The 44,007-nt window shown below is 58.5% G+C and carries 47 protein-coding genes, 1 tRNA gene and 2 pseudogenes (1 of these 50 running past the window's edge); 26 read left to right on the top strand and 24 right to left on the bottom strand.

Translation table 11 applies throughout. The annotated features are described in order from the left end of the window. Positions 1-631: IS66 family insertion sequence element accessory protein TnpA (gene tnpA, locus ACFWYE_RS23980; protein ID WP_379114763.1), on the bottom strand; the 631-nt coding region annotated here is incomplete at its 3' end. Between the two features lie 465 nt (positions 632-1,096). Between tnpA and ACFWYE_RS23975 the strand changes: the two genes are divergently transcribed. Beyond that, the gene (locus ACFWYE_RS23975) at positions 1,097-1,567 is read left to right on the top strand and encodes a GNAT family N-acetyltransferase (protein ID WP_379114762.1); all 471 of its coding nucleotides are present in this window, start codon (positions 1,097-1,099) and stop codon (positions 1,565-1,567) included. 83 nt (positions 1,568-1,650) lie between these two features. Here ACFWYE_RS23975 and ACFWYE_RS23970 read toward each other — a convergent pair whose 3' ends face one another. Then, entirely contained in the window at positions 1,651-2,088 is a 438-nt protein-coding gene (locus tag ACFWYE_RS23970; RefSeq protein WP_379114761.1) for a MucR family transcriptional regulator, read from the bottom strand. A 328-nt stretch (positions 2,089-2,416) separates the two neighbouring features. Here ACFWYE_RS23970 and ACFWYE_RS23965 point away from each other — a divergent pair, with 328 nt between their 5' ends. Then, positions 2,417-3,016, top strand: a complete 600-nt coding sequence (locus tag ACFWYE_RS23965; protein WP_379114760.1) for a GNAT family N-acetyltransferase — start codon at positions 2,417-2,419, stop codon at positions 3,014-3,016. Here the strand turns inward: ACFWYE_RS23965 and ACFWYE_RS23960 are convergent. Both ACFWYE_RS23960 and ACFWYE_RS23955 read right to left on the bottom strand, forming a co-directional pair. Further along, positions 3,013-3,288, bottom strand: a pseudogene (locus tag ACFWYE_RS23960) (transposase); the annotation flags it as partial. The gene ACFWYE_RS23965 and the pseudogene ACFWYE_RS23960 sit on opposite strands and share 4 nt — an antisense overlap. Positions 3,289-3,337: 49 nt before the next feature. Further along, complete coding sequence (locus tag ACFWYE_RS23955; RefSeq protein ID WP_379114759.1) at positions 3,338-4,117, bottom strand: omptin family outer membrane protease; 780 nt, start codon at positions 4,115-4,117, stop codon at positions 3,338-3,340. 635 nt (positions 4,118-4,752) lie between these two features. Between ACFWYE_RS23955 and ACFWYE_RS23950 the strand changes: the two genes are divergently transcribed. From ACFWYE_RS23950 to ACFWYE_RS23890, 13 genes are all read left to right on the top strand, one after another. Further along, positions 4,753-6,306, top strand: a complete 1,554-nt coding sequence (locus ACFWYE_RS23950) for a hypothetical protein (RefSeq protein WP_379114758.1) — start codon at positions 4,753-4,755, stop codon at positions 6,304-6,306. A 159-nt stretch (positions 6,307-6,465) separates the two neighbouring features. Further along, positions 6,466-7,929, top strand: coding sequence for a hypothetical protein (locus ACFWYE_RS23945; RefSeq protein ID WP_379114757.1), 1,464 nt, complete (start codon positions 6,466-6,468; stop codon positions 7,927-7,929). A 102-nt stretch (positions 7,930-8,031) separates the two neighbouring features. Further along, positions 8,032-8,424, top strand: coding sequence for a VOC family protein (locus tag ACFWYE_RS23940; protein WP_379114756.1), 393 nt, complete (start codon positions 8,032-8,034; stop codon positions 8,422-8,424). 59 nt (positions 8,425-8,483) lie between these two features. Further along, on the top strand, positions 8,484-9,788 hold the full coding sequence (locus tag ACFWYE_RS23935) for a di-heme oxidoredictase family protein (protein ID WP_379114755.1): 1,305 nt from the start codon (positions 8,484-8,486) through the stop codon (positions 9,786-9,788). A gap of 76 nt (positions 9,789-9,864) precedes the next feature. Then, positions 9,865-13,098, top strand: a complete 3,234-nt coding sequence (locus ACFWYE_RS23930) for a S41 family peptidase (RefSeq protein WP_379114754.1) — start codon at positions 9,865-9,867, stop codon at positions 13,096-13,098. Between the two features lie 284 nt (positions 13,099-13,382). After that, the gene (locus ACFWYE_RS23925) at positions 13,383-13,853 is read left to right on the top strand and encodes a hypothetical protein (protein ID WP_379114753.1); all 471 of its coding nucleotides are present in this window, start codon (positions 13,383-13,385) and stop codon (positions 13,851-13,853) included. A gap of 128 nt (positions 13,854-13,981) precedes the next feature. Next, positions 13,982-14,173, top strand: coding sequence for a DUF5334 family protein (locus ACFWYE_RS23920; RefSeq protein WP_379114752.1), 192 nt, complete (start codon positions 13,982-13,984; stop codon positions 14,171-14,173). 154 nt (positions 14,174-14,327) lie between these two features. Further along, positions 14,328-14,603 (top strand): hypothetical protein, encoded by a 276-nt coding sequence (locus tag ACFWYE_RS23915; protein WP_379114751.1) that lies wholly within the window; start codon positions 14,328-14,330, stop codon positions 14,601-14,603. Further along, positions 14,600-16,009: a His-Xaa-Ser system radical SAM maturase HxsB gene (gene hxsB / locus ACFWYE_RS23910; RefSeq protein ID WP_379114750.1), complete on the top strand. Its 1,410-nt coding sequence runs from the start codon at positions 14,600-14,602 to the stop codon at positions 16,007-16,009. Before ACFWYE_RS23915 ends, hxsB begins: the two co-directional genes overlap by 4 nt. Before the next feature lie 98 nt (positions 16,010-16,107). Next, the gene (gene hxsC, locus ACFWYE_RS23905) at positions 16,108-17,115 is read left to right on the top strand and encodes a His-Xaa-Ser system radical SAM maturase HxsC (RefSeq protein ID WP_379114749.1); all 1,008 of its coding nucleotides are present in this window, start codon (positions 16,108-16,110) and stop codon (positions 17,113-17,115) included. Further along, entirely contained in the window at positions 17,112-17,681 is a 570-nt protein-coding gene (gene hxsA / locus ACFWYE_RS23900) for a His-Xaa-Ser repeat protein HxsA (RefSeq protein ID WP_379114748.1), read from the top strand. Before hxsC ends, hxsA begins: the two co-directional genes overlap by 4 nt. A gap of 94 nt (positions 17,682-17,775) precedes the next feature. After that, the gene (locus ACFWYE_RS23895; RefSeq protein WP_379114747.1) at positions 17,776-18,339 is read left to right on the top strand and encodes a hypothetical protein; all 564 of its coding nucleotides are present in this window, start codon (positions 17,776-17,778) and stop codon (positions 18,337-18,339) included. Further along, the gene (locus ACFWYE_RS23890) at positions 18,332-18,871 is read left to right on the top strand and encodes a hypothetical protein (RefSeq protein WP_379114746.1); all 540 of its coding nucleotides are present in this window, start codon (positions 18,332-18,334) and stop codon (positions 18,869-18,871) included. Before ACFWYE_RS23895 ends, ACFWYE_RS23890 begins: the two co-directional genes overlap by 8 nt. Before the next feature lie 354 nt (positions 18,872-19,225). Here the strand turns inward: ACFWYE_RS23890 and ACFWYE_RS23885 are convergent, their stop codons facing one another. Then, entirely contained in the window at positions 19,226-19,930 is a 705-nt protein-coding gene (locus tag ACFWYE_RS23885) for a TIGR02281 family clan AA aspartic protease (protein WP_379114745.1), read from the bottom strand. A gap of 5 nt (positions 19,931-19,935) precedes the next feature. Beyond that, the gene (locus ACFWYE_RS23880; protein WP_379114744.1) at positions 19,936-20,169 is read right to left on the bottom strand and encodes a DUF1289 domain-containing protein; all 234 of its coding nucleotides are present in this window, start codon (positions 20,167-20,169) and stop codon (positions 19,936-19,938) included. Between the two features lie 203 nt (positions 20,170-20,372). On the opposite strand from ACFWYE_RS23880, the gene ACFWYE_RS23875 reads away from it, so the two are divergent. Then, positions 20,373-21,368, top strand: coding sequence for a nicotinate-nucleotide--dimethylbenzimidazole phosphoribosyltransferase (locus tag ACFWYE_RS23875; RefSeq protein ID WP_379114743.1), 996 nt, complete (start codon positions 20,373-20,375; stop codon positions 21,366-21,368). A 6-nt stretch (positions 21,369-21,374) separates the two neighbouring features. Here the strand turns inward: ACFWYE_RS23875 and ACFWYE_RS23870 are convergent, their stop codons facing one another. Beyond that, on the bottom strand, positions 21,375-22,898 hold the full coding sequence (locus ACFWYE_RS23870) for a sensor histidine kinase (protein WP_379071598.1): 1,524 nt from the start codon (positions 22,896-22,898) through the stop codon (positions 21,375-21,377). 73 nt (positions 22,899-22,971) lie between these two features. On the opposite strand from ACFWYE_RS23870, the gene ACFWYE_RS23865 reads away from it, so the two are divergent. From ACFWYE_RS23865 to ACFWYE_RS23850, 4 genes are all read left to right on the top strand, one after another. After that, the gene (locus tag ACFWYE_RS23865; RefSeq protein ID WP_379114742.1) at positions 22,972-23,592 is read left to right on the top strand and encodes a thermonuclease family protein; all 621 of its coding nucleotides are present in this window, start codon (positions 22,972-22,974) and stop codon (positions 23,590-23,592) included. A gap of 42 nt (positions 23,593-23,634) precedes the next feature. Then, complete coding sequence (locus tag ACFWYE_RS23860; protein WP_379114741.1) at positions 23,635-24,246, top strand: glutathione S-transferase; 612 nt, start codon at positions 23,635-23,637, stop codon at positions 24,244-24,246. After that, positions 24,186-24,869: a uracil-DNA glycosylase family protein gene (locus ACFWYE_RS23855; RefSeq protein WP_379073061.1), complete on the top strand. Its 684-nt coding sequence runs from the start codon at positions 24,186-24,188 to the stop codon at positions 24,867-24,869. Before ACFWYE_RS23860 ends, ACFWYE_RS23855 begins: the two co-directional genes overlap by 61 nt. Positions 24,870-24,977: 108 nt before the next feature. Beyond that, the gene (locus ACFWYE_RS23850) at positions 24,978-25,469 is read left to right on the top strand and encodes an Lrp/AsnC family transcriptional regulator (protein WP_054313024.1); all 492 of its coding nucleotides are present in this window, start codon (positions 24,978-24,980) and stop codon (positions 25,467-25,469) included. A 19-nt stretch (positions 25,470-25,488) separates the two neighbouring features. Here ACFWYE_RS23850 and ACFWYE_RS23845 read toward each other — a convergent pair whose 3' ends face one another. From ACFWYE_RS23845 to rhtA, 11 genes and pseudogenes are all read right to left on the bottom strand, one after another. Continuing rightward, complete coding sequence (locus ACFWYE_RS23845; RefSeq protein WP_379114740.1) at positions 25,489-26,193, bottom strand: DNA alkylation repair protein; 705 nt, start codon at positions 26,191-26,193, stop codon at positions 25,489-25,491. Between the two features lie 5 nt (positions 26,194-26,198). Next, entirely contained in the window at positions 26,199-26,630 is a 432-nt protein-coding gene (locus tag ACFWYE_RS23840; RefSeq protein WP_379114739.1) for a cell envelope integrity protein TolA, read from the bottom strand. A 1-nt stretch (position 26,631) separates the two neighbouring features. Next, positions 26,632-27,534 (bottom strand): annotated as a pseudogene (locus ACFWYE_RS23835) (NAD(P)-dependent oxidoreductase); the annotation flags it as partial. Between the two features lie 62 nt (positions 27,535-27,596). After that, entirely contained in the window at positions 27,597-28,421 is an 825-nt protein-coding gene (locus ACFWYE_RS23830) for an ABC transporter permease (protein WP_379114738.1), read from the bottom strand. Further along, the gene (locus tag ACFWYE_RS23825) at positions 28,418-29,131 is read right to left on the bottom strand and encodes an ABC transporter permease (protein ID WP_144377515.1); all 714 of its coding nucleotides are present in this window, start codon (positions 29,129-29,131) and stop codon (positions 28,418-28,420) included. Before ACFWYE_RS23825 ends, ACFWYE_RS23830 begins: the two co-directional genes overlap by 4 nt. 109 nt (positions 29,132-29,240) lie before the next feature. After that, positions 29,241-30,026, bottom strand: coding sequence for an ABC transporter substrate-binding protein (locus ACFWYE_RS23820; RefSeq protein ID WP_129415469.1), 786 nt, complete (start codon positions 30,024-30,026; stop codon positions 29,241-29,243). Between the two features lie 201 nt (positions 30,027-30,227). Then, on the bottom strand, positions 30,228-30,737 hold the full coding sequence (mobB, locus tag ACFWYE_RS23815; protein WP_379114737.1) for a molybdopterin-guanine dinucleotide biosynthesis protein B: 510 nt from the start codon (positions 30,735-30,737) through the stop codon (positions 30,228-30,230). After that, positions 30,734-31,366, bottom strand: coding sequence for a molybdenum cofactor guanylyltransferase MobA (mobA, locus tag ACFWYE_RS23810; RefSeq protein ID WP_379114736.1), 633 nt, complete (start codon positions 31,364-31,366; stop codon positions 30,734-30,736). The genes mobB and mobA overlap by 4 nt, the downstream gene beginning before the upstream one ends. 28 nt (positions 31,367-31,394) lie before the next feature. Further along, positions 31,395-32,315, bottom strand: coding sequence for a DMT family transporter (locus ACFWYE_RS23805; protein WP_379114771.1), 921 nt, complete (start codon positions 32,313-32,315; stop codon positions 31,395-31,397). A gap of 180 nt (positions 32,316-32,495) precedes the next feature. Beyond that, positions 32,496-33,503: a GTP 3',8-cyclase MoaA gene (moaA, locus tag ACFWYE_RS23800; protein WP_379114735.1), complete on the bottom strand. Its 1,008-nt coding sequence runs from the start codon at positions 33,501-33,503 to the stop codon at positions 32,496-32,498. Between the two features lie 162 nt (positions 33,504-33,665). After that, on the bottom strand, positions 33,666-34,568 hold the full coding sequence (gene rhtA / locus ACFWYE_RS23795) for a threonine/homoserine exporter RhtA (protein ID WP_379114734.1): 903 nt from the start codon (positions 34,566-34,568) through the stop codon (positions 33,666-33,668). 105 nt (positions 34,569-34,673) lie between these two features. Between rhtA and ACFWYE_RS23790 the strand changes: the two genes are divergently transcribed. The 3 genes from ACFWYE_RS23790 to ACFWYE_RS23780 all read left to right on the top strand — a co-directional run bounded on the left by ACFWYE_RS23790 (position 34,674) and on the right by ACFWYE_RS23780 (position 36,278). Beyond that, positions 34,674-35,159 (top strand): Lrp/AsnC family transcriptional regulator, encoded by a 486-nt coding sequence (locus ACFWYE_RS23790; protein ID WP_379114733.1) that lies wholly within the window; start codon positions 34,674-34,676, stop codon positions 35,157-35,159. A gap of 90 nt (positions 35,160-35,249) precedes the next feature. Beyond that, entirely contained in the window at positions 35,250-35,603 is a 354-nt protein-coding gene (locus ACFWYE_RS23785; RefSeq protein WP_379114732.1) for a gamma-butyrobetaine hydroxylase-like domain-containing protein, read from the top strand. A 63-nt stretch (positions 35,604-35,666) separates the two neighbouring features. Then, on the top strand, positions 35,667-36,278 hold the full coding sequence (locus ACFWYE_RS23780; RefSeq protein WP_379114731.1) for a pyridoxamine 5'-phosphate oxidase family protein: 612 nt from the start codon (positions 35,667-35,669) through the stop codon (positions 36,276-36,278). Positions 36,279-36,311: 33 nt separating this feature from the next. On the opposite strand, the gene ACFWYE_RS23775 is transcribed toward ACFWYE_RS23780, so the two are convergent. Next, positions 36,312-36,764 carry a MarR family winged helix-turn-helix transcriptional regulator gene (locus tag ACFWYE_RS23775; protein WP_379071555.1) on the bottom strand — a complete coding sequence of 151 codons (453 nt, stop codon included), beginning with the start codon at positions 36,762-36,764 and terminating at the stop codon, positions 36,312-36,314. Positions 36,765-36,812: 48 nt separating this feature from the next. On the opposite strand from ACFWYE_RS23775, the gene ACFWYE_RS23770 reads away from it, so the two are divergent. After that, positions 36,813-37,724: an alpha/beta fold hydrolase gene (locus ACFWYE_RS23770; protein ID WP_379114730.1), complete on the top strand. Its 912-nt coding sequence runs from the start codon at positions 36,813-36,815 to the stop codon at positions 37,722-37,724. 21 nt (positions 37,725-37,745) lie between these two features. Here ACFWYE_RS23770 and ACFWYE_RS23765 read toward each other — a convergent pair whose 3' ends face one another. After that, on the bottom strand, positions 37,746-38,141 hold the full coding sequence (locus tag ACFWYE_RS23765) for a rhodanese-like domain-containing protein (protein ID WP_379071552.1): 396 nt from the start codon (positions 38,139-38,141) through the stop codon (positions 37,746-37,748). 69 nt (positions 38,142-38,210) lie between these two features. Beyond that, the gene (locus ACFWYE_RS23760; protein WP_379114729.1) at positions 38,211-38,843 is read right to left on the bottom strand and encodes a TetR/AcrR family transcriptional regulator; all 633 of its coding nucleotides are present in this window, start codon (positions 38,841-38,843) and stop codon (positions 38,211-38,213) included. Between the two features lie 100 nt (positions 38,844-38,943). Between ACFWYE_RS23760 and ACFWYE_RS23755 the strand changes: the two genes are divergently transcribed. After that, a complete protein-coding gene (locus ACFWYE_RS23755) occupies positions 38,944-39,690 on the top strand; it encodes an SDR family NAD(P)-dependent oxidoreductase (RefSeq protein ID WP_379114728.1) in 747 nt (248 codons plus the stop codon). 222 nt (positions 39,691-39,912) lie between these two features. Beyond that, positions 39,913-41,808, top strand: coding sequence for a murein L,D-transpeptidase (locus ACFWYE_RS23750; RefSeq protein ID WP_379114727.1), 1,896 nt, complete (start codon positions 39,913-39,915; stop codon positions 41,806-41,808). A 268-nt stretch (positions 41,809-42,076) separates the two neighbouring features. Here ACFWYE_RS23750 and ACFWYE_RS23745 read toward each other — a convergent pair whose 3' ends face one another. From ACFWYE_RS23745 to ACFWYE_RS23735, 3 genes are all read right to left on the bottom strand, one after another. Next, positions 42,077-42,838 carry a glycosyltransferase family 4 protein gene (locus ACFWYE_RS23745; protein ID WP_379114726.1) on the bottom strand — a complete coding sequence of 254 codons (762 nt, stop codon included), beginning with the start codon at positions 42,836-42,838 and terminating at the stop codon, positions 42,077-42,079. Between the two features lie 358 nt (positions 42,839-43,196). Continuing rightward, positions 43,197-43,271 (bottom strand) — tRNA-Val (locus tag ACFWYE_RS23740). Positions 43,272-43,383: 112 nt separating this feature from the next. Continuing rightward, positions 43,384-44,007, bottom strand: partial view of a phosphoglycolate phosphatase gene (locus ACFWYE_RS23735; protein WP_379114725.1) — the 3' portion only. The gene runs 57 nt beyond the window's last position; only the last 624 of its 681 coding nucleotides appear in the window; its start codon lies off the right edge, out of view — the gene reads right to left on this strand; it ends in the stop codon at positions 43,384-43,386.

Genomic DNA, 44,007 nt, shown 5'->3' with positions numbered 1-44,007 from the left:
CCCGCGCCACCGTGACGCCGGGTCTCTCCGTCTCCTGCACGATTTCCCGCTTCTGCTCGTCGCTGAAGCGGCGCCGGTTCGATCGCCCGTCCGCCACGTCCGGTGTCAAGCGGTATTTGCGCCGTGCGCAATTAGCAGCGCTGCTTAATTGGGCTTGGGCACTCGGATGAAGCAGCGCTCGCCAGTCCATTTCGTCGCCGGTTTCTTCCAGGCGATCACGCCAGATCCGCAACGCATATCGCGAAAGCCCGAGCGCTGCGGCATACTCTGCATGCCCCATCCCGCTCCAGTTCATCGCCTCGACATGCATTGCCCAGAACGCGCGAAGTGCGATCGGGCCGCTGTCCGTGCGCATGCTGTAACGATAGCGCGGAGCCCTTTTTGGTCGCTTCGGCGGCGCCGTCCTGTGCTGACGCGCTGCCGTCTTCTTGCGCAAATTCCGCAGCTTTTCCGTACGTTTACGCAGATCGTCGCTGCTCACCAGATGGCGCAGCCACCGCTCGAATGTCGCTACGGAAAGATCACGCCGGCGACAGTATTCCTGCGCGTCCTGAGTGCTGCGGTACCAGTTCGCGACGTGCGACGACCAATACGGACTGTTGGCCTTGGCCCAGGAGCGGCGAGGCGCCATCGGAAATCCTCCACGTGACGAAGGAACCCGACATGATGCGAGATTGCACTACCCCAAATATGTGCAGGGACCGGACGCTTACGCACAACCGATTAAGACGGCAGGATAAAAGGACGCACGTTGCGCTTCGGTCGGGTGTTTGTTTTTATTCAGTTTTTTGGCGCGTTCCGCACCGTGCATCATTTGGGTGCACGGTGCGGTTTCATGTCAGTGCTTTGAAAAAGCTGAACTTTTTACACAGTGCGAGGACGAGGTCTAACGCTGGAGGCATCTTGTTGCGATCGAAAGCGAACATCACCATGTGCGAGTAACCTGGTACGCAGCACACTTGTTCTCGGCGACATCTCAATGGGGGAAGGGCCGCACGACCAGGCACCCGATCGGGCGTTAGCTGGGCTGGGTTGCGTAGCCCGAACGGGTGCGATCCAATTGAGATTTCCCTGCTTAGGCTTCAGTACTCGCCCAATGACGCAGAAGATCTCAGTTTCCATCTCGATCGAGCGACCTGCCGGCGCAGATATCGCAGCGTTGATCGAAGAACGGATCGTCCATTCTCAGGCCAATTTGCCGCCCCAGAGCATCCATTCATTCAACCTGTCGCAACTCGACAAGCCCGACATAACGTTCTGGACAGCAAGGATGGGTGCAGACCTCACAGGGTGCGGTGCGCTCAAGCGCCACAGCGATGGCACCGGCGAGATCAAAAGCATGTTTGTACGACCGGCTTGGCGAGGAAACGGAATATCCCGCAGGCTACTGATGGCAATTGAAGGTGAGGCGCACAGGATCGGCCTCAAGCGCCTATATCTGGAAACCGGCACAGACAGCCTAGCAGCTAGGAAGCTCTACGAGAGTTTCGGCTATGTCTATTGTGAACCCTTTGGCCAATATGAGCTCGACCCACTCTCCGTCTTCATGACCAAGGCCATCGGCTAAACTATTCTCCCGCGCCTACTCTGCCTGCTGCCCTCGCAACGCTGGCTGGATCGTTTGTGAGATGCTTATCCCGAGCTTGCAAGCTACGATTTGACTGAGCGCCTGCCGCCGCGTTTCGGGTTGGTCTTCCTTCCCAAACCGAGCTTCTTGGCCAGTTCGGATCGCTGCTCGGCGTAACTTTCAGCGACCATCGGGTAATCGGCTGGGAGAGACCACTTCGCGCGATAGCCCTCGGGGGTCAGGCCCAGCGTGGTCAAATGCCGCTTCAGCGTCTTGTACTGTTTCCCATCTTCCAAACTGATGATGTAGTCACGTGTGACCGACCTCCTGACGGGAACCTTCGGCTTCTGCGATTCAACAGTTGGTTCTTGTTGTCCATTAAGGTTGCTCACGCTCTGAAAAACGCTTGCGATGACACTCGGCAGTTCAGAGACCGGAACCGGGTTTTTGGTGACGTAAGCGCTTACTATTTCGGCGGTGAGTTCAGTGACAAGATCGGTGGTGTGGTTGGGGTCGGCCATTTGTTTGTTCCCTCTTATTGGCAGCCGAAGTCTGCCTAGCCGATAAAGCTTCGTTTCGAAAGGGAAATGCGATTGCGACACAAGGAACTGCCTAGTCCGAAGGAGCTTCGGTTCTGCTGCACATTGAGGGCCGTCTGTGCATGTAAACATGGAACGATCTTTGCGAGACGGGCGTGTTATTCACGCTCTCGCGCCCGTGTCAGTCTTGAGCGCCTTTGTCGCGAAACCTATGCGACAGCAATGGTAGAAAGCTGTCTTTGAAGGGCCGCCAGGGTTTAGAGTGCTTCTCCACTTTCTTGTCCTGATCATGGGTACGTCGGCGATGGTCATGATCTCAAACGATGGTGTCCGACCGGTTGCGAACTTGGTCCTCGGCCTTAAGGTGGCCAAGAGCGAGGGACAGCGCCCTATGTTGCCAACAATTCGGAACATGCGCCCGGATGATGCGCGGGCTTTCTTGGATGTTCATCACGCGGCTGTGAGAGCCATTGCCGCGCGAGATTATCTTTCCGATGTGATCGAAGCTTGGGCCCCGCTTCCGGTGACAGAGGCGGCGGTTGAACGCGTGCGGGCGAATGAAGACGATGAGTTCAGACTGATCGCGGAGATCGACGGACAAGTCGCGGGCATCGGGGCGCTGGTCATCGGCAGCGGCGAACTGCGAGCCTGCTATGTTGCGCCTGAGGCGGGTCGCAGGGGAGTGGGAACAGCATTGGTGAAAGAGATAGAGCGGGTCGCAAGGGAACGAGGATTAACCTTTCTGAAGGTGGATTCCTCGGTTACGGCGGAACCTTTTTATGCATTGCTCGGCTACGAAGCCCTTGAGCATGGTCAGCACACTCTCAACTCGGGCCAGCTGATGGCATGCGTAAAGATGCGTAAGGAGCTCGGGACTCGCAGTCGCAAAGTGAGCGGTCCCCTTACTTAGCCCAAGGCTTTGAGTTCGGGAGCGCGGATGTAGGCCCAGGGGCAGGGGTGGCCAGTGACGATCCTGGTGAACTCGTTGGCGAGATAGCCGAGCCGCTCGACGCTATTGAGCTTGCAATTCTCGATGAGCGAGGTGCTTGTCGCTCAGTGCTCGGCCCAGTTTGAGCCTGCGAAGAGCGCGTTTTTATGGTTCAAGGCAATCGGCCGCATGGCGCGTTCGACGATGTTGGAGTCAATCTCGATTGTGCCGCCATCGAGGAAGCGCGTTAGGCCCATGCATTGTGGAACCGCACTCCTCACCCCGGCGGAAACACACGGCAAACTAGTCGAAATATTGAGGGACTTTTCTCATTAGAAAGAGGCTTTGAGACCTACATTGACCGTCGTTGAAATGAAGTCTGATCCTGCCCCATTGACGAAAGGTCCGCCGATCAATTCGCCTGTATCCAGAGCGTAGACGTTTGTGCCGCCCTTTTTTGGAAATACTTGTCAAAGTTCGCTCCAAAAAAACGGTGATCCGGTCGTTGAATGCGTAGTCTGCCCGTGCGCCAAGGGAAAGAAATGGGATCGCACTGTAATCTCGTTCGAACCGAATGCCGTGGATCCAGTGATGGTCGGTGTCACTTGCGTTGATCGTTGCTCCGCCACGTATCAGGCCTGCGAAAGTCCAATCGCCCTGGAGGGCTGTCGCTGCCGCGCCGAGAAACAGGCCGGGGTAACGCTGTTCGAATGTGGCTACACGCTCACCGTCAGGGAAACTTCCCATTGTGTCACGAAAGCTGCCTTCGCTGTAGATGAAGGACCCGCCATGGGCGGTCCACTTCGTGTTGGTATACTTCACGCCGCCATGAATGTTGATGCTCAGACTATCGTTAAGCGCGAAATCGCGGCCAATAGCGAAGTCCACATTTAAGTACCTGTCGAGATACGTATCCGGGTGTACCGACAGATGATCCCAGTCTGCGAAATCGGGGCTGGGCGACAGGTCCAGCCATTCGTAATCCTCCATGTGGCTGTTGCCGGAGAGACCGACTGCGGGACTGGTTGTTACTTTCCAATGATCTGTAACTTCGGACGCGATACGTCCCGTGACTACCGGCACATCGGATCTCCAAATGGGTCAGCTTATACGACCGGAGTCGTCATAAGTGCCTTGGTTAACCTTGAGCCACGCATAACCGACGCCCCCCAAGCACTGTAGCGCTACGATCTGCCGGTGCGTAGAGGAGTTCTTCGGCTGCGTAGGCAGTACTCGAAATTGCCAAGAATGTTTCAGTAGAGATTATCGCAAGCGACAAATTATCTTTTGCCACGTAATAATCAATTTGCTTAGGAACCTAACTATTTTTCCATTGGATCTTTTAGATATTATTCTATTCGTCACAGATTGTATCGAATTGTGTCGAATTGTTTGGAAAATTCATTCTTGACAGAGATGGATGTAGACGCGCAGTCTATTGAGGTAGCTTACAGCCAATTTGCATACTGACCCAGCATGGTAATTCATGCAAGGCGCAGTACTAACGTAGAACTGCCTTTACTCTGGCAGCTCTGTTGAAATTAGTGGGGACGAGCTGTTATGCATTTTCATTGTATTATTTGCATAACCGTCGGCACGTCCGCCCCGTTACTTCGACGCCCCAAGACTCTCAACTTTCGCCAAGCCTGACGAGATCCAACGCATTCGCGGTGATCAGCTACGTTGTCTGTTCCCAACATCAAATGAGGAGGTTAGACATGCATAATTCCCTGGTTAAGCCTATTTCTTTGTCTGCGCTCACGCTTGCCATGGCAAGCAGCGTCGCGTTCGGTGCCAGTCCCCTTAGTCATCTTTCCAGAGAGAGCATTGATGGTGCGGGTCGCAACATCATGCGCACCGCCGACGGCGGATTGGTTTCGACCTATTCGGTTGCTGACGGACAGCGCCTGGACCTAGTCTTCAGCGCATCGCTCGACAACGGCGAAAGCTGGAACGAGACCGTCGTCAAGGGCGTGGACGGAAAGGTCCACCAAGCCGCCATCGATTCCAACTTCCAAGGGTCCTACGTCGCTTTCACGGAAGAACGTGATGGTGTGAAGGTCGGCAGGATTGCATTTGCCAGTGCGCCATTCGCCGAGAAGCCGGAAATCACAGTCTCCGACGCGGTAACGCCTGCGGGTGTTGAAGCGCAGGACACATTTATTCAGGCTTCGCGCAAGGGCTGGGGAAACCTCTCCGACCAAGCTCGTGAAACCGTTGTCTACGGCTGGCAGGACAAGAATTCCAAGAGTCTGTACATCGGCGTTTCGACGGACGGCCGCACTTTCCCGGCGGCCAAGAAAGTGGTCGAGGACACCTATGCGACCTCAGGACCTGCTGTCGCAATCCGCGGCAACTTCGTTATCGCGACCTATCAGACAACCAATCCAGCATTCGCACCGGCGGATGTGGCCAGCGACGCCGCATCTCAGCGTTCTTATCCCGCATGGATCGAGTCCATGGATGGCGGGCAGACCTGGTCTGCACCCAAGCCTTTGTTCGGCCTGAAATCCGCAGACTATCCGGTTGTCAAAGTTGAGGCTCAACCGGGGCAATATGACAATCTGCGCCTTGCAGGGGGCACGACCCAGCCCAATTCGCCGATCCTCAACTGGGGCGGCATCGGTGACCCCGGGCCATTTGTTTCGCGTGACGCAGGCAATTCAAGTGTTGCCGAGGACAAATCGGGATCCGCCGATCTGTCCCAGATGGAGCACGCAGGCGTTGCCGATGTTGGCCCAAATGACGGCATCACTTTCGTGCAGACGTCGATGATGAGCATGGACAGCGCTGGACGCAAGGGGGAGGTCAGCATCGTCAGTTTCCGCCAGATCAAGCCGAACGCGCCATGGACGCACGTGATCGCAAATAACAAGCTGTCGAATAGCAACCAGGACGCCGAGACTTCCAGGCTGGGCGTGGCGACATCGCATTTCCAATACAGCGCGCTGATCGACACGCCAGTCCGGGCGACTACCTACAAGGAGTCTGGAAACGGCGATCCACGTCTCGTGGTCGCGGTCTCGACCGATACGGGCAAGGTGTTCAATCGCCATGTCAGCTTCTCGCCCGACGCATTGTCCAAGCTCGGCGTCGACGGGTTCGACAAAACCGCGGTCTTCTCGGCCAGCCAGTGTCTGTTCGAGGATCGCAATGGCGACGTGTATGTCGATCTGCTCGTTTCGCAAGACGAGAACACCCGCTACGCCCGTCTGCCGATCGGGGTCAACGCGAGGCAGTTGAGGGCGGCCGAAAAGCCCAGCGGGACCTGAGTTGCCGCTTGCATTGCATCTTTTTCAATCCACGTGATCTGGCGAGCTTGAGACGAACCCGTGGTGATCGGTTTGTCGTCGGCTCACAAATTAGAGCGAGGTAGACAAATGTATTATTTCCCTCTGAAGCCCGTATCCTTGGCCGCGTTTGCGATCGCAATGGCAAGCAGCGCCGCCTTTGCTGGAACCGCACTCAAGAACCTCTCCCAGGAGAGCGTTGACGGCGCAGGCCGCAACATCATGCGTACCACTGATGGCGGATTGGTTTCGACCTATTCCGTCAAGAACGGGTCAAACCTCAACCTTGTGTTCGGTGCATCGCTCGACAACGGCGACAACTGGAACGAGACCATGGTCAAGGGCATCGATGGCAAGGTCCATCAGGCCGCGATCGATTCCAACTTCCAGGGTTCATACATTGCGTTCACCGAAGAACGTGATGGCATGAATGTCGGCAGGATTGCGTTTGCCAGCGCACCCTTCGCCGACAAGCCGGAAATCGCTGTCTCCGAGGTGGTAACGCCCGCAGGTGTCGAAGCGCAGGACACGTTCGTCCAGGCCTCACGCAGAGGCTGGGGTGGCGTTGCCGACGAGAACCGACAGACGGTTGTTTACGGTTGGCAGGACAAGCACTCCAAGAGCCTTTACGTCGGTGTGTCCAAGGACGGCCACACGTTCCCGATGGCCAAGAAGGTGGTTCAGGACGCCTTTGCAACCTCCGGGCCAGCCGTCGCCATCCGCGGCAACTACGTGATCGCCAGCTACCAGACCACAAACCCGGAATTTGCACCAACCGATGTGGCCAGCGGGGCGGCCCCGCAACGCTCCTATCCCGCCTATATCGAATCCATGGACGGTGGCGAGACCTGGGCTGCGCCCAAGCCGTTGTTCGGCCTCAAATCCTCCGACTATCCGATGGTCAAAGTCGAGACACGGCTGGGAAGCTATGACAATCTGCGTCTGGCGGGCGGGACATCCCAACCGAACTCTCCGACGCTGACTTGGGGTGGAACCCGTGAAATCGAACAGCCGAACGACAAGGGTGACAAATCCGCGTCCCTGGCTCCGGCCATCGATCCATCCCGTGATCCCAACAACGGTATCTCCTTTGTTCAGACCTCGATGATGGCGATGGACAGCAGTGGGAATCTGGGGGAGGTGAGCGTCGTCAGCTTCAAGCCGATCAAGCCCGCCAATTCACCGTGGAAGCATGTCGTGGCGAATAACAAGCTTTCGCAAGGCATGCAGAACGTCGAGACGTCAAAGCCCAACGTTTCGACTTCGCATTTCCAGTACAGCGCGCTCATCGACACGCCGATCCGCGCGACGTCCTACAAGGAATACGATCAGAGCAGCGGCAAAGCTCGTCTCGTCGTTGCCGTATCGACCGACACCGGCATGAATTTCACGCATCACGTGAGCTTCACGGCCGACGAACTGTCCAAGCAGGGCGTGGAGGTATTCGATGCGAAGGCCATCTTCTCTTCGAGCCAATGTCTCTTCGAAGACCGTAGTGGCGAGGTCTATCTGGACGTGCTTGTTATGCAGGATGGCAACACGCACTATGCCCGTGTGCCGGTTGGTGTGAACGCGAGCCAGTACAGAGAGCCCAGCCGCTCGTAAATGGCTGGCAGCAACAGGGAGTGCGACCTAACGGGTCGCACTCTGCGTATCATCGATTGCCCTTTGATTGAACTTTTTCAACGTGTTCAGGAGAGTTGACGAATGCTGCATCACGTCGAAATTTATGTATCAAAGATCGACGCTTCGCGAACGTTCTGGACAAATATACTCGCCAAGATCGGCTGGGAGCCTTCGGGAAACTGGAAGGACGGTTTTACGCTCGTCCACGGCGAAGATGCCTACCTGACTTTTGTGCAGGTTACGAAGAAGTATAAGTCACACACCTATCATCGATGCAGCGTTGGTCTTAACCACCTGGCCTTCAAGGTGAAAACCCGTGCGGAGGTCGATGCGATCAGGCAGTATTGCATCGATAACAACATTCCCAATCTCTATGACGACAAGTACCCATTCGCGAACGGCGGTAAGGACTACTACGCCCTGTTCGTTGAGGATCCCGACCGCATCAAGGTTGAATTCGTGGTGTCTGATTGATGGACGGGGTTTGAGACTCCGAAGTCCCTGAGTTCCAGTCTGCGGGAGGACGTGATGCGATGGTGCGATCAACGGCAAAGCTGATTGCTGCGGGTCTTTGCTCTCTCGTTGTTGTCGCCTTCGCTTCGGCGAATTCAGGCACCGACGAAGACTGGCGCACGGCCAAGAAGGTCGGCGGGACCCTGACCGTTTATTCATTCGGGGAGTCGCCGTTCAATCACGGCGCTCCCTTCCTTCAGCTCGATGAGCGGCGCATATTCTCCGATGGCTCGTTGGCTTTTCGGCAAAACCATTCGGTCGGCGCCGGAGAAGGGGACGGGCTGAGCATTGAAGGGGATTACAATGCCCGGTCCTGTGAAGGCTGCCATCTTCGCGATGGACGCGGCATTTCTCATACGCAGTCGTTCGATCAGACGGGTTTCTCGGTGAAGTCAGCGGATGACGGATCGCGAGTACCGATCTTCCGCGATCTCCTTTCCTCGAGCGTTTCAAACAGACTGCAGGCCGTCGAATGGGAAACCAGACATCGTATAGAGCTTCCAGGAGGCCAGGTCGCAGAGCTTGTCGCTCCAGTTTCCATTGTCGATGGGCAAAGGAAGGCTGTCGACCTGCGCAATGCGCCAGGGGTCTATGGACTTGGGCTGCTTGAAGCAATTCCCGAGAACGAGATCCGGAAGGCGGCTGAAAAACGCGAATTTTCCGCGCTCGGCGTGAAGGGTGTCGTCCCAAGCGCATGTCAGCCCGGGGGCGGCGAGCCCTGCGGAAAATTTGGCCGCTTCGGTTGGAAAGGTACCGTAGCGAATCTGGAGGTTCAGACCCGGATTGCACTCGCGGGTGAACTTGGAATCTACCAGCCTGAGGCTGCAGCCGCTTCCGCCAAGCGATCGGAATATGATGTGCTGGTAGGCAACCTGGCCCAATATCTCAGCATGCTTGCGGTTCCAGCCCGACGTGTAGACAACACGCCAGAGCACATGCAAGGCGCTCGTCTCTTCGAGGATACGGGGTGCGTCATGTGCCACACACCGGGCTGGCGAACGGGCGCAGGTCCAGACACGAACGAGCGGGTGCGCGACCAGCAAATCTATCCTTTCACCGACCTACTGCTCCACGACATGGGCGAGGGCCTCGCAGACAGCAACGGTGACAGCCTTAGCCGCTTCTGGCGGACACCCGCCCTCTGGGGCATCGGAACGCAAAGCGTCGTCTCGGACAAGGTGGGCTATCTGCATGACGGCAGGGCGCGCAGTTTTCTGGAGGCGGTCCTTTGGCATGGCGGAGAGGCGGATCATTCCATCTGTCGCTTCAAGGCTCTCTCGGCGGAGGATCGGGACAGGCTGATCGCATTTGTGGCCTCGCTGTAAATTCGAGGCGTTAAGACGCGGTCGCACCATTCGGTGCGGCGGGAAATGGCCCCAATTCTCGATGCGGAGTGAGATTGTGCACAGTGTCGGAAGTTGTCTTTGGTCTCGTGCGAAGTGGCTGCCCTTTGCAACATTTCTCGTCATCGCGCTGTTTTCCAGTTTCTTTACCCAGCGTGGCTTCGCACAAGACATGCCGTATTTTGCGCGCAATCCTTCGGGTAACGGATCGAGCGTGGTTTTCGAGTTCAACAGCCGCATCTGGCTGCAGGAGCGCGGCAAGGTCGCGCGAAGGCTGACGGACCGAAACTCCGAAGAAGCCTTTCCGGCAATTTCTCCAGATGGACAGTACGTTGCCTTCACCGGGGCCGAGGGCCAGGCTTCAGAGATTTTCCTGACCTCGCTCCCAACGGGAAATACGGTCCGATTGACCTTTGACGGCGGTAACGATGCAAAGGTCCAGGGCTGGCTTGGCAAGACCCGGTTGATGTACTCGACGACGATCAAATCGAGAAAGCGCGGCGCGCTACTGTTCGTCATCGACACAACGACTCACAGAGCCAAATCGGTTCCTCTGGTGGAAGCTTCGGAAGGATGTGTCTTCAAGGGCAGCTTTGTTTTCGTCAAGAACGAGAAGCTGATCGACAACAACAGGCTCTATCGCGGCGGTTATGCGCAGACGCTCTTCAAGACCCCGGCCGATGTCCTTGATGAAGATGTTTCAGCCGTTGCAAGGCCAGGCATTCAGGCGGTCCATCTGACGGCCTCCTACAAGGGTATAAGCCGCCAACCGCTTTGCGGGCAGGATCGAATCTACTTCCTTTCGGACCGCAGCGGTCGCTTCAACCTCTGGTCAATGGATGCAGATGGCAAGAACCTGACGCAGCATACGTTCGAGGACACCTACGATATCGGCTCGATCGGGCTGTCGGGTGAAGGGACAGTCCTGTTCCAGCGGCTGGGCGATATCTTTTCCTTCGACCCATCCAACGGCAAAACTGCAAAGGTCGAGGTACGCCTTCCTGCAGACGCGGTGCACAACACCGAAACGATTACGTTCAAGACCACTGACGCGACGGAACTGCAGGTATCCAACGATGCGAAACGCGCGATCATGGTTCTGCGGGGCGACCTGTGGTCCGTCGACGTGGATACGAAAAAGGCGACGTGCCTAGAGTGCAATGCTGCTGCAAGGATCAAGTCGGTGCACCTCGACGCGGGAGGCAATCTGTTCGCGCTGTCCGACCTGGGCGGCGAGTACAAGATCTATCGCTTTGACCTTGGTAGCGGCGACCTGCTGGAAGTCAGATCCGATATCCCCGAACCGATCGAAGACATTTCGGTTTCTCCGAATGGTGCCGTCATCGTCGCAACCACGATCTCCGGTAAGCTCTTTCTGGTCGAACCGCAGGGAGGCCGCACGACCCTGCTGGACGTGGTCTCCAAGACAACGCCCCGCTGGTTGAGCTGGGCGCCGGACAGCAGGCATCTGGGGCTGATAACCTATACCGCGCAGGATATCGGCCGTGTGTCGATGGTCGATGTTACCTGCAACACCATAAGCCATGTGACCAGCGGACGTTACGAATCCTACTTTCCGGTCTTTTCGGAGGATGGCAGCAAACTCTACTTCATCTCGGAGACAAACTTCCGATCCACGGTTACCGACCCCTGGGCGCCCAGGAACTATTGGCCCGACTATCAAAACCGGGGCCTGATCTATTCGATAGACCTGCGGCGAACGCATTCGCCGACCAAAGCAGATGCAGCATCCACCCCAGCGCCGAATTGTGCAGCCAAGGAAACCGCCGGCGTGGCGACACTGCGCGATTATCAGCTGGCTACCGAAGAAATGCCTATCGTCGCCGCCAACTATGCGATGTTGTTTGCGGTCGGGGACCGTCCATATGCCGTTGCGAAGAAGGCTGTTCGTGACGAACGGGGCAAGCTGGTCGATTTTCCGCAGCTGTCCCAAGGGCGTCGCCAGACACCACGCAACCTTTTCGACGAGGATATCTTCAAGATCGAATGGTCTGCGGACAAACATTCTCTGATTGCCATCGGCCGCAGCGGTCTTTTCGTCGCGACAGTTCCCGCCGATGGCGGGATGCCCCAGAAGACGGACCTCAGCAACATCGAGAACCTAGCGGTGCGCGTCGACAGGTCGGTCGAACGGGTCCAGATGTTCAACGAGATGTGGCGGCTCTATCGGGATTACTTCTGGGATCCCAAGATGAACGGCAGCGACTGGGAAGGCGCCCGGCGCAAATATATCGGCCTCCTGCCCAGAACATCCAATCGCTCTGAATTCAATGAAGTGGCGTCGGCCATGGTGGCGGAGTTGGGTACGGGTCACACCTCAATGCGCTCACCAAGCGAGAACCCAGGACAGCAACCGGGAGTGGGGCGTCTCGGTGGATCCTTCATCGATGACGGCGAAGGTGTTCGGGTGACGGAGGTTTATGACGGTGACTTAGACCTCAAGGAAGACAGGTCGCCACTCAGCCTGACGAATCCGGCGATAGGTCCTGGAGATCGGATTACGCATGTCATAGGCATAGCGGTCGATGATCAGAGCTCAATCGACAAGCTTCTCGATGGACGAGAAGGGCAGAGCTTGCCCGTCACCGTCAGGAAGGCAGACGGTCGCGTGGTTCAGATCACCGTCAAGACGATCAGCGCGAATGAGGAGGCATTCCTGCGCTATCGCCATTGGACAGCTTCAAACCAGGAAACCGTGGACCGGTTGAGCGGCGGAAAGGTCGGCTACTTCCACCTCTACTCATCCTATGAAGGGGATATGGCGACGATCGTCCAGCAGTACCCCTCCATCCAGGATCGCAAGGGGATCATCATCGATCTTCGGGGCAACAACGGCGGTAACATCGATGCCTGGATCCTGAATTTCCTGCAAAGGAAGACGTGGATGTATCTGAACGGGCGCTCGGACCCCGTTCTTTTCAAGAACCCAAGGGATTCCTTCGACGGACGGTTTGCCGTCCTGATCGACGGTGATACTTATTCCAACGGCGAGTTGATTGCCGAAGGCGCTCGCCGCCTCGGCCTGGCTGTTCTGATCGGCACACGGACTTCGGGGGCAGGGATATGGGTCAACAGCAGCAGGACCCTGGTTGACGGCGGTCCGGTGCGCATTCCGGAATCCGGCTCATACGTCAAGGAAAACGGTGTTGCCCGTTGGCTGATCGAGGGAGAGGGAGTGAAGCCTGACATCCAGGTCGAGAACGACCCCTATCTGTTTTATCACGGGGAGGACAAGCAACTCGAAGCAGCCGTGGAGTACTTGATGCGATGAGTTGAAGGACTTTGCGTCAATTTCCGGGAACGGAGACTCGGGTCCAGATCAGGTTCAGCACGAATGAGATCGCAGCCTTGTTCAACTAAAATACGGTCATGTCATCTTACCTCACTAAGGTGACTTAGCCGGTTCAGCTATGGCATGCAGGGTGATGTCGCCTGTGCTCCGCTTTCAGCTTTGTAGAGAAGCTTCGAATTTCATTCGAGTCACTCTAGCTATCTGAAAAAGTACTGGACTATTCAGCAAAATGTGCCTCAGGAATGCATCTTGGGGGGATTACTATGAAACATCTGCCGATATTGTTGGCGGCCGCACTCTCCGCTGGCGGCTGCACGACGAATACCGCAATCACAAACCAGGACCTGACAGGCGAAAGCACACTCAGCCTGTGCCGGATGCTAACGGCAAACTATGACGACGCGCACAAAGCCAAGATCGTGAAGTTGCTTGTTCGTCGCGCTGCTTCTGCCGAGAAGTGCATGAAGCTCATTGCGTCGGACAACTCCGTTGCAAGTGGGGTTGCTGTGGCGGGGCTCGGCACCGCCGCGGCAGCTGTGGCTGCCAACAACGGCGGCTACGGGGGCGGAGGGTACTACCCGCCTTCGTACGGCGTGGCTTGGGACCAATTCTACGGAGCGAACTACACATTGATTTGGCGCTGTCGAGATCGAGCGACAGGACGCTTCGTTTATGACGGCTATTGCGGAGGACAATCTATGGTTGACTCCACTTGGCCAGGCTGGAGCATGTAGGCGCATGCCGAGAAGACTAGCGTTTCATTCATCACATCAAATCGATCGCGGTCAGGATACACCAATGCACATGATCCGAACTCTCGTGCTTGCTCCTGTTTCCGTTGGATGCTTTCGCTTGGGATGGGGTGGATGCCAACACCGGGAACTCGGTCGAGATAGAGAAGGGCAACCTTGTTCGGACAGGCCAGGACATCGAGATTTATGACTACGGTGCCGGCGAGTATCGCGATGTCACGGTCGAAGACATCAATCGCTACGGTTCCACGGTGGAGATTGAAGCTCAGAGGCAGGGTCGTCTAGAGTTTCAGCTCCGATAGAGATATGTAACCTTACTGGGCTTCAGATCAATTGAAACGGCAAGAAGCAAGAGTCAGGTACCGACCTATCACCCAGACGACTGAATCTCTGGCACCATCTACGTCTTGATTGTTAACATAACACGTGCATGATCCCGTTCGGGAAGAGTGGGCAGTGGGCATCGTCATTTCAGAGTCGAATTCTATTCTGACGATTGCTATCGAACCGCAGTTCGAAGGCTTCGTGCCGTCTGCTGTTGTCAAATTCCAAATACAGTTTCCTGCATCTGAAATCCAAACGGACAACTGGATTGTCACGATTTCCGGTTGTGACCGTTTCAAGTTCTCCGAGATACGGCGTGCGTTTCTGCATACGCTTTACAGGGAGAAGATTTACGCGGAGACGCTGCCTCTAAGAGCAAACTTGATTGCTGCGGTCACCTCGCGATGAACGTCTGGCCTCTCAAGTTCCGTGAACTCGCGAACAATCGAATTCTTTTTGCTGACGACGCCGGCGGCTTCTTCATGTCGGACGACTGCTTCCTCGATCGTTACGTCGGCGACACGTTGAATGATGGAGATCGATCCTTTCTTTGGGAGGGTGGCCATACCTTCGAAAACGAACTTGATCTTTCCTGGACATCGTTTGCTTATCGTTGGTCGCAGCGACAGTCGAAGCCGCAGCAGCTGAAATACGTCATTCTGGTGCCGACACTCCGCTGCAATCTCGCGTGCGACTACTGCCAAGTGTCCCGGGCTCCAGAAAAGGCCCGCGGGTTTGATTGGGCCGACGAGACCTTAGCCGCCGTTCTTGCTTTCCTAGGATCAATCGAAAGCCCAGAGATCAAAGTTGAGTTCCAAGGCGGCGAACCACTCCTTCGCGTTGATCTGCTCGAGATCGTGCGCGAATTTTGCCGCGGCAAGTTTGCCCGCGCCCAGTTCGTTGTCTGCACCAATCTCCAGAACCTTGATGAGTGGGCTTGGGCGTTCCTCGACGCCGATGACACTTTCATCAGCACTTCGCTCGATGGAGACGCGACAACTCACGAGCGCCAGCGGACGCATGACGAGGCCCGCACGCGAACTTTCTTCTCAAATCTCGAAGCTGCGGTGGCGCGCTATCCTGAGGGGAAGATTTCGGCGTTACCGACGATTGACGTCTCTTCGCCGCCGGATCTCGGGGAACTTCTCGACAGCTACGAACGGTATGGGATCAAGTCCGTCTACCTACGGCCGATAAACCATCAGGGATTCGCCCGGAAGCTAGATCAGGGCGCGGACGCATTGGGCCGCTGGAACAAACTCCACTCGCAATTCATCGACCGCCTGATCGACCGCAATCATCGCACCGGGCGCTTCATGGAAGAGTACTATTTCAGTCAGTGCCTGAAGCGGGTTCTTCGCTCTGGTGCTGATGACCACGTCGATATCCGAAATCCCGGGTTCTTCGCTTCGGATTACATTGTGATCGATCACGACGGGAAATTCTATCCGACGGACGAAGCCCGCATGCTGTCAAGGATTGGCCGCATTGATCTCAGCATCGGGGATGTGGCCACAGGCATCGACAGATCGAAGGTTGAGGTGCTGAACTCCGGTGCTTTCAACCATTTCGACCCGGATTGCATTCACTGTGCATACCAGCCGTTCTGCGGTTCAGACGTTATCGATGACATCTCCCGCTACGGCCGCATCGACATGCCGCGCCATGACACCTGGTTCTGTGGTCGGCACCTCTCGATTTTCGACAAGGTTTTCGAGGTGATCTATCGCCAGGACGACGCGGCTCGCGCCTCGGTCGCTGCTTGGCTGGGTATAGGCACCTGGGACCAAAGCATGGTCGCGGTGCATTCATGATACCGCTCCGCATCAAAGCCGAAGCACAAGCCGTGCAGCCATTTGTCGTCCGGCTACGGTCATTCGAGGGTATGGCCAGCGTTGACGCTCGGGCTGGCATGAGTGCTTTCGATGCCAGCCTGGAGACCGCAGGGGCTGACGTTGCCGAATATGCAGGCGAGGGCGGTTCAGTTCGGATCCTCGGGATCGATCCATCGGATATTGATGGCGATGTGCTGCTCGTCAATCCCCAAAGAGGAACCGCAGATCGCCTGATCCGCAGCACGTCACCGCACAATACGTTCCTGGTGACGGAGCGTTGCGACCAGCTCTGCGTGATGTGCTCGCAGCCCCCTAAGAAGCAGCATGTCGATCTCTTCGGCTATTTTGAACAAGCTGCAATGTTGGCTCCAGAAGGCGCGACCATTGGGATTTCGGGTGGCGAGCCAACCCTCTTCAAGGCCGAGCTTTTCGGATTCCTCCAAAGGGTTATGCGGGCCAGGGACGACCTGCGGTTTCACATACTGACCAATGCGCAGCATTTCGAAGAAGGCGATCGCCTAAAGTTGCTGGAATTGGATCGCGAAAGGATCGTCTGGGGAGTGCCCCTCTACTCGGCCGACCCTATTGTTCACGACGAAATCGTCGGCAAGGCTGGTGCATTTGGCAAACTTCGTTCTGGCTTGGCATTTCTAGGGCGAGTAGGGGCTCAGATCGAATTGCGTACGGTTCTTATGCAGCCGAATGCCTCGGATCTGCCTAAGCTCGTCAAATATCTGACTGCGTCGGTGCCGTTCATCCAGACTTGGGCGATTATGCAGCTCGAGAACATCGGCTACGCACGGCAAAACTGGAGCCGACTGTTCTACGACAGCTCAACTGGCTTTAGAGCAGTCGGACAGGCCATCGATACCGCCCGAAGCCGCGGCATCGATGTTTGGCTTTTCAATTTCCCTCTTTGCACGGTCCCGGGACCGTATCGGCATCTGGCTCCGTCGACGATCTCCGATTGGAAGCGAGCTTACATGGATGACTGCAAGGACTGCAGTCTCAGGGGCGACTGCGGCGGGTTCTTCGAATGGCACCCGCAAGATCATGGGTATGCGCGCTTGGGTGGGGTCAGATGAAAAAGCGCTTGTTTGCGATACCGTCACTATTAGCCGCGGGCTTCATGCCCTCAGAAGGGCAGGCCCTGCCTTCGAAGCCGATGTTGACAGACGGCGGTAAGTCGCTGTCCTTGTTCGATATCTTCAAGATGGACCATGTGTACACGCTGGCGGGGCACCGCAGCCACAGCTCGCACAGGAGCCATAGCTCGCACAGCAGCCATCGATCATCGACTGGTAGCTATTCGTATCGGCCACCAGTTTACAACAGCCCATCGCCCTCATACGTAGCGCCATCGAACCCACTCTATTCGGCGCCGTCCACTACTCCAACTTATCAGCCGCCCGTTGCCACGGCACCGGCGCCGCTTAGGACGCTGCCTGGCAACGCGAACAAGTTCAAAGAGATCGTCCTTGAGGTGCAGTTCGCGATGCTGGCGTTTGGCTATTACAACGGCGAACTGAATGGTGTGATGGGGCCTGAAATGAGGGCCGGACTGCAGCGAATGCAGGGGGATTACGGTCTGAAGGTTACGGGGACAATTACCCCAGAGACGTTGACAGCGTTGAGGATCGAAGCACGGTAGGGGCGCAATAGGCACATCGTGGCGCGCCGTCCAACAAAGGTGCCACGATGTTGGGAAACTATTGTGTTACAGTGGATCCTGGGGATTTGGGTTTATGGGCAGACTTGTTGTTGCTGCTGTATTCGCCGCGGCTGTTTCGATGTGGGCAACTTTGTCGCACGCTTCCGATCCCACTTTCGAAAAGTGCACATGTGATCTCGAACGAGACATCAACCTCACCAATGGTGCCTCAGTCAGAAATGCAACAGCCTGCTGGTCCACGGAGGATCCCGAAAGGCAATGGTGCGACATAATAGTTCAAGCAATTGAAGGCGACGATCGGCATCAGACGATTCTCAAGGAACTTACACAGCTAAAGAGCAACTCAGATGGAATGACGCTTTTTTTGCTGGAGCAGGCAGAATACTTCCTCAGAGGCAAAAATGCTCCGTGGCGTGTCCAGAGCGCCGGATTTGCACTGCGTTCTGTGATGATTGCCCATCGTGAGCAGATCGCTGCGTGTATCGGAGGGTTCATAGGATATCGCGAAAAGAAGGAATTCGCCACGGTCAACGATGAAACCTTCTCCTGCCGTATTGGTGAGAAGACGGGTTGGTTGCGAATGGCATTCCAAGTTCACGGCATTGGTTTTAACTTCATGGCAGCGCCCAATGAATAAATGGTGGCCTGCCGTTTTGGCAGTCGTGACTTTTGCCTTTCTCGCCATAGCAAATGGTTCCTTGGGCGAGATTGGAGGTGTGATCAACAATTGGACGTTGAGCCAAATATCACCGCCCAAAGAATTGCTGATCGAATTCAATGATGTTCTGGGCTGTTCGTCAGGCAAGTTGGCTGACATCGCAAAACGGCAAATGAACAATGTTGAGCTGACAAATGGCGCGGATTCCTTGGTTATTTGCGATAACCAACCGCTTAGGGCTATTCGATCAGAGTTACCAAGGTCACTAGCAAACAGGGTGCCTGGTTGCCTTGAGTGGCGAGGTTGGCAGACTGGAGGACTAGGTCTCGTTCGCAAGAGTAGTTCGGTGTGTTCATTGCCTGGCGGCAAACGTTATATCTGTGATGGGCCAAATGCGCGGCACGCCCTTGGCAAAAACGCTGTTGGGGACTCTCTTGATCCGATTCAGCTGTGTCCAGATCGCTTATTGGAGCAATTCGGCTTTGCCACACAAAGCGTGCGGGATCGTTAGTCCCCATCATCCGAGAAGCCACAATGTAGGCAACGGGCGTCACTAACATGAAGCACCTCTGCCCGCGAACATTGAAGCCTTGGGGGCTAGTACGGACAAACGTATCGCGCAAAAGAAAATGGAACATGCGTGCACCATATTTGCACACGAAGGACTTTAATTGATTGAAAAGATTTAAGAATCTTTCCCATCCATCATGGGCGCGATGGAAAACACACGCTCTTCGTAGAGCGAGTTCTTTTCCTTCGTTACAATGGCCTGCAGCGTCACGCTGATATCTGGTCCTTCGGTCCTGTCGGAATGGGCGCGCTATGTAGCAGACAAACGCCTTGCATGTAACCACCGCGTCGCGCTTCAATCGCGCAGGATCATACGGTCGCCACGCATGTCGAAACCCGAGAGCGAACTGATGAAATTCATGCCGAGCAGGCTCTGGCCGAGCGCTCCAGGGGCGGCGACGAGGACTGGCATGTCGCGCCGCACAATGCTGCCGAGCGCCAGTTCGTTGGTGCGGACCGCAGCGGCGTTGGCGTTGCCGTTAGCTGTCGAGACACGCACCGTGTAGTTCAGGCCGTCCGGATCGATGCCTGCAGCGCGCGCATCTTCGGCCGTGAGCACCGTTGTCGTCGCGCCGGTATCGACGACAGCGTTGACCGGCTTGTTGTTGACGAGGATGCGCGCCTGGAAATGGCCATTGTTGCCCTTGTCGAGCGTTACCGTCGCGCGGCCATCTTCCACGCCGAGCGCCAGCGGGCTGCCGGGAATGAGACCGGCCGTGACGCGGCTGGCCACATCCTGCAATTCGTAGCGGTATTGGTAGCCTGCGATCAGCGCCAGGACGATCACTGCCCAGGTGCCCAGATTGCGGGCCATGCTGCCGAGCGGCTGGCCGGAACGCAGAAGGCCGGCGGCGATCACTGCCCCGACGATGCCCAGCCAGACCAGGTTGCCGAAGCTGTAGTTCTCGACGCCAAACGTGCTGCCGGCGGAATCGTTGTAGGCAAGCAGGGCAATCGCTGCAGCGATGATCGCCAGGATAAGGACAAGCGAGCGGTTCATCGGGGCTAAAGTACCTCGCCGCGTTCGCGCGCCATGCGCGTCCGGCGCGTTTCGCGGCGCGGTTTGCGCTCCACGGTCGCGAGCCGCGCCGGCAACTCCGTCATGACGGCACTGCGGGTTTCAGGAGTCATGTTCAGCCAGGCTGAGATTTCGTCGCGCGTGCGTCCGCAACCGAAGCAATAGCCGGTCTTCATGTCGATCGAGCAGACCAGGATGCAGGGCGATTCGATGGCCGTCATGGGAATATCCTAGGGGCTCGCTCCCACATGGTGCAACGAATGTGGCAATGCAAGGCCTTGGCGTTGCGCCACTTCAGGTCGTCATCTGGCGAGCCTTTCATCCGTCGGGCGAATTTCGAGATCAAGACAGCGCCGTTTTCGTGACCACGCGGTTGTGTGGAGCGGGCAGGGCGGCTATTGCCGGCTTCGAACAGGAACCTGCCATGACCAGCGCGCTGCCTTTCGACGATTTCCGCAACCTGATCGCCAACCTGCCGCCACTGGATGGCACTGCCGACGACCGGGTGCGAGCGCTGTTTGCCAAGGCAGACAAGCCAAGGAGTTCTCTCGGGCGCATCGAAGACATCGCGGCATGGCTCGCGGCCGCGAGCGGCAAGGCGCCGCCTGCCATCAATCGTCCGCTGGTCGCCGTCTTTGCCGGCAATCACGGCGTGACCAGGCAAGGCATTTCGCCACGGGCCGTCGCCGCAACCGCGAATGCCGTTGAACTTTGCGCGGCGGGTGGTGCGGCAGTGAACCAGGCCTGCATCGCTTATGATCTCGGCCTCAAGGTCTTTGATCTCGCTCTGCACATTTCGACGGGTGACATCACGGAGGAAGCGGCCCTGGACGAACGCGGCTGCGCCGCCACCATGGCCTTCGGCATGGAAGCGACGGCAGGCGGGACCGATCTTCTGTGTCTAGGCGATATCGGTGTCGGCAATTCGACGGTTGCCGCTGCACTTCTGGCGGCCGTTCTGGGTGGAAAGGGGGCGGACTGGGTCGGCGCGGGTTCCGGAGCCGACGAAGCCATGCGCATGCGCAAGGCGGCAGCGGTGGATGCCGCGCTCGCCTTCCATGGTGCCAATCTCAAGGACCCGTTGGAAGCGCTGCGGCGCGTCGGCGGACGCGAGTTCGCAGCCATTGCGGGAGCGATCCTGGCTGCGCGCATGCAGAATGTTCCCGTCATCCTCGACGGATTTGCGGCGACGGCCGCCGCGGCGGTGCTTCATGGGGCCAATCCGGCAGCGCTCGACCATTGCCTGCTTGCCGGTCTCTCCGCAGAGCCGGGACATGCCAAAGCTGCCGCATCCCTGGGGCTCAAGCCATTGTTTGAGCTCGGCATCAGTCATGGTGAAGGGTTTGGCAGCGCACTGGCGGCGGGCATCGCCAGGGCCGCCGCCTTGACCAGTTCCGGCATGGCAGCCGCTGTTCGTTGATCCAGATCAGCGGCGCCGGCTTCCGGCGGCGATCTTGGTCGGCAATGCCGGCAGTTGCTCCATCACCCTTGTCGGCGGGAAGATGGCGATAGCCTCGGTGCCTTCGCGCAGTTTCGAATAGAGTTCGAACTCTCCGCCATGCATCGCCATCAACCCCTGCACGATCGGCAGGCCAAGCCCTGTACCCTGTTCCGCGCTCTTGATGGCGATCGAGCCTTGTCCAAAGGCCGACAGCACGACAGGGATTTCGTCCGCCGGAATGCCAGGGCCGTTGTCCTTGATCGAGATGTATTGGCCGCCGCCCGCGGTCCAGCCGACGCGTACGCGCACCTCGCCACCGGTCGGAGTGAATTTCACCGCGTTGGACAGGAGATTGAGGGCGATCTGGCGCACAGCCCGTTCGTCGGCGAACAGGCGTGGCAACTGGTGCTCGAACTCTTCGACGATGCGAATGTCCTTGTTGCGTGCCCGCAATTCCATCATGTGGCAACAATCCTCGACGATCGCCAGCAGTGTCACCGGCTCTTCGTTGAGCTGGTAACGTCCTGCTTCGATACGCGAGAGATCGAGGATTTCGTTGATCAGGTCGAGCAGGTGACGGCCGGAATCGTGAACGTCTGAAGCGTAGGCCTTATATGTATCGTTCCCCATGGGACCGAGCACTTCATTGGCCATCACTTCCGAAAAACCCAGGATGGCGTTGAGCGGCGTGCGCAACTCGTGGCTCATCGAGGCAAGAAACCGCGATTTGGCGAGATTGGCTTCCTCGGCCCGGCGTCGTGCTTCGTCGGACATCGCCTTGGCGGTTTCGAGTTCGGCAATGAGCGAATCCTTCTCGGTTCGGAAGGACAGCAGCATCACCGACGAACGATTGAGGTGATGCGCCACATAGGCGAAGAAAGGGAGCGCCGCGACGAGCAGCGCGACCATGATCGGTTCCGCCGGCATCCAACCCTGGGAGCCGACATAGGCGTAGGTCGCGACCGGAATGGCGAAGGTGGCCAGCAACGCACCGCGCAGGGACGAAGCCATGATCGCCGTGGCTGCCATCGCCATCAGAAGGATGACTGCCTTGATGACCGGGAATTGGTCGATCGTGCAGGCACCGCAGCCAAGCGATGCGAAATAGGCCCAGCCAAGACCGCTGAGACCATGCGCCGCCAGAAAGGTGTTGCGGATCGGATCCGGTTTGACTGCGGCGGCTTCGGTACGGTCGACGCGACGCGCTATGACGGCAAGTCCCGCATAGCATCCCATGGTAAAAAGCGCCCAGACAAGCGTGTCCGTATTCATTCCGGCGGCAAGACCGGCAACGGCGATGGTCAGCACCAGCAACGGCACGGCCGCGGCGCTGTTCACGATCGCGCGGGCGTGCAGCTTCAGCAGTTCACGGTCGAAATCAGGATTGCCGGCCTGCTGCGAAAGACGGTCGCGCGTACGCTTCACAGCACGCGCGACATCGCTGTTGCGATGCGGCTTGCTGCGGTCCACAATGTTCTTGTCCGCCGTGTTCGAGCTTAGCAGTGGCATGAAACTTCAATTATTGCGGGCAGCGGCTCCAATCCGGACGCTAAGGCGGAATGATTAAGAACTTGTTTGCCATATGAGCCGTTCATGGTCGCAAAGGCCCGGACGGCGGCCTTATCCGCCGCGTCCGCGCAGCTCGTGGCGCAGGTTCTTGGACTATGCGCTGGCCATTCTTTTCCTGGGATTGGTGGCCCTGATCGTGGCCCGGTTCGATCGCGTATCGACACGTCAGGAAAATGGCACGGCGATCGTCAATGACGGCGATACGATCACATTGGGCAAGGAGCGCATTCGCCTGCGCGGTATCGACGCCCCGGAATACTCTCAACTGTGCCGCAAGGACGGATTGGACTATCCCTGTGGGAAATTATCGAGACAGGCCTTGGTGAAATTGATCGGCGGCCGCGCGGTATCCTGCAGCGGATGGCAGCGCGATCGTTATGACCGGCTTCTTGGCGACTGCAAGGTGGGGAATGTCGACCTCAATGCCGAGCAGGTCAGGGCCGGCTGGGCGGTTGCCTTTGGCGACTTTGACGTGGAGGAAGCTGCGGCGCGCGTTGCGCGCGCCGGCATCTGGGCGGGCAGTTTCGACGAGCCGAGGGACTGGCGCCGCTCCCATGACGGTGCGGCGGAACCGAGGCATGGAACGTTGGCGAGTGTCGGCGATACCTTGCGAGAACTGTTTCGCCTCCGCTGATTGCGGTTTTATGGTGGGCATAGATCAAATCGGGAGCATGTCATGAAGCTTTACGACGGCGGCCGGGCACCCAACCCGCGCCGGGTTCGCATTTTCCTGGCGGAAAAAGGGCTGAGTGTCCCGCTGGAGCCGGTCGACATGGGCGCTCTTGGCCATAGGGAAGAAGCGGTCACCAGCCGCAATCCGCTGCAACGTCTGCCTGTTCTGGAACTCGACGACGGTACGGTGCTCACCGAGACTGTCGCAATCTGTCGCTATTTCGAGGAATTGCATCCCGAGCCGGTTCTGTTCGGAACAGGAGCGCTCGGCCGCGCCCAGGTCGAGATGTGGCAACGGCGTATGGAGTTCAACCTGTTTACGCCGGTGGCGCAGGCCTTCCGCCATATCCACCCTGCCATGAAGGAATGGGAAGTGCCGCAGGTGCCGGAATGGGGGGAGGCGAACAAGCCGAAGGCTGTGGAGTTCCTGCGGCTGCTCGACAAGGAGCTGGCTGGGCGCGAGTTCATCGCGGGCGGCAGCTATTCGGTGGCTGACATTACCGGTCTTGTCGCGGTCGATTTCATGAAACCTGCTCGAATCCCGGTGCCGGAAGACTGCAAGCATGTGCTGCGCTGGTACAGGACCGTTTCCGGGCGGCCAAGCGCCGGCGCCTGAGCTGCATGAACGTAGGATTGGAGCAGCTTGTCGCGCAGGTGCGGGCCTGTCGCATCTGTGTCGAGATGCCGAGCGGCAGGCCGTTGCCGCATGAACCGCGGCCCGTGCTGCGGCCATCGTCGACAGCGCGCATTCTCCTGGCCAGCCAGGCGCCCGGCACGAAGGTGCATCTCTCCGGCCTGCCGTTCACCGACGCTTCCGGCGATCGGCTGCGGGATTGGCTGGGCGTGTCGTCGGACGAGTTTTATGACACCGAAAAATTCGCCATCGTGCCGATGGGCTTCTGTTTCCCCGGCCAGGATGCCAAGGGCGCGGATCTGCCGCCGCGCAAGGAATGTGCGCCTGCCTGGCGCGGACAGCTCATGGCGGCGATGCCGCAGATCGAACTCGTCCTGACCATCGGCATATACGCTCAGAGCTGGCACATGGGCGCGATGCGGCGTGGTTCGTTGACCGAGACCGTGTATGACTGGCGCGCCATCTGGAATGCAGCGGTCGGCCCGAAAGTGCTGCCCTTGCCGCACCCATCCTGGCGCAACACCGGCTGGTTGAAGAAGAATCCCTGGTTCGAAATGGAGTTGCTGCCTTTCCTGAAATCGGAAATCCGCTCTCGCATTGGCTGAATTCGGCGCAAATTATCACTCGTTTCGCGGCGATCAGGCAGAATTCCTTTCTTGTCTGTGACAGAATTTCGAAGGAATATGGGGAAATATTTTCCTCGGGAGCCCAAGATGGATCGCCTTGATAGAAAAATCCTCCGCCTTTTGCAGGAGGACGCGACCCTTGCGGTCGCTGATGTAGCCAAGAAAGTCGGCCTGTCGACCACCCCTTGCTGGCGTCGCATCCAGAAGCTGGAGGAGGAGGGCGTCATCAAGCGTCGTGTCGCGTTGCTCGACCCGGAGAAGATCAACGCACGCGTGACGGTGTTTGTCTCGATCCGCACCAACTCACACAGCCATGAATGGCTGCGTCGCTTCTCGGAGGTCATCCAGGAGTTCCCGGAGGTGGTCGAGTTCTACCGCATGAGCGGCGACGTCGACTATCTGCTGCGTGTCGTGGTGCCCGATATCGCCGCCTATGATGCCTTCTACAAACGCCTGATCGCCAAGATTGAAATCCGCGATGTCTCGTCGGTCTTTGCGATGGAGCAGATCAAGTTCACCACCGAAATGCCGCTGGACTACATGACGCTCGATCGCGAGGCGGGCCAGAGCGCGGCCTGATCGTTCGTTCGGGCCGCCATCAGCCGCGCTTGGCCAGTCTTTGCAGTATCTTCGGATTGGTCAACTCACGCACGGCATCCTTGCCGATCCAGCGTTCGGTCTTGTCGGAGGAGGCAGCCAGTTTTTCCGCCAGGGCAAGCGCTGGGAGATGCAACGACATCGAGCGCTTGCCGATCTGCCGCAGCGCCCAGTTGACCGCCTTCTTGACGAAGTTGCGGCTGTCCCCCGAATACCTTTCAATCAACGGAAGCAGGTTCTCGAATGTGGCGTCCGGCTCCTTCTTGCGATGAACGGATGCCCAGGCGATCATGGAAAAAGCCGCGCGACGGACGAATTCGCGCTCGTCTTCTGCGAATTCGTCGATGAGCAGCCGCCAATGTTCGGTATCGACGAATAGATCGGTGACACCGTCGACAATGTCCCATGAATCGAAGGTGGACGCCCAGGTCCTTGCATCATCTGCAGAAAAGCGCTTCGGATCAACTGTAGCCGATGCGATGAACTGCGCCTCGACGATGCCACTTTCCCAGAGTTCGAAAGCGCGTTCGTGATTGCGCTTGATCGTCCTGGCGATGTCGCGCTGCGGACCATGTGGAATGCCAAGCGCGCGCTCGACCTTGATGCCGAACCGCTGCATGCCCTCGCGGTTCGTCTCCGAGGCGAGGGTGTGCAGATAGGCAAGGATTTCCGTGGCGGTTGAGGTGGGAGAAAGTGGGTTCGTCATGCTCTTCAGCGCAGCCCGCGCGGCTCGAAGGTGAGCGTGATTTCCCGCCAGTTTTCGTATGGAGCCAATTTCGCCAGACCAGGAAAGGGTGAACATTTCCGGATGGCCGATATCGCGTGCCGAACAACCGCCGCGCGTCTTCCGTCCTGTTGTGTTGCGATGATCCTGGGAGGGTTTGCGACCTCGCCCTTGTCATCGAGTTCGATACGCACGTCAGCCTCGTGGCCGGCCAGCAGCGGAGTTCCTGCTATCCGTCCCCGACGGTCTAGCTGAAATGTTATGAACACAGCGCCGATTCCCGCCGTGCCGGCCGGAGGATTCCAGCAGCGCGCAACTTGATCGCGCAAATAGTCGGCGACGACCTTGTTTGGCTCGGCGTTGGCCGGACAAGCCGCCAGGAAGAGCGCCGTCAGAAGCAACGGCGCCCGACCCATCATGCTACTTCTCCAGGCGCGCGAGCAGCGAGGAGGTATCCCAGCGGCTGCCGCCCATGGCCTGCACGTCCTTGTAGAACTGGTCGACCAGAGCCGTGACCGGAAGCCGTGCGCCGTTGCGGTCCGCCTCCGCCAGGCAGATGCCGAGGTCCTTGCGCATCCAGTCTACCGCGAAGCCGAAATCATATTTGCCGGCGTTCATCGTCTTGTGGCGGTTTTCCATCTGCCACGAACCTGCCGCCCCCTTGGAGATGACATCCACCACTTTTTCCACGTCCAGCCCCGATTTCTTGCTGAAATGAATGGCTTCGGCGAGGCCCTGGACAAGGCCGGCGATGCAGATCTGATTGATCATCTTGGTGAGCTGGCCGGCGCCGACCGGTCCCATCAGACCGACCATGCGTGCGAAAGCCGAAATGACGGGTTTGGCCCTTTCGAAGGCATCGTCGGCACCGCCAACCATGACGGTGAGCACGCCATTTTCGGCTCCGGCCTGTCCGCCGGAGACTGGCGCGTCGAGGAAGAAGAAACCACGCTTTTCGGCCTCGGCTGCGAGTTCGCGAGCAACTTCGGCGGAGGCCGTGGTGTTGTCGATGAAGATCGAACCCTTCTTCATGCCGTGGAAGGCGCCGTCCGCGCCGATGGTGACGGAGCGCAGATCGTCGTCGTTACCGACGCAGGAAAAGACGAAATCCTTGCCTTCCGCTGCCTGCTTCGGCGTCAGCGCCATGGCGCCACCATGCTCGGCTACCCATTTCTCGGCCTTGGCGGCGGAACGATTGTAGACGGTCACGTCGTGGCCGCCCTTGTTCTTGAGATGCCCGGCCATCGGATAACCCATCACGCCGAGGCCAAGATATGCCACCACTGCCATGCCAGAAGTCCCTTTTGATCGCTGTGCTGAAGTCTTAGCCGATCACAGCGGATTTGGGCAATTTCCAGTTTGGTCCACAGCGCGTCGCATTTCGATCAGCGACGCAGGTGGCGGGTGATGCGCTGCTCGATCCATTCGATGGCGTGGCGCAGCACCTCGACCATGATGAGGTAGAAGATTGCCGCCCAGATATAGGCCTGGAAGTCGAACGTGCGAGAATAGGTGAGGCGCGTGATGCCCATCAGGTCGTAGACCGTGATGATGGCAACGATGGCCGAGCCCTTGATCATCAGGATCACTTCGTTGCCGTAGGGGCGAAGCGCGACAATCAATGCCTGCGGCAGGATGATCTGGCGCAATGTCTGCAGTTTGTGCAGACCGAGCGATGCTGCTCCCTCCCATTGTCCTCTTGGGACGCTTTCGATGGCACCGCGCAGGATTTCGGCCTGATAGGCGGCTGTGTTGAGTGCGAAGGCGAAGACCGCACAGTTGAAGGCTTCGCGGAAGAAACCCCACAGACCAACCATCTCGAGTTGCGGCCGGAACGAGCCGAGGCCGTAATAGATCAGGAAGGTCTGGGCAAGCAGCGGCGTACCGCGGAAGAAATAGACATAGGCGTAGGCGATGGCGGAGAGGATGGTGTTCTTCGACATGCGCATATACGCGATCGGGATCGACAGCACTGCGCCGACCGCACACGAAATCGCCACCAGCTTCAAGGTGACAAGAATGCCCGACCAGTACCCCGGGGCATACTTCTGAATAAGTTCAGGGTTCCAGGATGTGGCAAGGAACCACACCAGTCCGAGACCCAGAAGCGCCCAGAGTGCAAGCAGCGCATGGCCAGTTATGCGTGCCTTTGTCCAACCACGAGGCGGCTCTGGCGGCCTCTCGACTGTGGCGATGTCAGCAGCACTCATCGCGAGGCCTCCCGTCGTCCGACTGCGCGTTCGATGGCGTTGATGCCGAAGGAGGAGATGATGGCGAGCACCAGATAGATCAGCGCTGCATAACCGAAGAACAGGAATGCGTGTTTGGTGACGCGCGCGGCGACACCAGTCTCGCGCAGAATATCGTTGAGGCCGACGGCAGAAACGAGTGCGGTGTCCTTGAGCAGGATCAGCCATAGATTGGCGAGGCCGGGCAGGGCGATACGGACCAATTGCGGCAGGACAACAAGCCTCATGGTTTGGTTCTTCGTGAGGCCGACTGCGTAGCCGCCTTCATACTGGCCATGCGGAATGGCACGAAACGCCGACAGGAAGACCTCGCTGGCATAGGATGAAAAGACGACGCCGAGCGCGATCATGCCGGATACGAAGGCATTGACCTCGACGGTCGCGGTCGGATTGAAAAGCTGCACGAGTTTCTGCAGGGCGATCTGCGCCCCGAAAAACACGAGAAACAGCGTCAACAGTTCCGGCAGGCCGCGGAAGATGGTGGTGTAGAGATTGCCGGCGAGCCTGAGTGAAGGCTCCTTCGACTGCTTGGCCAATGCGATCAGAAACCCGATCGCAAGTCCGACAGGCAAGGTTGCAATCGCAAGTGCGATCGTGACCAAAACGCCATTGAAGATATTATCCGACCAGCCGTCCGGTCCCCAACTCAGAAGCGTCCAAACGCTTTCCATACGCCCGCCTGTTCCCCTTTTTGAACCCGCCGTGTCGTCCCCTCATGACATGGCTGGCCAGGACAAGAAAGGCGGGTGTCCCCGCCTTTCTGCTTCAACAATCAATCGATCAGGAATCGGCGCCGTAGACGTCGAACTTGAAGTATTTCTCGTTGATTTCCTTATATTTGCCGTTGGCGCGGATGGCCTTGATGGCGGCGTTGAGCTTGTCCTTGAGTTCGGTGTCGCCCTTGCGGATGGCAATACCGGCACCTTCACCGAAGATTTCGACCGGCTGCGGTTCAGGCTGGCCAAGCAGCTTGCAGCAGGCGCCGTCCTGGGTTTCGAGCCACTGGCTGAGCACGACGATATCGTCCTCAACCGCATCGAGACGGCCGTTGGCGAGGTCGAGCTGGTATTCCTGAGCGGTCGGATACGGCTTTACGGTCGAGTCCGTGAAGGTCTTCGACGCGTAGTTGAAGTGGGTGGTCGAAGACTGCGTGCCGATGGTCTTGCCAGCGAGGTCTTCCTTCTTCACACCCTTCAGCGTGCTGTCCTTCGGCACGGCGATGGCCGACGGCGTGTTGTAATACTTGTTGGTGAAGTCGACCTTCTGCTTGCGCTCTTCGGTGATCGACATGGACGCCACGATGGCGTCGAACTTGCCGGCCTGCAGGGCAGGGATGATGCCGTCCCAGTCCTGAGCCACGAATTCGCACTTGACCTTCATTTCGTCGCAGAGCGCTTGGGCGATATCGATATCAAAACCGACGAGCTTGCCGTCGGCGGTCAGGTTGTTGAAGGGCGGGTAGGCGCCTTCGGTGCCGATCTTGACGACCTTCTCCTGGGCCTGGGCGGCGCCCAATGCCAGCATGATCGCTGACGTGGCGAGCGCGATACGCATTGCAATACGCATGATGATCCTCTCTGTTGGTCCCGGCCGCTGTCCAGGCGGCTCGTTCGGGCGGAGCTGTTGACCGCCCGCTAGTCCAAATACTGGAACTTTTTACCAAGTGAAAGCAACTGCAAAACCGCCGATAATGTCTTTCAGCATCGGCAAAAATACGTGGGTTTTGCACATATCGTTGGGGAAGCATCTGCCTCTCGGCAGGTCAGGTCAGCCGTTGAGGCCGACTCGCCGCTCGATGAAGTCGGCTATCGAAGCGATATCATCGAGGTCGAAGACAGGCAGCGTCTCATTCACCTGGGGATGGTCCGCCGCGACGGCAACGATGCTTGGGTCGGACGGCGCGAGCGGCGTGCGATCCTTCGCACCGGTGCGCCGGGCTTCGATCTTGAAATGATTCTCGCGCTTGTAGCCTTCGACTATGACGATATCAGCCGGCCCCAGTCTTTCGAGAATATCGGCAAGTTTTGGCTCTTCTTCGCCGCGCAATTCGTGCATCAGCGCCCAGCGACGGCCTGAGACGATGGCGACTTCGCTGGCGCCTGCCTGGCGGTGACGGAAGGAGTCGGCACCTTCCTTGTCGATGTCGAAGTCGTGATGGGCATGCTTCACAGTCGAGACACGCCGGCCTCGTCGCACAAGTTCGGCGACCAGTTTCTCCGTTAGCGTCGTCTTGCCGGAATTCTTCCAGCCGGTGATGCCGAAGACGCGATTGCTCATGCGGGAATCTCTTTGAGGATTCGCTCTGCTTCGACAAGGTCGGCGGGCGTGTTGATGTTGAAGAACGGGTCGAATGTGCCCGAGCGCAGCGGTTGCAAGGGAAAGTCCACCTCGAGGAAGCTATGGCGCTCGATGAAAGACAGGACGCGACGGTTGCCTTCCTCGACGAGGAAATGACGCAGCGGTTCGCGCAGCCTGGCTGGCCAGAGCGCGAAAGTGGGATGCAAGCGGCCTGAAGAACGTGCCACGGCGATGACTTCATCACGTCCATCGATCGCCGCCGTTAGCCGGGCAACCAGGTCCAGGGGAAAAAACGGCGTGTCAGCGGCCACGGTTGTGATCATGGCAGCCTTCGTTTTGGTGCCAGCCCACTCCAGTCCGGTAAGGATGCCGGCGAGGGGGCCCGGAAAGCCTGTGACCGCGTCGGCCAGTATCGAATGCTGAAAGGCCGAAAAGCGGGTGGGATCGCCGTTGGCGTTAAGCGCAAGAGAGCCGACTTGCGGCGCGAAGCGGGCCGTCACCCGATCAAGAATGGATTGGTCACCCAGCGACAGCAGACCCTTGTCGCCACCGCCCATACGGCTCGACAGTCCCCCGGCCAGAATGACCCCGGCAACTTCGACACTCATGGCACTTCGCCTCCCTGCGGTGCTTTCGTTATATGCCGTCCGGCTCCATTGTGGGTCCAGTGCTTTCGACGGCATTGCGCGGCCTTCCGACGACACGCTCGCGGTAGAAGGTATAGATGCCGGAGGCAACGACGACGGCTGAACCCAGCAGCATCGCGGAATCGGGAATGTCGCTGAAGACGATTAACCCAAGCAGCATCGACCACAGAAGTGCGGTGTAGCGGTAGGGCGCAACGAAGGAAACGTCGCCGGTGCGCATCGACAGAATGACGAACTGGTAGCCGATCAGGACGAGCACGGCGGCGACGGCAAGCAAGGTCAGGTCGGGGCCGGACATCGTCGTCCATCCGCCCATCGGGACGAGCAGCAAGGCACCGAGGATTGTGATGATCATCGCCGTGGTGGTCGAGACCAGCAAGGTCGGGATTTCCGTAGGAATCTTCTTGGTGACGAGATCCCTGACCATGCAGCAAACGACACTTGCCAGGGCCAGCAGCGAATAGGGGCTAAAACCCTCGAAGCCCGGTCGAACGACGATCATCACGCCGAAAAATCCCATCACGATGGCGAGCCAGCGGCGCCAGCCGACCCCCTCACCAAAGAACAGCGCTGCACCCATGGTGACCGCCAGTGGCAATGCCTGCATGACGGCAGAGACATTGGCGAGTGGCAGATGCGCAAGCGCAAGCAGGAAACTGAGCGTGCCACCCGATTCAGCGAGCGCTCTCACCGCCACCAGCGGGTGAAAGGCGAGGCGTGGCGCCGCGAGTGCGCCTTGTCGCCAGGCAAGCAAGGCGATCAAGGTCGAGGCGAAGAGGCCACGTACCAGCATCACTTGTGCCATGTTCATCGAGGCGGAGGAATGTTTGGTGATGGCGTCGTTGAAGGCAAAACCGATCATCGCCACGATCATGTAGACGGCGCCGCGAAGATTGGGCGAAAGGGGCAAGGTTGATCCTGTCGGCCAAAGCAATTCCATGAAAGTGCGTCCGGAATTGCGTCAAGACAAAGAGTTAGAGCGTTTCAGCGTGAAAAAAGGGAAACGCTCCAGGTTCGAAACCCTCTATCACCGGTGAGGTCATCGGCAATGATAAAGCGATGGGCCAGGGATTGGCGTCAGGATCGCGTCCTAACCGCCGGTAACGCTCATGTGGCGCGACACGGACGGACGATTGGTGCGGCGGTCGATGACGAAGTCGTGCCCTTTGGGCTTGCGACCGATTGCTTCATCGATGACGTTCGAAACCAGCTCATTGCCTTCGGACGCACGCAGCGGCGTACGCAGATCGGCGGCATCCTCCTGGCCCAGGCACATATAGAGCGTGCCGGTACAGGTAAGGCGCACACGATTGCAGCTTTCGCAGAAATTATGCGTCATCGGCGTAATGAAGCCGAGCCTGCCACCAGTTTCTGCGACTTCGACATAACGGGCAGGGCCGCCGGTCTTGTAGGGTATGTCCTTCAGCGTGAAGCTGCGCTCCAGTTCGGCGCGCATCAGCGACAGCGGCAGATATTGGTCGGTACGGTCGCCGTCTATTTCCCCCATTGGCATGGTCTCGATCAGCGTCAGGTCCATGCCGCGGCCATTGGCCCAGCGCAACATGTCGGGGATTTCCCGGTCGTTGAAACCCTTCAGGGCCACCGCATTGAGCTTCACCTTGATGCCGGCGGCTTGAGCCGCGTCAATGCCGGCCATCACCTTGCCGAGATGGCCCCAGCGCGTAATGGCGTGAAACTTGTCAGCGTCGAGTGTATCCAGCGAAACATTGATGCGGCGCACGCCGCAATCTGCCAGTTCGGCGGCGAAGCGCGCCAACTGCGAACCGTTGGTCGTCAGCGTCAGCTCTTCCAGGGCGCCGCTTTCGAGGTGACGCGACAGCTCGCGCACCAGATGCATGATGTTCTTGCGAACCAGCGGTTCGCCACCGGTCAATCGCAGCTTGCGAACGCCTTTTTCGATAAAGACGGTGCAGAGCCGATCAAGTTCCTCCAGCGTCAGAAGGTCTTTCTTCGGCAGGAAAGCCATGTCCTCGGCCATGCAATAAACGCAGCGGAAATCACAGCGGTCGGTAACAGACACGCGCAAATAGCTGATCGTGCGACCAAAAGGATCGATCATAGGGCTGGCAAATTGCATTCAGTCGCCTTCAGTCCGCCGTCACTGCAATCAGAAAGGGTTTGATGAATGTCGGGCCTTGATAGCAATCTTTCAAGCCCGGCAAAGGGTGCCATTTGGTATCATTCCCCATCCGTCAGACGCAACCACAGTAATGTCGCGCCTGGGATATCCCGTGGTAGCTCAGCCCAGATTGAGCGGTTCGGGCGGCGACTGGTTGCGCATTGCCGTCATTGTAGCGCCGACCGAGGCGGCAACGATCATGGCGATCGCGCACCATTGCAACATTGGCAGGGCTTCCCCGAGCAGGAACAGGCCCACCATGGCTCCAGCCGCCGGCTCGCCGCTGGTCAGCGTGCCGTAGGTCTGTGCCGGCAGATGCCGCAGGGCAAACATTTCCAGCGTGTACGGAAACGCGCTGGAAAGGACGGCCACCACAGTTCCGATCAGAAGCACATCGGGTTGGAAGAGAGCCGTACCCGCATGCGCAAAGCCGATTGGCGCGACCGCAAATGCGGCCACGGCCATTCCAAGCGACGTAGCGAGTGTGCCGTGCTCCTGTCCGGCTCGCTTGCCGGCAACGATGTAGAGCGCCCAGCATCCACCAGCGCCCAGTGCCAGCAGGGCGCCGGTCGGATCGACATTGGTGACGCTGTCGCCCATCGGCAGCAGCAGGACCAGCCCTCCGGCGGCAAGCGTCACCCACAGCAGGTCAATCTTCCTGCGCGATGACAGTATCGCCACACTCAGCGGGCCGGTGAATTCCAGCGCGATGGCAATGCCCAGGGGAAGCGTCTGGATCGACATGTAGAACAACAGGTTCATGCCACCCATCGCCAGGCCGTAGAAAACGACTGATCGCCATGACGCGGCCGAAAGCCGGACGCGCCAAGGCCGCAGGACTGCGAACAGGATCAGTGCTCCGATCGACAAACGCAGCGCTGTCGTTCCCTCGGCGCCGACGACGGGAAAGAGTTGTTTGGCGAGCGATGCTCCCGAGGTGAAGGAAAGCATGGCCACAATCAGCGCACCTACAGGCACCAGGAGCGTTGTTGGAGTTTCAGCCTGTCTGATTGCTGTTGTCATCGCGGTCCCCGCAGGTTTTTCCGGACCGGAAACTAGCTTTGCCGCTCGCCAAAGGTGATCGATTTTTGCTATTTCGTGATAAAAATTATCGTTGCGAGATTGTCGATGACACAAAACATCGTGCTTGATCAGGCCGACAGACGGATTCTCGAGCAGCTCCAGATCGACGCGCGGATTCCGGTCCCGGTACTGGCCGAGCGTGTCGGTCTCTCCGCGCCTGCTTGCTACCGGCGTATTCGGCACCTGCGTGAGAATGGCACAATCCAGCGTGAAGTTGCGGTCGTCGCACCCCGCACACTGGGATGGCCGCTTTCGATGATCGTTCTGGTGACACTCGAGCGGGAGGGTTCGCGCACCATCCATGAACTGCTGCGCAAGCTTGAGGCCGAGCCGCAGGTGATCGAAGGCTGGCAGATCACCGGGGAGTACGACTTTGTGGTGAAGATCGTGGCACGCGACATGGAAAGCTACGACAATCTGGCGCACCGCCTGTTTGCCAGTGACGAGCGGGTACGGACTTTCGTAACGCTCGTGGTGATCCGCAGCACGAAAAAGTCGGGCTTCATTCCTATCGGCAAGGAAGTTTCCTGATTTCGACCATTGGGTCAATGGTCGCCAGAGCTGCGGTCTTCCCAACATCGACGAACAGGCGTAGTCGGAAGCCATCCACGAGGGACGCCCATGACTGCTCCGAAGGAACTTCGGGTCTCCAAGGACCGGAAACTGCTGACGGTGACATTTCCCGACCACCGGCCATTCGAACTGTCGGCGGAATTGTTGCGCGTGCTTTCCCCCTCGGCGGAAGTGCAGGGCCATGCGCCCGAGCAACGCGTGACGGTGCCCGGCAAGCGCGAGGTCGCAATCCTCAAGATCGAACCGGTGGGTAACTACGCGGTTCGCATAACGTTTGACGACTTCCACGACACAGGTATTTTCACCTGGACCTACCTGCATACGCTCGGCCACGAAAAAGAAAGCCGGTGGCAAAGCTATCTCGATGAACTGACGACGAAGGGATTGAGCAGGGATCGTTAGCCGGATCTGTCGTCAAATTGTCATGCGGTCGCGATAGCCGCAGGCTTCACGGAGCAAGGACCGATGTCGATCATAGAGACCGTAGAGCAGTTGGAGGCACTCTATGGGCTTCCTGGCGAAGCCTCGCTGGTCAAGGAACTCGATCACGTCATTCCCGAATACGCTGCCTTCATCGAAGCTTCACCCTTCGTCGCTCTCGCCACATCGGGGCCCGAAGGATTGGATTGTTCGCCACGCGGCGATCTGGCTGGTTTCGTGCGCCTTCATGATCCGAAGACGCTGATGATGCCCGATCGCCGCGGCAACAACCGCGCCGATTCGCTACGAAACATCATTCGGGATCCCCGCGTCGGACTGCTCTTCCTCGTGCCGGGCTCGGGAACGACCTTGCGCGTGAACGGCACGGCTTCCATCACCACCGATGCCGAACTGTGCGCTTCCTTCACCATCGAAGGAAAGCCGGCGCGCTCGGTCACGATCGTCGCAGTCGAGACGGTCTATTTCCAGTGCGCCCGAGCCATCCATCGCTCCGATCTGTGGAACGCGAACAAGCATGTCGATCCCAAGAGCCTGCCGACGCCCGGGCAGATGCTGGAGATCACGAGCCGCAAGAGCATCGACGGTAGCGCCTACGACAAGGATTGGCCCGAACGGGCGAAGAAGTCGATGTGGTGAAGGCCGAAATCCCGGCCATAGCGACGGCGGACGCTATTCGATCTTCATGGCTTCAGTGATGCGGAGCATCATCGCGCCCATGCGATCGCATTCGGCCGGCGTCGACTGTGCCATCACGCGCTCGATCAACGTCGTATAGACGCGCAATGCCTCCATCAGCAGGCCTTCACCGCTTTCGGTGAGGGTCAGGCGCATCACCCGCTTGTCCTTGGCGTCGTTCTCGCGCGTCACCAAACCCCGGGCTTCGAGTTGCGGCAACAGCATCGTGATGTTGGATCGCCCCACCAGCAGCCTGCGGGCAAGATCATGCTGCGACATGCCGGGATGCCGATAGAGGTTCATCAGCATGTCCAACTGCGCGATTTTCAGGTCGAGAGGCTGCAGCGCCTTGCTAAGCGCCGCCACCACGGCCTTTTCGGCGCGCACGAGCGCGATCCAGTTTCGGAATCGCGGATTGTCCCAAGGCAAGTCTTGTTTTTTGTTCATTCTTGAACTAACATGTTCATGGTTGAACTATTCTGTTGGATCGCCACTATGGCATCATTTGGTTTGAAGGTCATCCGCGGCCTGTTTGGCTTCGGCGAGCGCATCGCCCCCGGTTTGGCAGGCCGCGCCGCGTTCGAAGTGTTCTGTCGCACGCCCAATGTCAACAAGGCGAGTGATGGCGAGCGCCGTGCCATCGACCGCGCTGCCGATTTCATGGCCGGAGCGCGTCATCATCGGTTGAAGACAAAGGCAGGATGCGTGGTCGTGCACGAATTCCGCCCGGACCAGGGCAGGGGATCGCGCGGCACGATTCTCGCCATCCATGGCTGGCGTTCGCGCACGGAATATATGCGCTCGCTGATCCAGGGATTTCTCGAAGATGGCTACAGGGTGGTGTCTCTCGATCTGCCCGGTCATGGTGCTTCTTCCGGACGCCGGCTCAATATGGTCAATGCGGTCGAGGCAGCACGGCTTGCTGGCGATTGGTTTGGTCCTTTCGTTGCCACGGTCGGCCACTCCTTCGGCGGCGCCGTTGCAACCAACGCCGCAGTCGGGTCGGTCAAAGGTTATCTGCCGGTCAATACGGAAAAGCTGGTTCTGATCGCGGCTCCAAGTTCGATACCCGATCTCTTCGCCGAGTTCAGCCGTCTGCTCAATGTCGGTCCGCGCTCGCAGACTGCTATGGCGGGGCGGGTGGAGCAGCTTGCCGGACGCCCGCTGAAGGAATTCCAGGGTGGCCGCCAACTCGCCGATGTGCCGGTTCCGACCCTGGTCATCCATGCACCTGACGACAAGGAGGTGTCAGCGCGACATGCCGATCTCTACGCGAGTGCCGGCGACCACGTTCGCCTGCATTGGGCAAATGGCCTTGGCCACCGCCGCATCCTGGCAGATCCTGGTGTTGTCGAGAAAGCGGTTGCCTTCGCCGCGGAGCGCACCCGGCCAGAACTGGTGCATTAAGCAAGAGGAAGCTGCGTTCGTCTACTTCTTGCCTTCGGGGGCTTCTATCGGCAGCCCTGCATCCTTCCAGGCCGTGAAGCCGCCGAGGATATGTTTGACCGGGGTCAGGCCCATATCCTGCGCGGTCTTGGTGGCAAGCGCCGAGCGCCAACCGCCGGCGCAGAAGAAGACGAAGCTCTTTCCCGAAGCAAAATAGGCCTTGTGATACGGGCTGTCCGGATCGATCCAGAATTCCAACATGCCGCGAGGGCAGTGCCTGGCGCCAGGTATGCGTCCGCTTTGCTCGACTTCGCGGGGATCACGCAGGTCGACAAAGATCGTGCCATCGTCCTCCAGCAACGCCGCTGCCTCATCGGGCGAAACCGCCTCGATCTCGGCATTGGCCTCGTCCAGCATCTGGCGAAACCCTCTTTTCACGCTGCCCTCCGCAAGACCTCGACCCCGATGGCGTCCTTGCCGGATTTCCATCACACCATGACGGCTTTGTCACGAGCCATACGGCGCATTGGCATTGGCCTTGTCCACCAGGGGTTGGAAGGCTGCCATGGCTCCATCGGCAACAGCGGCCAGTGCCTCCCGCGAGGCGCCGTCGCGCGCGATGATCGACATGCCATGCTGCGTTGTGCTGTAGAACAGGGCGGCCGCATCGCAGTCGAAACCGGCGGGCAGGTCGGCATCTTCCACGCTACGCTGGAATCGGCGGCGAAGGGCGTCGATATTTTCCGCGCGTCGACGGCGCAACTCGCTGCAGATCGCGCCCGAGCTCGAATCCTGATGCAACGCGGCCAGTGCGATGAGGCAGCCCTGCGGGGAATCCGTCCTAGAATACGCTTCAACCGTGGCATTCAGAAAATCCCGCATCGCTGCATATGCCGTCGGGGCGATCTCGACAGCGTCCCAGATCTCCTTGCCGACAACCTCGCCATAGTGGGCAATGGCTTCGAGGAACAAGCCTTCCTTGCTGCCAAAGGCCGCGTAGAGGCTGGGGCAGCCGATCCCCATTGCCGCTGTGAGATCATTCAGCGAGGAGCCTTCATAGCCCTTTTTCCAGAATACCTGCATAGCCCGCTCCAGGGCCTCGGTACGGTCAAAGCCGCGTGGACGTCCACGATCCGCCATGGGATTTCCATTTCTGTATCGATCAATACATAAATGACTTGACGGCCTTGCGCAACCTTGTCAGATATTTCTGTATCGATCGATACAGAAAGGAAAATCGATGACTTCCACCAAATTGCAGGGCAAGACGGCTCTGGTAACCGGCGGCAGCCGAGGCATTGGCGCGGCCATCGCCCGTCGTCTTGCCGCTGAGGGCGCGGACGTTGCGATCACCTATGTGAACGGTTCCGAAAAGGCCGAGTCGGTCGTGGCTGAAATCAAGGCCAGCGGTCGCAGGGCTGTTGCAATTCAGGCCGACAATCGCGATGCCGATGCCGTCGAGCGGTCCGTGAAAGAGGCAGCCGAAGTGCTGGGGCGACTGGACATCCTGGTCAACAGTGCCGGCATCTGGCGTGCGGAGCCGGTGGACAGCCTCTCGCTTGCTGACTTCGACGAGTCGATCGAGGTCAATCTTCGGGCGCCGTTCGTCGCATCGAAGGCAGCGGCCGCTCTGATGGGCGAGGGTGGTTCGATCATTTCGATCTCCAGCAACCTTGCCGATCGCATCACCGATCCGGGGCTCGCTGCCTATTCCGCGAGCAAAGCAGGACTGGTCGGCCTGACCAAGGCCTTGGCACGTGACCTGGGCGCGCGCGGCATCACCGCCAACATCGTCAATCCGGGTTCGACCAACACGGACATGAATCCGGCCGACGGGCCGCATGCCGAGCATCAACGCCAGAAGATGGCGACACCGCGTTTCGGTGATGCATCGGAAATCGCCAGCCTCGTCGCCTGGCTTGCTGGGCCGGAGAGCCGATTCGTCACCGGCTCCGCCTTCACCATCGACGGCGGCGCCAATACCTGACGCCTCCGGTTTTCGTCGATTTTCGTTGGTTTGGCGGTGCGGAACCGTTTCCGTGCCGCCACACTGCTTTTGTGGAAGTGATCGGCCGATGCCGTCTTGTTTAACGAAGACTTAAACAAATGCGCGTGAAACGCTATTATCCTGTCACGGAACCGCCATGCGGATGATCAGCATGCTCACGGCGGCGTTTGGAGCCCGATGACGGGTCGGAGAGGGTGATCCATGAAGTCGTTCGCGAAGAGATCCTTGTTGCTGCCGTTTGCGGCCCTGGCCGTGACGCTGCTGGGATCTCCTCACGCCAATGCCGATGGCTTGTTTGACATGCTCTTCGGCGGTGACGTGCGCCGCGGACCGCCCTCGATGCGGGACGGCGAATATGGCGATCCTTACAGGCGCCCTGCTCAGCGGCGGGGTGAATTTCCGCCGCCACCCAACGCACGTAAGGCCGCCGCCATCGCCAAGATCACGGGTCCGACCTACAACACCTATAAAGCCGACCCGCTGGTGAAGGTCGACTTCTCGTCTTTGTCAGCAGCTCCACAGAACGCTGCATTTGAGCCGGCACAGGCCGGTGATGCCTTCCATGAGGCGCTCGGCGGGCTGGCCGACTACGACTTGCGTGCCGAGGCAGCGAATGCCAAGGCGCTCGCCGCCTATTATGCCGCCAATCCCGATTTCATCTGGGTGACCAATACCGAACCGAATGAGCGGGCCAGGCAAGCGATGCGTGTACTGGGCGATGCCGCAACCTATGGGCTGGCGCCGCAGGACTACCTGGTCGATGTACCGACCTCCGCCTCGACTGATCCGACGACGCGCGCGAAGGAGATGATCCGCTTCGAAATGGCACTGTCGGCACGTGTGCTGCGTTACATCGACGACGCCCAGGATGGGCGCATCGATCCGAACCGCATCTCCGGCTACTACGATTTCCCGGCAAAGCCTCTGGATCGGGAGGGCGCGCTCAAGACGCTTGCGCGCACGCAGGAGGTTGGCACCTATCTGGAATCGCGCCATCCGCAGAATGCCGAATATCAGGCGCTGCGCGTGGAGCTCGAAGCACTCAAGGCGAGCGAGGAAAACGAGATCGTCGTCGATTCCAAACTGAAATTGAAACCTGGCGAAACAAGCGCGGAGTTGCCCAAGCTGCTGTCGCTGATCGCGCGGGATCTCGACGATGAGATGGGTGGCGATTACGGCGAAGTGCTGGCACGGCTTGTCACCAGCGAGGCTTATGTTCCGGAACTGGTGCCGGTGATCAAGGCGGCACAGAAGAAGGCTGGCCAGAAGGATGACGGCGTCATTGGTCCGCGCACCGTTGCGGCTCTTGCAGGCACGTCCAAGGCGGATCGTGTCGCCAAGGTGCAGTATGCGCTTGAGGAACTGCGTTGGCATCCGTCCGAACTCGGAGACCCGCGGGTCTTCATCAACCAGCCAGCCTTCAGTGCCAGCTACATCGAAGGCGGCCAGGAGAAGCTGAAAACGCGGACCGTCATCGGCAAGGTCGCCAACCAGACCAGTTTTTTCTATGATGAGATCGAACAGGTCGACTACAATCCCTATTGGGGGGTGCCGCAATCGATCCTGGTCAATGAAATGCTGCCGCGGCTGCGGCGCGATCCCGGCTATCTCGATCGCGCGGGATATGAGGTCTCGGATTCGCGCGGCAAGCGTATCCCGTCATCCTCGGTCGACTGGGGTGCATACGGCTCAAAGATCCCTTTCAATGTCCGTCAGCAGCCGAGCGAGGCCAATTCGCTGGGTGAGTTGAAGATTCTGTTCCCCAACAAGCACGCCATCTACATGCATGACACGCCGCAGAAGGCATTTTTCCAGCGCGACAATCGGGCACTGAGCCATGGCTGCGTGCGCCTGCAGGACCCTCGCGGCATGGCCGCTGCCGTGCTTGGCACCTCGGTCGATTATGTCGCCGGCAAGCTGGCCAAGGGACATTCATCCGAAAAGGTGAGCCGCAAGATTCCTGTCTATGTCGCCTACTTCACCGCCTGGCCGGACATGTCTGGAAAGGTCGAGTTTTTTGACGATGTCTACGGCCGCGACGATCGCTTGCGGCAGGCCCTGGAAGCGGTAGCTGCGGTACGCGGGCCGGTTAGCTAAAAGAGTGAATCGAACATGCGATCCGATTTCCACAGTTGACGACTGCTCCTGTTTCCCACTTTGCTATTTAGCTGGCCGAGATTCCTGGGAAACCGCGCGGAAGGACGCTGGCGTTCGTTTTTCGCGCCATATCAGAATATCGCGATAACAACTGCCGCGAGCAGAAGAAGAATAGCAATGATGCCGGGGATATCCTGTCGTCGCTGACTGGGTTGGGTCAGTCCAGGTTTCCAAACGGTCAGTCGCAGATTCCGGTGAAGCTTTCCTGTCAGCTCCTGTAGAAATCAATTCGTTCTCTGATGGCGACGGACGAGAACAAGCGCTCGGCTGTCTGTCGGGCGTTGTGGCCGACGCTAGCCCGCAAAGCAGGATTTGCTTTTAGTGTGGCCAGGATCTCAATGGCTTCCTGGGGTGTGTCAAACAGAAAGCCGTTCTCGCCCTGCTTGATGTGATCAGCATAGCCACCATGCCTGTGACAGACCACCGGTAGAGCGCACGCCATCGCCTCCAGGACCACGCGGCCGAAAGTCTCTACATGTGTGCCGGTGCGGTAGTAGAACACATCCAGCGTTGGCAGGAACTCCTCTGCTGGAAACTGCCCTTCGCGTAAAAGTTCGACCTGTGGCCGCACTGCCAACCTGTCTTTGAGAACTGTTCCGCCCTGGATCCGCACTGCAGCGTCGTCCGCAAGCAAAGCCTCATAGACCTGTGTGTCGTCTGGATGGTGTTTGGCGGCAGAATCGCGGCTAAGTCTGCCAACCGTGAAAGCGCGATCTGGTCTTCGCGGGGCCGGCGAAAACCTGTCGATATCAATTGGCGACGGATGTACGACGCCGTCGAGTTGCAAGATCCGCTTTTGAAATTCTGAAATCAGCACCATCTCGGCCTTTGGCCAACCGAGCATGCGTGGCATCCGTGTCGTCAGCGCCGGGATCTTGGGGTGAAAGGTGTTGAATACATAAATCAATCGGCGCGGCCGCGGTATCAGGTAGGGCCAGAGTTTGCCCCGCCAGTGCGCGCCGAGAAACACGTATGTTCCACCGTCCGGCACGTCCCACGTAAGCGGTGAGGGATGCCGAATGGGGTATTGCAGCACCAATTCATTCGATGCTCTCGAGGAGGTTGCCCAAAGACGAACCTTCGTATCGGCACTCAGGTGCCGATATAGTTCTAAAGTCTCCAGGTCGCTGCCCCCATAGGGGCTCATGAAGCCATTGAATAGGTGAATCATACGAGACGCGATAAGCAGCCGGGCTGACTGGATAGGAGGCATCAATGCAAGTTAAGTCGCAGCGAAGCCTACTGCGCTCAATCGCATCACCAGTTTCGATATACGTCATAGATAGAGATGCGAGCGAAAAAAGCAGCTCGATATCAGGTAAGCGGAATGGTGGGCGATGTAGGGATTGAACCTACGACCCCACCCGTGTGAAGGGTGTGCTCTCCCGCTGAGCTAATCGCCCGCTCCGTGCCCGAAGGCCAAGCGCGCCGCGATATAAGGTGGGTGGTAGCTGGAAGTCAACAGTCCGTTCCACGCTTCCATGGTCGGAAAGTGCGGATACGGCAAAAGATTTTTCAGCGTGCCGCCACGATCAGTTTTTCGACAAGGGCAGGGGTCAGTTCGTCGAAGTGTGAGATGACCACGGATGGCTCGAATTCACTGACATGGCGATCAGTGTAGCCAAAATCCACCGCCACCACAGGAATGCCTGCGGCCTTGGCTGTATCGATGTCGGTCTGCGAATCGCCGACCATGACAGCGCGTTCCGGATCACCGCCGGCCAGGGCGATCGTTTCGAGAAGGTGGCGTGGGTCCGGTTTGCGGAAAGCGAAGGTATCTTGGCCGGCGATCGCCGCGAAGTGCTTGTTCAAGCCGAGCGCTTGGATCAGGGCCTTTGAGTTTGCTTCATATTTGTTGGTGCAGACAGCGAGCACATAACCCGCTTCCTCCAGCCGGCCTATTGCGTCCACAACGCCCGGGTAGGGCAGCGACTTACCGGGTATGTTCTGCGTGTAGTGGGTCATGAACAAGCCAAGCAGGCGGTCAAGCTCCTCGACCGTCAACGCCTTGCGTTGCGCCGCATAGGCGCGTTCGATCATGACGCGCCCACCCTGGCCGACAAAGCGCTTGAAACCGATATAGTCGACACTTTCCAACGCGCCGTCGACCAGGCTGTGGTTCAAGCTGTCGAGCAGATC

The sequence above is a fragment of the Mesorhizobium sp. NPDC059025 genome (assembly GCF_042739655.1).
Taxonomy (GTDB): domain Bacteria; phylum Pseudomonadota; class Alphaproteobacteria; order Rhizobiales; family Rhizobiaceae; genus Mesorhizobium.
The sequence above is the reverse complement of the archived record's forward strand: the minus strand, read 5'-3'. Positions and strand labels throughout refer to the sequence as shown.

Excerpts from the sequence above, each read along its gene's own strand:
- ACFWYE_RS23975 (WP_379114762.1), top strand. The coding sequence starts at position 1,097 with ATGACGCAGAAGATCTCAGTTTCCATCTCGATCGAGCGACCTGCCGGC.
- ACFWYE_RS23970 (WP_379114761.1), bottom strand. The coding sequence starts at position 2,088 with ATGGCCGACCCCAACCACACCACCGATCTTGTCACTGAACTCACCGCC.
- ACFWYE_RS23965 (WP_379114760.1), top strand. The coding sequence starts at position 2,417 with ATGATCTCAAACGATGGTGTCCGACCGGTTGCGAACTTGGTCCTCGGC.
- ACFWYE_RS23950 (WP_379114758.1), top strand. The coding sequence starts at position 4,753 with ATGCATAATTCCCTGGTTAAGCCTATTTCTTTGTCTGCGCTCACGCTT.
- ACFWYE_RS23945 (WP_379114757.1), top strand. The coding sequence starts at position 6,466 with ATGGCAAGCAGCGCCGCCTTTGCTGGAACCGCACTCAAGAACCTCTCC.
- ACFWYE_RS23940 (WP_379114756.1), top strand. The coding sequence starts at position 8,032 with ATGCTGCATCACGTCGAAATTTATGTATCAAAGATCGACGCTTCGCGA.
- ACFWYE_RS23935 (WP_379114755.1), top strand. The coding sequence starts at position 8,484 with ATGGTGCGATCAACGGCAAAGCTGATTGCTGCGGGTCTTTGCTCTCTC.
- ACFWYE_RS23925 (WP_379114753.1), top strand. The coding sequence starts at position 13,383 with ATGAAACATCTGCCGATATTGTTGGCGGCCGCACTCTCCGCTGGCGGC.
- hxsB (WP_379114750.1), top strand. The coding sequence starts at position 14,600 with ATGAACGTCTGGCCTCTCAAGTTCCGTGAACTCGCGAACAATCGAATT.
- hxsC (WP_379114749.1), top strand. The coding sequence starts at position 16,108 with ATGAGTGCTTTCGATGCCAGCCTGGAGACCGCAGGGGCTGACGTTGCC.
- hxsA (WP_379114748.1), top strand. The coding sequence starts at position 17,112 with ATGAAAAAGCGCTTGTTTGCGATACCGTCACTATTAGCCGCGGGCTTC.
- ACFWYE_RS23895 (WP_379114747.1), top strand. The coding sequence starts at position 17,776 with ATGGGCAGACTTGTTGTTGCTGCTGTATTCGCCGCGGCTGTTTCGATG.
- ACFWYE_RS23890 (WP_379114746.1), top strand. The coding sequence starts at position 18,332 with ATGAATAAATGGTGGCCTGCCGTTTTGGCAGTCGTGACTTTTGCCTTT.
- ACFWYE_RS23885 (WP_379114745.1), bottom strand. The coding sequence starts at position 19,930 with ATGAACCGCTCGCTTGTCCTTATCCTGGCGATCATCGCTGCAGCGATT.
- ACFWYE_RS23880 (WP_379114744.1), bottom strand. The coding sequence starts at position 20,169 with ATGACGGCCATCGAATCGCCCTGCATCCTGGTCTGCTCGATCGACATG.
- ACFWYE_RS23875 (WP_379114743.1), top strand. The coding sequence starts at position 20,373 with ATGACCAGCGCGCTGCCTTTCGACGATTTCCGCAACCTGATCGCCAAC.
- ACFWYE_RS23870 (WP_379071598.1), bottom strand. The coding sequence starts at position 22,898 with ATGCCACTGCTAAGCTCGAACACGGCGGACAAGAACATTGTGGACCGC.
- ACFWYE_RS23865 (WP_379114742.1), top strand. The coding sequence starts at position 22,972 with ATGAGCCGTTCATGGTCGCAAAGGCCCGGACGGCGGCCTTATCCGCCG.
- ACFWYE_RS23860 (WP_379114741.1), top strand. The coding sequence starts at position 23,635 with ATGAAGCTTTACGACGGCGGCCGGGCACCCAACCCGCGCCGGGTTCGC.
- ACFWYE_RS23850 (WP_054313024.1), top strand. The coding sequence starts at position 24,978 with ATGGATCGCCTTGATAGAAAAATCCTCCGCCTTTTGCAGGAGGACGCG.
- ACFWYE_RS23845 (WP_379114740.1), bottom strand. The coding sequence starts at position 26,193 with ATGACGAACCCACTTTCTCCCACCTCAACCGCCACGGAAATCCTTGCC.
- ACFWYE_RS23840 (WP_379114739.1), bottom strand. The coding sequence starts at position 26,630 with ATGATGGGTCGGGCGCCGTTGCTTCTGACGGCGCTCTTCCTGGCGGCT.
- ACFWYE_RS23830 (WP_379114738.1), bottom strand. The coding sequence starts at position 28,421 with ATGAGTGCTGCTGACATCGCCACAGTCGAGAGGCCGCCAGAGCCGCCT.
- ACFWYE_RS23825 (WP_144377515.1), bottom strand. The coding sequence starts at position 29,131 with ATGGAAAGCGTTTGGACGCTTCTGAGTTGGGGACCGGACGGCTGGTCG.
- ACFWYE_RS23820 (WP_129415469.1), bottom strand. The coding sequence starts at position 30,026 with ATGCGTATTGCAATGCGTATCGCGCTCGCCACGTCAGCGATCATGCTG.
- mobB (WP_379114737.1), bottom strand. The coding sequence starts at position 30,737 with ATGAGCAATCGCGTCTTCGGCATCACCGGCTGGAAGAATTCCGGCAAG.
- mobA (WP_379114736.1), bottom strand. The coding sequence starts at position 31,366 with ATGAGTGTCGAAGTTGCCGGGGTCATTCTGGCCGGGGGACTGTCGAGC.
- moaA (WP_379114735.1), bottom strand. The coding sequence starts at position 33,503 with ATGCAATTTGCCAGCCCTATGATCGATCCTTTTGGTCGCACGATCAGC.
- rhtA (WP_379114734.1), bottom strand. The coding sequence starts at position 34,568 with ATGACAACAGCAATCAGACAGGCTGAAACTCCAACAACGCTCCTGGTG.
- ACFWYE_RS23790 (WP_379114733.1), top strand. The coding sequence starts at position 34,674 with ATGACACAAAACATCGTGCTTGATCAGGCCGACAGACGGATTCTCGAG.
- ACFWYE_RS23785 (WP_379114732.1), top strand. The coding sequence starts at position 35,250 with ATGACTGCTCCGAAGGAACTTCGGGTCTCCAAGGACCGGAAACTGCTG.
- ACFWYE_RS23780 (WP_379114731.1), top strand. The coding sequence starts at position 35,667 with ATGTCGATCATAGAGACCGTAGAGCAGTTGGAGGCACTCTATGGGCTT.
- ACFWYE_RS23775 (WP_379071555.1), bottom strand. The coding sequence starts at position 36,764 with ATGAACAAAAAACAAGACTTGCCTTGGGACAATCCGCGATTCCGAAAC.
- ACFWYE_RS23770 (WP_379114730.1), top strand. The coding sequence starts at position 36,813 with ATGGCATCATTTGGTTTGAAGGTCATCCGCGGCCTGTTTGGCTTCGGC.
- ACFWYE_RS23760 (WP_379114729.1), bottom strand. The coding sequence starts at position 38,843 with ATGGCGGATCGTGGACGTCCACGCGGCTTTGACCGTACCGAGGCCCTG.
- ACFWYE_RS23755 (WP_379114728.1), top strand. The coding sequence starts at position 38,944 with ATGACTTCCACCAAATTGCAGGGCAAGACGGCTCTGGTAACCGGCGGC.
- ACFWYE_RS23750 (WP_379114727.1), top strand. The coding sequence starts at position 39,913 with ATGAAGTCGTTCGCGAAGAGATCCTTGTTGCTGCCGTTTGCGGCCCTG.